Source organism: Nocardioides bigeumensis, from assembly GCF_039531755.1.
Taxonomy (GTDB): Bacteria; Actinomycetota; Actinomycetes; order Propionibacteriales; family Nocardioidaceae; genus Nocardioides; species Nocardioides bigeumensis.
The window spans coordinates 56,906-113,420 of record NZ_BAAAQQ010000008.1 but is presented as its reverse complement, the minus strand read 5'-3'; the positions used below and the strand labels follow the sequence as shown (position 1 = coordinate 113,420).

The window sequence follows — 56,515 nt, the reverse complement described above, 5'->3', positions numbered from 1 at the left end:
CCGCGCAGTCGCTCGACGTAGGGCGCCCCGAGCAGGATGAAGAGAAAGCTCGGTACGAAGGTGACCCAGGTGGTGAGCAGCGACGCCACGATCCCGGCCACCCACGGGTCCAGCACGCCGGGATCGCGGTAGGCGCCGAGGAAGGCCACGAACTGCACCACCATGATCAGTGGTCCCGGGGTTGTCTCGGCCAGAGCCATCCCCCGGATCATCTCGCCGGGCGCGAGCCAGCCGTAGACGTTCACTGCTTGCTGGGCCACGAACGCCAGCGCGGCGTAGGCGCCGCCGAAAGTGATCAGGGCGGTGCCGCCGAAGAAGAGCCCTTGGTCGACGTACACGCTGTTCGCCCCGAGCAGCACGGCAGCCAACGCCACGGGCAGCGACCACGCGAGCAGCCCGAGCACCAGGATCAGCGCGGTACGACGCGGTGACGGGGGCTCGTGGTGGAGGGCGTCGTCAGCCACGAGCGGGGGAGGCCCGTCGTCCGGGGCGACGGCGCGGGCCAGGGGGACACCGCGGCGGCCGACCAACCAGCCGGCGACCGCTGCTGCGCCGATCACGAGAGGGAAGGGCACGCCCAGCAAGGTCAGGGCCACGAACGACGCGAGGGCGATCACCCACATCGCCGGGCCGGTGAGGCCGCGCCTGGCCACCCGCCACAGTGCCTGGACGACGATCGCGATCACCGCGGGAGCCAGACCGAGGAAGACGGCGGTGACCACGCCGGTCTCGCCGTAGGCGACGTAGATCCCCGACAGCGCCAGGATCGCCACGACGCCCGGCAGCACGAACAGCGTCCCGGCGACGAGGGCGCCACGTACGCCGTTGAGCAGCCAGCCGACGTACGTCGCCAGCTGCTGCGCCTCGGGGCCGGGCAGCAGCGTGCAGTAGGACAGCGCGAAGAGGAACCGCTGCTGCCCGATCCAGCGCCGCTCGTCGACCAGCGTGCGCTGCATCACCGCGATCTGGCCGGCCGGTCCGCCGAAGGTCTGCAGCGAGATGAGGAACCACGCCTTCGTCGCCTCGCGGAGCGACACGACATCGCGGCTGCGGTCCACGCCGCCATCCTGCCGGTCTGGTCCGGTGCCCCGAGCAGGCGGTCCACACGGATAATGAGCGACGTGAGCGCACGGACCGGTCTCGCCGCCCTCGAGGTGTGGCTGCTGACGGTCGTCGCGCACTCGCTGGCAGGCGGCGGGATCCCGTCGTCCGCCTGGTTGCTCGTGGTCGGCGTCCTCGTGCTGGTCGGCACGGCGTGCGTGATGCGGCTCCGGGTCCCGATCTGGGTCGCCGCAGGGGCTGTCGCCGGCGCGCAGCTGGGACTGCACGTGGCGCTGACCGCTTCCGCCCCCGCCTCCGCGGCGCCCATGGCCGGGCACGTCCACCCCGGGCACCCGATGCCGATGACGGCGGGCGGAGCGTCACTGCTCGACGGGCTGTCGACGCAGATGGTGCTGGCGCACGTGCTGAGCGCGCTGGTCACCGGCTTCGTGTGGTGGCTGCGCCGCCGCACCGTCGAGCACGTGCTGCGCCTGGTCGCGCCGGTCGGCGCCCTGGTGTGCCGGCACGCCCCCCGACTCCCGAGCCGGCCGCGCTCGCGGCCGCACACGCGTCCCTGGTTGCTGGGCGACCCCGGCCGGGCTCCGCCGCGGGCGCTCGTCGCCGCCTGACCCCGCCCCGGGTGCTGGGTCCGGCCGGTGACGCCTGCCGTCGTCCCCACCCAGCAACCAAGGAGCACCATGTCCCTGCGACACCCACGCGCGCTCGCGCGGCCCGCAGCCGTCGCCTCGGCCGCCTGCCTCGTCGTGCTCGCCCTCGCCGCCCCGGCGTCGGCGCACGTCACGATCACGCCCGACACCACCGCTGCCGGCGCCTTCGCGGTGCTGACCGTCAGCGTGCCGCACGGCTGCGACGGCTCGCCGACCACGAGCGTCGCCATCCAGATGCCCGAGGAGGTCAACGCGGTGACCCCGACGCGCAATGCGCTCTACGAGGTCGAGAAGGAGATGCAGCAGCTCGACCCGCCCGTCACGGACGCGCACGGCAACGAGATCACCGAGCGGGTCGCGACGGTCACCTACACCACCGACGAGCCCCTGCCGGAGGGCTACCGCGACTCGTTCGAGCTGTCCCTGCAGATCCCGGACGCGGAGGGCACCACCCTGGTCTTCCCGGTCGTGCAGACCTGCGAGGACGGCGAGTCGGCGTGGATCGAGGTGCCGGCCGACGGGCAGAGCGAGGACGACCTCGAGCTGCCGGCGCCGGGCTTCACGATCACCCCGTCCGAGGGAGACGGCCACGGCGACGAGGCGGAGGGGTCCGCCGACGAGCCCGCGGCCACCGACACCGAGGACGGCGACGCCGGCAACCTGCTCGCCGGGGCCGGCCTCGGCGCCGGCATCGTGGGCATCCTGCTCGGCGGCGCAGCGCTTGCCCGGGGGCGTCGACAGAGTTGATCGGTCAGGCGTGACGTCGACGACGGCTCGGTCGCGGTGGTGGGGAGTCTTCCTCGCCGCCGCGGCTGCGGCCGTCCTGACCCTCGGGACCGCCGCGCCGGCGAGCGCCCATGCGCAGCTGGTCAGCACCACGCCCCAAGAGGGCGACGTGCTCGATGCCGCGCCCGAGGAGATCCTGCTGACCTTCAACGAGCCGGTGCTGTCGGTGCCGGAGGGCGTCACCGTGTTCGACGCCGCCGGAGACGTGGTCGCTTCCTCGGCTGCCACGCGCGACACCGACCTGGTCGTCACCCTCGACACGGAGGTGGCCGACGGGACCCTGGTCGTCGCCTGGCGCGTCGTGTCGGCCGACGGCCACCCGATCGCGGGCTCGTTGACCTTCTCGGTCGGCGCGCCCAGCGAGTCGGTGGCGGCCCCCGGCGCAGACCAGACCGCAGACGGCGTCCCGATCGCGTTGAGCATCACCCGCGCGGCGGCGTACCTCGGACTGCTGTTGTCGGTCGGCCTGCTGTGGTTCGGGCTGCTGGTGGCCCGGGGCTCCCACGACGGCGGCGGACGGCGGACCCGGCTCGCCGCCGCCGGAGCCGCGGTCGCCGCCGTCGGCTGGATGGTCGGGCTGCCTCTCACCGGCGCCTATCAGCGCGGCGTCGGACTGGACGAGGCCTTCGCGTCCGCGACCTGGCAGACCCTGCCGGGGGAGGAATACCTCGTCTCGCTCCTGGTCTCGGCCGGAGTGCTCGGCGCGCTGATGATCGGGGGCCGCACCGGGGCGCTCGCCGGGCTCGTCGCCGTCAGCGCGCCGGCCCTGACCGGCCACACCCGGGCGGCCGAACCCGTCGCCCTGTCGGTGCTCGCCGATGCTCTGCACCTGGTGGCCGGCGCGATCTGGCTCGGCGGCCTAGTGGGTCTGGCGCTGACGCTCCCCGGCCTCGCCGCCGAGCCCGGAGCGCGGCTGATCGGCCGGTTCTCGACGCTGGCAGCCGGTGCGCTCGCGACGCTGGTGGCGGCCGGCTCCTTCATGGCGTGGCGGATCGTGGAGTCGTGGGCCGGCCTCGTCGACACCGGGTACGGCCAGCTGCTGCTGGTCAAGGTCGCGATCGCTGCGGTCGCGGTCGCGATCGCGGCCGGCAACAGGTTCGTGCTGCTGCCGCGGGCCCGGGCAGGTGGCGGCGTGCGCGCGCTGCACCGCGCGGTCGCGGCCGAGGCGGTCGTGCTGGTCGCCGTCTTGTCGGTCACCGGGTTCCTCGTGAACAAGAGCCCGGAGGGCCCGCCGTCAGCGGCAGATCCTGCGGCCAGCACGGTCCAGCAGGCCCCACTCGGTGACCTCAGCGTCCTCGCCACGCTGACGCCGGGGGAGAGTGGGCAGAACCAGCTGTCCATCCAGCTCCAAGACGCCGAAGGCGAGCCGGCCGAGGGCAGCCAGGCCCCGGTCGTGTCCGTGTCGTCCCACGACGTCGACCTCGGTGATGTCGCTCTCCGCTCGACCGGGGCGGGGACCTACTCAGGCGAGGTGCTGCTCCCGACGTCAGGGGAGTGGCAGGTCCAGGTGTCGCTGCGGCTCGACGAGTTCACCAATCCCGTCGGGGTGCTGTCCTTCGACGTCGGGTGATCAGTTGGGGACCTCGACGCGCACCGGCACGGTGTGCAGGAAGTCGTCGACGCGCACCTGCACGAAGAACAAGTAGGGACCCGGCTGGGCCAGCTCGGTGACGAAGGTCAGCTGCGTACCGCCGTCGCCGCGAGCGCCCCGACCCGTCGGGTGCAGGTGGACCACGGAACCGTCGGACTCGGAAATGCCGACGACATGCGCCTGGGCGCCGAGGTAGCTCCCCAACACGACGGGATGGCCGCGGGCGTCGGTGACGACGAGGTCGAGGCGCCCGTCGGGTCCCGCGCGCAGCCCCGGCCCGGCCTGCACCTCGATGACGCCGTCATCGTTGGTGCTCCCCACGTCAGGGGGCGCATGCGTCCAGTCGCCGCCGACCACCGCCGAGCGCCCGAGCATCACGTGGTCCCCGCTGCCCGCCTCGTCCCGCGCCACGAACTCCGTGACCACGCGATAGACGCCCGGCTCGGGCAAGGTCACGGTGCCCGACCAGGTGCCGTCGCCGGCCTGCGTCGGGTGCAGGTGCCGGAAGACGGCGAGGTCGTCACGGACGACGTAGAGGTGGAGGTCCTTGGTGTGGTCGGGCAGGTAGTCGGTCACCGGCGCGCCGTCGTACCGCTCGATCTCGAAGGAGACCTCGCCCGGCTGACCCGGGGTCTCGGGCAGCTGGATGTGGCGCAGGGTGTAGCCGACCTCGTTGCCCCTGGTGCCGTCGCCCACCAGCATCGACACGCCGTCGTGGGAGTGGTCGTGCCCGGCAGTGGGGGACCGCGAGGCCTGGGACTGTGGGCGAGCCGCCGGCACGGCTGGGCTGCACGCGCTGAGGACGACTGCGGCCAGGCAGACCGCGGGCGCGACCTGGTGCACCCGCACGGTCAGCTGTAGCCGGAGGGCAGCCGGGGCGTGTACGACGCCTCGAGCGCCTCGGCCTCGTCGTCGGTGAGCTCCACGTCGAGAGCGGCGACGGCGTCGGTCAGGTGGTGCTCCTTGGTGGGACCCACGATGGGTGCGGACACGACCGGGTTGCGCAGCACCCAGGCGAGGGCCACCTGGGCCATCGGCACGCCGCGCGACTCGGCGACCTGCTGCACGGCCGACACGATCGGGGCGTTGGACTCGTCGTCGTACCTGCGCTGCAGGTCGTCGGTCCCGGCGCGCTGGGTCGTCTGGGCGTCCCAGGGACGGGCGAGCCGGCCCTTCGCCAGCGGGCTCCACGGGATGCTGCCGACTCCCTGCGACTCGAGCAGCCCGAACATCTCCCGCTCCTCCTCGCGCTGGAGCAGGCTGTACTGGTTCTGCATCGACACGAAGCGCGTCCAGCCGCCGAGGTCGGCCGCGTGCTGCATCGCCGCGAACTGCCACGCCCACATCGAGGAGGCGCCGAGGTAGCGCGCCTTGCCGGCCTTCACGACGTCGTGCAGCGCCTCCATCGTCTCCTCGACCGGGGTGTGGGGGTCGAAGCGGTGGATCTGGTAGAGGTCGACGTGGTCGGTGCCGAGCCGCCGCAGCGACGCGTCGACCTGCTCCATGATCGCCTTGCGCGACAAGCCCGAGCCGCCGGGACCGCCGTGCATCTCGAAGAAGACCTTCGTGGCGAGGACGACGTCCTCCCGGCGGGTGTACTCCTTGATGGCTCGCCCGGTGATCTCCTCCGAGCTGCCGCGCGAGTAGATGTTCGCGGTGTCCCAGAAGGTGATGCCGAGCTCGACGGCCTGCCGGAAGACGGGCGCCGCCTCCGCGTCGTCGAGCGCCCAGCCGTGCGCGTGCTCGCCGATGCCGAAGCTCATGCAGCCGAGCGCGATGCGGCTGACCTTCAGGCCGGAGGATCCGAGTCTGGTGTAGTCCACGGCTGCCATCCTGCCGCGTCGTGGCAAGGTCGAGCGCGCTGGTGGCTGCCCGGACGACCACCTGCGCACTCGACTCGCCCCGGTCGCCGGTCCCTGCCTGACGGGGACCGACAGGCTCGTCGTTAGGCTTCCATCGTGTCTGTGATCAAGGTCCACGTCCGCACTGCCGAAACGACTGCGGAGCAGGTGGTCGGGACGGGCACGAAGGCGTGGGAGCTGTTCCGTGACGACGCCGCCGTGATCGCGGCGCGGGTCGGGGGAGTGCTGCGCGACCTGAGCCACGAGCTGTCCGACGGCGACGAGGTCGAGGGCGTCGCGATCGACAGCGCCGACGGCCACGACATCCTTCGGCACTCGACGGCCCACGTGATGGCGCAAGCGGTGCAGGACCTCTTCCCCGACGCCAAGCTCGGCATCGGGCCACCGGTCGAGAACGGCTTCTACTACGACTTCGACGTGGAGACGCCGTTCAAGCCCGAGGACCTCGACGCCATCGAGAGCCGGATGCGCAAGATCATCAAGGAGGGCCAGCGGTTCTCCCGCCGGTCGGTCTCCGATGCCGAGGCACTCGACGAGCTGAAGGACGAGCCCTACAAGGTCGAGCTGATCGGTCTCAAGGGCGCGGGCGCCACGACGGGCTCGACCGCCGAGGCCGTGGAGGGTGCGAGCGTCGAGGTCGGCGCGGGCGAGCTGACGATCTACGACAACGTGCGCCGTGACGGAGAGGTCGCCTGGGGCGACCTGTGTCGCGGCCCGCACCTGCCGACCACCAAGCGGATCCCGGCCTTCAAGCTGATGCGGTCCGCCGCGGCGTACTGGCGCGGCGACGAGAAGAACAAGCAGCTCCAGCGCCTCTACGGCACCGCCTGGGAGTCCAAGGAGGCGCTCGACGCCTACCTGCACCGGCTCGAGGAGGCCGAGCGGCGCGACCACCGCAAGATCGGCCGCGACCTCGACCTCTTCTCCTTCCCCGACGAGATCGGGTCCGGCCTGGCGGTGTTCCACCCCAAGGGCGGCGTCATCAAACGGGTCATGGAGGACTACGTCCGCCAGCGCCACATCGAGGAGGGCTTCCAGTACGTCGGGACGCCGCACATCTCGAAGGAGGGGCTGTTCCACACCTCGGGCCACCTGCCCTACTACGCCGACACGATGTTCCCGCCGATGGAGTTCGAGGGCGCGAACTACTACCTCAAGGCCATGAACTGCCCGATGCACAACCTGATCTTCAGGTCGCGCGGGCGGTCCTACCGCGAGCTGCCGCTGCGCCTCTTCGAGTTCGGGTCGGTCTACCGCTACGAGAAGTCCGGCGTCGTGCACGGCCTCACCCGGGTCCGCGGACTGACCCAGGACGACTCGCACTCCTACGTCACGCCGGAGCAGGCCCCGGGCGAGATCAAGCACCTGCTGTCCTTCGTGCTCGGACTGCTGCGCGACTTCGGCCTCGACGACTACTACCTCGAGCTGTCGACGCGCGACGACTCCAAGCCGGACAAGTTCGTCGGCTCGGAGGAGGACTGGGCGACGGCCACAGCGGTGCTCGAGGCGGCGGCCCGTGAGACCGGGCTCGAGCTGGTGCCCGACCCCGGTGGTGCCGCGTTCTACGGACCCAAGATCTCGGTGCAGGCGCGCGACGCGATCGGGCGGACCTGGCAGATGTCGACGATCCAGTACGACTTCAACCAGCCCGCCGGCTTCGAGCTGGAGTTCCAGGCCGCCGACGGCACCCGCCAGCAGCCGGTGATGATCCACTCGGCCAAGTTCGGCTCGCTCGAGCGGTTCTTCGGCGTGCTGGTCGAGCACTACGCCGGCGCGTTCCCTCCGTGGCTCGCGCCGGTGCAGGTCCAGGGCATCCCGATCGCCGAGCGGCACAACGACTACCTCTACGACGTCGCGCGGCGCATGCAGGCGGCCGGGGTCCGCGTCGAGGTCGACGAGTCCGACGACCGGATGCAGAAGAAGATCCGCAACGCCCAGCTGCAGAAGGTGCCGTTCATGGTCATCGCCGGTGACCAGGACGTCGAGGCCGGCGCGGTCTCGTTCCGCTACCGCGACGGACACCAGGAGAACGGCGTACCGATCGACGACGCGATCGCGCGGGTCCTGGCGGCGGTGGAGGCGCGGGAGCAGGTCTGAGCCTCAGACCGCCTTCGTGTACCTCCGGCACGGCGAGATGAAGCTCTCGCCGAGCGCGACCACCGGGTAGTCGAGGTCGCCCTCGTCGGTCCAGCCCTGCCGCTCGTAGAACCGCCGCGCACGCGCGTTGCCACGCGCGACCGCGAGCCAGGCGACCTCGTGGCCTCCCGCTGCGACCTGCCGCTCGCCCTCGGCCAGCAGCAGGTCGGCGACGCCGGTGCCGAAGGCGGTCGGGGCGACGTACACCTGCTCGACCTCGTCACCGGTCACCATCACGAAGCCGACCACCGAGCCGTCCCGCTCGGCGACGACGGTGTCGTCGACGCGGCCGGGAGCGCGGTCGTGGAAGGCGGCCAGCGTGCGGCGCTCGGTGAGTCCGTCGGGGACGTGGCCGGGGTGGGTGACGTGCCAGCCCGCGTGCCAGATGTCGGCCACCGTGGCCATGTCGTCGGGGGTAGCGGGCCGCAGGTGCATGGCTCACTACTATCGCAAGCGATGAGTGACGACGAGCGCCGGCCCCGACGAGACGGTCCTGGCGAGCCCGATGGCCTCGAACGGCTCTGGACCCCGCACCGGATGGCCTACATCCAGGGCGAGAACAAGCCGGCGGACGCGTCGTCGGGGGAGTGCCCCTTCTGCCGCATCCCGCGCGAGGACGACGGCCTCGTCGTACGCCGGGGCGCGCTGGCCTACGCCGTGCTGAACCTCTACCCCTACTCGCCGGGCCACGTGCTGATCTGCCCCTACCGGCACGTCGCCGACTACACCGACGTCAGCCACGCCGAGAGCGACGAGATCGCCGACCTCACCCGGCAGGCGATGCGGACCATCCGGGCCGTGTCCGGCGCCCACGGGTTCAACCTCGGGATGAACCAGGGGGCGGTCGCGGGCGCCGGCATCGCCGCGCACCTGCACCAGCACGTCGTCCCGCGCTGGGCCGGCGACCAGAACTTCATGCCGATCATCGGGCGGACCAAGACCCTGCCGGAGCTCCTCGACGAGACCCGGGCACTGCTCGAGGCGGCTTGGGTGGCCGACTAGGTCTACCGGGGCAGGGCGGGCTCAGCTCAGCCGAGGCGGCGCTGCACGACCCCGAGGGCCTGGAGTGCCCGGCGGTCGAGCGTCGAGCTCTCCTTGAGGTTCGGGGAGGCGGCGACGACCGAGACGAAGACCCCGTCGTTGCAGCCTTCCGCGACGACGCGGGGGCTCTTGCGCCGGTTGCCCTCGTCGAAGGTGACGCCGCTCTGGGCGCCTTGCTCGGCCCCGTTGAGCTCGAAGACCCGGGACGCCAGGCCGCACGCCTCCCGGTCAGTGGCCGAGGTGCCGAGCTCGAGAGCCTTGCGGAAGACCGCGCGCCGGGCGGCATCGGACGGGCCCCCCTGCTCGGCGATGCTGCCGGCGTAGTCGGCAGCCCACTGCTGGGCCGACGTCACCGTCACCTCGACGAAGGTGGCCTCGTCGCCGGCTTCGAGGGACCAGCGGCAGACCTGGCTGTCCTCGAACTCGTCGAGGTCCTGCTCATAGGGCGTCTTCTCGCCCAGGAGGCTCTTGCGCTGCGCCGCGGTCAACGAGTCGCACACCGCTGTCGTCGCAGCGGGGGCGTCGCCGATGAACCCCAGGGTCCGGCCACCCACCAGGGCGGCCGAGGCCAGGGTCATCAGGACGGCGAGGGTGAAGGCACCCTTGAAAAGCATGGGTAAAAGCCTAGTGACCAAAGTCGGTCCCGTCCGTGGAACCGAGGCCCCAGGGATGGTCACTTCAGGTCAGATCCCATGGCCGATCGGCCATGGGAGCCGGCGGTCGACAAGGCCACTGGTGGGGCGATCGTCAGCCTGGATACCCCTGTGATACAGCCGGGCTGTCGGCTCGGCGCATGGTCCAGACAAACGTCGACTTCTGCGCGTGGCACTCCGAGCAGACGTCCTGACGCACATCCACCCCGTTCCCCCGCCGGTCGCACCGGCGGGGGTACCGTGCGGCCACCATGTTGTTGGACCGCTTCAAGACCTTCTGGCAGACCGTCGCGCTCGCGCCGTTCATCAAGCTCTTCCTCCGGCTCGGGATCAGCCCGGACGCCGTGACGCTGGTCGGCACGCTCGGCGTCAGCGTCGGCGCGCTCGTGTTCTTCCCGCAGGGGATGCTCTGGCAGGGCGTCCTGTTCATCACGGCGTTCGTCTTCAGCGACCTGATCGACGGCCAGATGGCCAGGACGATGGGACGCCAGGACCGCTTCGGGGCCTTCCTCGACTCGACCCTCGACCGCGTCGCCGACGCGGCGATCTTCGGCGGCCTCGCGCTGTACTTCGCGTGGCAGGCGGAGAGCCGCCTCTACCTCGTCCTGTGCCTGGTCGTCCTCGCGATGGGGGCCATCACGTCGTACGCACGGGCCAAGGCCGAGAGCATCGGCTTCGAGGCCAAGGTGGGCATCGCCGAGCGCCCCGACCGGCTCGTGGGGATCCTGGTCCCGACGTTCTTCGCCGATCTCCTCGACCTGCCGGTCCTGATGTACGTCGCCTTGTGGGCGCTCGCGATCGCGGCCACCGTCACCGTCGGGCAGCGGGTGTGGGTGGTGCGGCGCCAGGCGTTCGCCGAGGTCGGCCGCTAGCCCGGCTGTCCTGCCAGCCGCGCCTGGCCCTCCCGGAAGAACGCCAGCACCTCGTCGACGCCGCCGAGGTCGGCCATCGCGCGGGCGGCCCCGAACGGCTGGTTCCAGAAGTCGTCCTGCTCGGGCCGGGTCCAGGGCCCGACGTACGCGTAGGGCTCGGGCACGCCTCCGTCTCCCGGGGACACGCCGTAGTTGACCTCGTCGAGGCTCACGCCGACGTCGAAGTGCTCCGGCCACAGCACCGGCGGCTCGGCGGCCCCGAGGCCGCTCAGCGCGGAGGCACCGGTCGCAAGAGCGGCGATCAGCTCCCATGCCTGCGCCGGATCGACGTCGAGAGGGTCGTCGAGGCCCAGGTCGGGCTGGTCGGGGTACACGTCGGCGAGGCTCCTCGGTGACAGCCGCAGCGACTCCGCAAGGGTGCGTGACGTGTGCCCGGCCAAGCCGGTCTCCGCCCCGCCGGCGGCGACGACAGCGGCCCCGGTGAGCAGCAGCGCGGGATCGGCCACGGTCGAGACACCGGCGTCGTCCACGCGCAACCTGATGGTCCCGGAGGCGGCGTACTGCGGGCCGGCCAGCACGTACGTCGCCACCGCGTGCAGGCCCAGTCGGGTGCCTGGTCGGGTGCCCGGTCGGGTGCCTGGGCGGGTGGAGGTCATGGTGACACCTTCTCGCGTCCGGTCCCAGTTGGGGACTGCAGCCGTCTCAGCCCTACGATTGCGTCATGTCCGAGGCTGCACCCGTCACCCAGAACCCCACCGACCAGCCCACCGGCGAGACCGGCACCGCCCGCGTGAAGCGCGGCATGGCCGAGATGCTCAAGGGCGGCGTGATCATGGACGTGGTCACCCCCGAGCAGGCCAAGATCGCCGAGGACGCCGGCGCGGTGGCTGTCATGGCGCTCGAGCGCGTCCCCGCCGACATCCGCGCCCAGGGTGGTGTCAGCCGGATGAGCGACCCGGACATGATCGACGGGATCGTCGCGGCGGTGTCGATCCCGGTGATGGCGAAGGCCCGCATCGGCCACTTCGCCGAGGCGCAGGTGCTGCAGAGCCTGGGTGTCGACTACATCGACGAGTCCGAGGTGCTCACCCCGGCCGACTACGCCCACCACATCGACAAGTGGAGCTTCCGGGTGCCGTTCGTGTGCGGGGCCACCAACCTGGGCGAGGCGCTGCGCCGGCTCACCGAGGGTGCGGCCATGATCCGCAGCAAGGGCGAGGCCGGGACCGGCGACGTCTCCAACGCGGTCACGCACATGCGCACCATCCGCGGTGAGATCCGTCGGCTGCAGAGCCTGTCCGAGGACGAGCTGTACGTCGCGGCCAAGGACCTGCAGGCGCCCTACGAGCTGGTCGTCGAGGTGGCCCGCTTGGGCAAGCTCCCCGTGGTGCTCTTCACCGCCGGTGGCATCGCCACCCCGGCCGACGCCGCGATGATGATGCAGCTGGGCGCCGAGGGCGTCTTCGTCGGTTCGGGCATCTTCAAGTCCGGCAACCCGGCTGAGCGTGCCGCGGCCATCGTCAAGGCCACGACCTTCTTCGACGACCCCGACGTGGTCGCCAAGGTCAGCCGCGGCCTGGGCGAGGCGATGGTGGGCATCAACGTGGAGGCGATCCCCGCGCCCCACCGCCTCGCCGAGCGCGGTTGGTGACCCTGCCGAAGGGTCCGGCAAAACGGGCTCTGACCAGGGCTGATGGCCCATATGAACTATTTCCCGAAAAGTTTCAACTTTTCCGCGTCATCTCGCCCTAGGCTCGGCGTCTCCTCAACGACACTCGCTCCTCCCCCCGGATCGAAGGAGATTTCGATGAGCATCGTCGTCCTGCAAGCCCTCCTCGCGGCGTACGCCGTGATCACCTTCGGCGTCGCCCTGCGGATGCGCTCACGCGCTCGCACGGTCACGCTGGTGTTCCCCAGCGAGATCACCGAGACGGGTCGCCACGCCGCCCGTCGCCCGGTCCTCGTCTGAGAACTCACCCCACTTCCGCTCTCCACTGCGCCACGCTCTCCAGCTGCACGACGCCTGACACGTCGGCCCGATCGTCGGCGGCCATCCCGGGGCCGCCCCCGACCGGGCCACTGTCGCGTCTCTAGGCTGAACCGGTGTCTTCCCCGACCATCGGCGTGCTCGCCCTCCAGGGCGACGTGCGCGAGCACGTACGGACGCTCGGCCGCCTCGGCGCCGACGCCATCACCGTGCGTCGTCCGAGCGAGCTCGTGCGCTGCGACGGCCTGGTCCTCCCCGGCGGGGAGTCGACCACGATGGCCAAGCTCGCGCGCACCTTCGAGCTCCTCGAGCCGCTGCGTGAGCGGGTCGCCGCGGGGCTCCCGGTCTTCGGCACCTGCGCCGGGATGATCCTGCTGGCCGACCGGATCGTGGACGGCACGTCGGACCAGGAGACGATCGGCGGCCTCGACGTCACCGTCCGGCGCAACGCCTTCGGCCGCCAGGTCGACTCCTTCGAGACAGAGCTGGACTTCGCCGGGCTCGACGAGCCCGTGCACGCGGTCTTCATCCGGGCACCCTGGGTGGAGGCGGTCGGCGCGGGCGTCGAGGTGCTCAGCCGCGTGCCCGAGGGTCCGCATCTCGCCGCCGGTAGGATCGTCGGGGTCCGCCAGGGGCCGCTGATGGCGACCTCGTTCCACCCCGAGCTCGGGGGAGGAGACCGGATCCACGCCTTGTTCGTCGCCGCGGTGCGTCGAGCATGAGCGCCGCAGACTGAACGCGAAGGCAGAAGAGGAGCGCATGTCCGGCCACTCCAAGTGGGCGACCACGAAGCACAAGAAGGCCGTCATCGACGCCCGTCGCGGCAAGATGTTCGCCAAGCTCATCAAGAACATCGAGGTCGCGGCGCGCATGGGCGGTGGCGACCCGGGCGGCAACCCGACGCTGTACGACGCCATCCAGAAGGCCAAGAAGTCCTCGGTCCCCAACGACAACATCGACCGCGCGGTCAAGCGCGGGTCGGGTGCGGAGGCGGGCGGCGCCGACTACACCACGATCATGTACGAGGGCTACGGGCCCTCCGGCGTCGCGATGCTCATCGAGTGCCTGACCGACAACAAGAACCGCGCCGCGATGGAGGTCCGCACCGCCATGACGCGCAACGGCGGCTCGCTGGCCGACCCGGGCTCGGTGTCCTTCCTCTTCAACCGCAAGGGCGTCGTGCTCGTGCCGGTGGAGCAGGAGGGCCGGCGGGTCGACGAGGACGTCGTCCTGGAGGCCACCCTCGACGCGGGCGCCGAGGAGGTCAACGACCTCGGCGAGTCCTTCGAGGTCATCTCCGAGGCCACCGACCTGGTGGCCGTCCGCACCGCCCTGCAGGCGGCCGGGGTCGACTACGACTCCGCTGAGGCGCAGTTCGTGCCCGACATGCAGGTCGCGCTGGACCGCGACGGCGCGGGCAAGGTCTTCCGGCTGGTCGAGGCGCTCGAGGACCTCGACGACGTGCAGAACGTCTTCGCCAACTTCGACGTCCCCGACGACGTGATGGCCGAGCTCGAGGACGCGGACGCCTAGGTCGAGAGCCGGTGATCGAGCAGCGAGCGCAGCGAGCGGTCAGTCGAGACCCGCGTGTCGCCCCCGCACGGCGGCGTACGCCGGGATAGTTTCTCCCGAACAGGTGTTCGGACCGTCGACGGCGAAGGGTGAGACGCAGATGCGCGTGCTCGGGATCGACCCGGGGCTGACCCGCTGCGGCCTCGGCGTCGTCGAGGGCTCGGTGGGGCGGCCGCTGACGCTCGTGGACGTCAACGTCCTGCGCACCAGCGCCGACCGGCCGGTCGCGGAGCGGCTGGTGACCATCGAGCGCGGCATCGACGCCTGGCTCGACGAGTTTAGCCCCGACGCGGTCGCGGTGGAGCGGGTCTTCGCGCGGTCGGACTCCAGCACGATCATGGGCACCGCGCAGGCCAGCGGCATCGCCATGGTGTGCGCCGCCCGACGCGGGCTGCCGATCGCCCTCCACACGCCGTCGGAGGTCAAGGCGGCGGTGTCGGGCAGCGGCCGGGCCGACAAGGCGCAGGTGGGCGCGATGGTCACCCGGATCCTGCGGCTCGACGCCCTTCCCAAGCCGGCCGACGCCGCCGACGCGCTGGCCCTGGCCATCACCCACATCTGGCGAGGCGGGGCGCAGGCGCGCATCGACGCCGCGCTGGCCCGACACGGGAGCACCCGATGATCGCCTTCGTCCGTGGCGAGGTCGCCGACCTGACCCTCACCAGCGCCGTGCTGGCCGTGGGAGGCGTCGGCCTCGAGCTGCAGTGCACCCCCGCCACCCTGGCCACGCTGCGCGTCGGTCAGCAGGCGACGCTGCCGACCAGCATGGTCGTCCGCGAGGACTCGCTCACCCTCTTCGGCTTCCTCGACGACGACGAGAAGGCGGTCTTCGAGCTCGTGCAGACCGCCAGCGGGGTGGGTCCCAAGCTGGCGCAGTCGGTGCTCGCCGTGCTCCCGCCCGACGCCCTGCGCACAGCGGTGGCCCACGAGGACGTCAAGACACTGACCAAGGTGCCCGGCATCGGCCAGAAGGGCGCCCAGCGCATCATCCTGGACCTCAAGGACCGGCTCGGTGCCCCGCGTGGCGGCGCCAGGGCAGCCTTCGCGCCCGCAGCAGCGGACGCCTGGCGCGCTCAGGTCCACGAGGCCCTCGTCGGGCTCGGCTGGTCGGCCAAGGACGCCGACCGGGCCGTCGACGCCGTGGCCGCCGACCTGCCCGCCGACCAGCCCGCCCCCAGCGACGTCGCGGTGCTGCTGCGCGCCGCCCTCCGCACCCTGAGCAAGGCCTGACGTGATGGGTGCCAACCGTCGGTCCGAGAGCCCGTCCGAGGACTACCTCGAGGCGGTCGAGGAGGAGCACCTGCGCAGCCTCACCGCCGCCGAGGCCGAGGGCGACGAGCGCACCATCGAGGCCGCGCTGCGACCGCGGTCCCTCGACGAGGTGGTGGGGCAGGTCCGCGTCCGCGAGCAGCTGGGTCTGGTGCTCGAAGCCGCGCGGCAGCGGGAGCGTCCACCCGACCACGTGCTGCTCTCCGGCCCACCCGGCCTGGGCAAGACCACCCTCGCGATGATCATCGCCCACGAGATGAGCGTGCCGCTGCGGCTGACCAGCGGCCCGGCCATCACCCACGCGGGCGACCTCGCCGCGATCCTGTCCGGCCTCAACGACGGTGACGTCCTCTTCGTCGACGAGATCCACCGCATGTCGCGGCCCGCCGAGGAGATGCTCTACATGGCGATGGAGGACTTCCGGGTCGACGTCGTCATCGGCAAGGGTCCGGGGGCGACCGCGATCCCGCTCGAGATCCCGCCGTTCACGCTGGTCGGCGCCACCACGAGGGCCGGTCTGCTGCCCGGTCCGCTGCGCGACCGCTTCGGGTTCACCGCGCACCTGGAGTTCTACGAGCCCGGCGAGCTCGACCAGATCGTGCACCGCTCGGCCAGGCTCCTCGACGTACCCGTCGAACCCCGCGGGACCACTGAGATCGCCTCCCGGTCGCGGGGCACTCCGCGCATCGCCAACCGGCTGCTGCGACGGGTCCGCGACTTCGCGCAGGTGCGCGCGGACGGTGTCGTGACGCTGACCGTCGCTCGCCAGGCGCTGGAGCTCTACGAAGTCGACGAGTCCGGTCTCGACCGCCTCGACCTCGCGGTCCTGGACGCCCTCTGCACGCGTTTCGGGGGAGGCCCGGTCGGTGTCTCGACCCTCGCCGTCGCCGTCGGCGAGGAGCGGGAGACCGTCGAGGAGGTGGCCGAGCCGTTCCTCGTGCGCATGGGCCTGCTGGCGCGTACCCCGCGCGGCCGGGTCGCGACGCCTGCCGCGTGGCGGCACCTCGGGCTGGCGGTGCCGGCGCGCGAGCCACGCGCCGACGGCCCGGACCCGACCCTGTTCGAGGAGTGATCGACGACCCCTGACGATGGGGTGAGGACACCGAATCGGGTGGCGGGGGCCCCGCGCGTACACTTCACCGTTGGCCGGGCCGCCAGGACATGCGCCCGCGCATCAGAACCTTCTGCGCTCGAGGAGTACTGCCGTGCCGGAGCTCGCCTCCACCCTGCTGCCCTTGGCGGCCATCTTCCTGGTCTTCTGGTTGCTGATCATCCGACCCCAGCAGCGCCGCCAGAGGGCGCTCCAGGACCTGCGCCGCTCGTTGGCGCCCGGAGACCGGGTCATGCTGACCAGCGGCATCTTCGGGACGCTCGTCAGCAGCGAGGGAGACCGGGCCACCGTCGAGATCGCCCCCGGCACGGTGATCGAGATCGCCTCCGGGGCGGTCGCCTCCGTCGAGCACGACGTCACCTCCGAGCCCGCTGAGGCAGCCGACGAGGTCGACGGGGTCGACGAGGACGCGCACGCCGACGACGGCACCGAGCCGCGCGAGGGGCGCTGAGGTGGCCAGGTCCAGCGTCACCCGAGCCGGCCGCACGCTGGTCGCGTTCTTCTCCGTCCTCGCCGTCCTCTACGGCCTCGTGGCCCTGGCCGGCAGCTGGACGCCCGAGCTCGGTCTCGACCTCCAGGGCGGCACCCGCATCACCCTGATCGCCAAGGACGGCGCGAACACCACGCCGGAGAACCTCGAGGAGGCCCGGCGGATCCTCGAGCAGCGCGTCAACGGCTCCGGTGTGACCGAGGCCGAGGTCTCCACGCAGGGCAACCGCTTCATCGTGGTCGAGGTGCCCGGCCAGAGCCGGCGCGACCTGGTCGAGACCATCAAGCGGCAGGCACAGCTGCGCTTCCGCGTGGTCGCCCAGTCCGCCAACGGCACCGCCATCCCGTCCAGCACGGCCGATCCCAGTGACGGGTCGAGCGCCGAGCCCAGCGACATCCCCTCCGAGCCGGTGGTGACGATCGCCCCGTCGGAGTCGGCGTCGCCCGGGGAGCCCAAGGAGACCAAGACCCCGAAGTCGTCCTCCTCGCCCAAGAACCGCGCCCCGTTCACCGCCGACCAGGAGCAGGCCACTGACGGGGCGACGGAGTCGCCGAGCTTCGACGCCACTTCGCTGCCCGGCGAGCAGTCGACCGAGTCCCCCGGTGCCGGCAACGGCTCCGAGGGTGCGACGGACGGCGCCACCGACGAGCCGACCGAGACCCCGACCGAGACGCCAACTGACGGGGCCTCAGGGGCTCCGAGCATCGACGACCCGCTGAACTGGGTGCTCAACCCCGACGAGGAGTCGCTGGCGGCGTTCAACGCGTTCTCCTGTCCGCCGCCCGGTCAGGCGCCCGAGGTCGACGACGACCCCGACAAGCCGCTGGTCACCTGCGACGAGAACGGCACGAAGTACCTCCTCTCGGTCGCGATGGTCGAGGGCACCCAGCTCACGGACGCCGGCCTGCGTCCGCCGACGCAGACGAGCGTCGAGTACGCCGTGCAGCTGCAGTTCAACGACGAGGGGTCCGACGAGTTCGGGCGCATCTCCGACGCTCTCTACGGCACCCAGCGGCAGTTCGCGATCGTCCTCGACGGCGAGGTCATCTCCGCGCCGACGATGAACGCCCCGATCCACAACGGCTCCGCCGAGATCACCGGACAGTTCACCGAGGCCGAGGCGCGCGACCTCGCCAACAGCCTCAAGTTCGGCGCCCTGCCGATCCAGTTCGAGTCCGACCCGCCGGTCGAGACCGTCGGGCCGTCCCTGGCCGGCAACCAGCTCTCCGCCGGCATCCTCGCCGGGCTCATCGGCCTCGGTGCCGTCATGCTCTACTGCCTGGTCTACTACCGCGGGCTCGGCCTGGTGGTCCTGGCGTCCCTGATGGTCGCCGCGGCCATGACCTACGCCCTGGTGCTGCTGCTCAGCGAGACCGCAGGCTTCACGCTCTCGCTGCCGGGCATCGCCGGGCTGATCGTCGCGGTCGGCATCACAGCCGACTCCTTCGTCGTCTACTTCGAACGCATCCGTGACGAGATGCGCGACGGCAAGTCCATGCGCGTCGCGGTCGAGACCGGCTGGGCCCGCGCCCGGAACACCTGCCTGGCCGCGGACGCGGTGTCGCTGCTCGCCGCGGTCGTGCTCTACATCTTCGCGGCGGGTGTCGTGAAGGGCTTCGCGTTCGCCCTGGGCATCTCGACCCTGATCGACCTCGCGGTCTTCTTCTGGTTCACGCACCCGATGTTGACCTTCCTGGCGCGCTTCAAGTTCTTCAACTCGGGGCACCGCCTGTCCGGTCTGTCGGCCGAGACGCTCGGTGTCGACCGGCTACCGAGCAACCGGGACGGCCGGTCCGGCTCCGATCGCGACCTCGTGGGAGGGAGGGCCTGATGGGCAAGTTCTCACGCCTCGGCAACGATCTCTACGAAGGCCGCGTCTCGGTCGACTTCGTCGGCAAGCGCTGGCTCTGGTACGCCATCTCGGCCGTCTTGATCGCGGTGTCGGTCTTCGGCCTGGTCGGCAAGGGCCTCGACATGGGCATCGAGTTCACCGGCGGCGCGGAGTTCCGCGTCACCCTGCCCAGCGACCAGGTCACGCAGGACACGGCCGACCAGCTGCGTGAGGACGTGGCCGCGACCGGGGTGGAGGCGGCCGGCTCTCCTGTCGTCACGACGTCCGGCAACGAGGCCGTGCTCGTCCAGACCGAGGCGCTCGACGACGAGGGCAGCGACCTGGTCGTCGAGGCGATCCTCGCATCGACCGGGGCGAGTCCGGACGACCTCTCCCAGTCCGAGCTCGGCGCGAGCTGGGGCCGCGAGATCGCCGAACGATCACTGATCGGTCTGGTCGTCTTCCTGGTGCTCGTCGTCCTCTTCATCTGGGCGTACTTCCGCGAGTGGAAGATGTCCGTGGCCGCCCTGGTGGCGCTCGCGCACGACATGCTGATCACCGTCGGCGTCTACACCCTCTCCGGCTTCGAGGTGACCCCGGCGACGGTGACCGGTCTGCTCACCATCCTCGGCTTCTCGCTCTACGACACCGTCGTGGTCTTCGACAAGGTCCGCGAGAACACCAATAACCTCCGCAAGACCCGGATGACCTACGCGGAGGCCGCCAACCTCGCCGTCAACCAGACCCTGGTCCGCTCGATCAACACCTCGATCGTGGCGCTGATCCCGGTCGGCGCGATCCTCTACGTCGGTGTCTTCCAGCTCGGCTCCGGCTCCCTCAAGGATCTGGCCCTGGCCCTCTTCGTCGGCATGGCCGTGGGCCTGTACTCGTCGGTCTTCATCGCGACCCCGCTGCTCGTGCACCTCAAGGGCATGGAGAAGAGCGTCCAGGAGAGCGACCGGCGCGCCCAGGTCCGGCGTCGTCACGACGCCGACCGCTACGCCTCGGTGCCGACCTACCGCGACGACGCGCCGGTCCAGGCCGACCCCGATGCGCTCGAAGGCCTCGAGGACGACGACTCGTGGCGGCGCCCCGACCGTGATGCCGTGCCCGCCTCCCCGGGCGGCACCGCGCCCCGACCTGGCCGGCCGGACGCGCGCCCCGACGAGCCCGGCCGGGGCCGCGTCGTACCTCCGGCGCACGGTCCGGTGAAGGAATCGCGCTCGGCCGGACGCGTGCAGCCGACCAGGCAGAGCCGGTCCAAGCGCGGCAAGAAGTGAGCAACCCAGGTGAGCAACCCATGAGCAACCCATGAGCAACCCATGAGCAACATGGAGAGGGCGCAGCAGGCGCTGGCCCGGCTCGTCGTCGACGTGTCCGACTTCCCGCAGAAGGGCATCGTCTTCAAGGACATCACCCCGTTGCTCGCCGACGCCGACGGGCTGGCCGCCGTGGTGTCCGCGCTCGCCGACGCGGGCCGTGACGGCGGCGAGGTCGTCGTCGACAAGGTCGTCGGCATGGAGTCGCGCGGCTTCATCCTCGGCGCACCCGTCGCGGTCGAGCTGGGCACCGGGTTCGTGCCGGTGCGCAAGGCGGGCAAGCTGCCGAGGGCGACGCACACCGTGGCCTACGACCTCGAGTACGGCGACGCCACGCTCGAGATCCACCAGGACGCGGTCGCACCGGGGGAGCGGGTGCTGCTGATCGACGACGTGCTGGCCACCGGCGGCACCCTCGCCGCGACCCGCCAGCTGGTCGAGGCGTGCGGCGGCGACGTGGTCGCGGTCGCGATGCTCATGGAGCTCACCTTCCTGCCGGGTCGCGGCGCCGTCGGGAACCTGCCGTTCACCGTCCTGATGACGGTCTGAGCCTCCGGGCCGTCGCCCCCCAGCCAACTAGACTGGACAGGTGACAGAGGAGCGCACGGAGGAGCGGCCGGCTGAGGCCGTCCGCGAGCCTGCGCCCGAGGTCGCCACCAGTGCCCGGGGCATGCGTGCGCGCCTCGCTCGCATCGGCACCAAGAGCCAGCCGGGCAACCCGGTGCTCGAGCCGCTCTTCAACGCGGTCCGGACCAACCACCCGAAGGCCGACCTGTCGCTGCTGGAGCGCGCCTACCTCACCGCCGAGCAGATGCACGGCACCCAGATGCGCAAGAGCGGCGACCCCTACATCACCCACCCGCTCGCCGTCACCACGATCCTCGCCGACATCGGCATGACCGAGCCGACGCTGGTCGCCGCGCTGCTGCACGACACGGTCGAGGACACGCCGTACACCCTCGAGCAGCTCACCAAGGACTTCGGCGCCGAGGTGGCCGCACTCGTCGACGGCGTGACCAAGCTGGACAAGGTCGAGTACGGCGACGGCGCCGAGGCAGAGACCATCCGCAAGATGATCGTCGCGATGTCGCGCGACATCCGGGTCCTGGTCATCAAGCTCGCCGACCGGCTCCACAACATGCGGACCCTGCGCTACGTGCGCCGCGAGTCCCAGGAGCGCACGGCCCGGCAGACCCTCGACATCTATGCGCCGCTGGCCCACCGCCTCGGCATGAACACGCTCAAGTGGGAGCTCGAGGACCTCGCGTTCGCGACCCTGCACCCCAAGATCTACGACGAGATCGTGCGCCTGGTCGCCGAGCGCGCCCCGTCGCGCGACCGGTTCCTGGCCGAGGTCATCGAGCAGGTCGAGCAGGACCTCCGCGACGCCAAGGTGAAGGCCACCGTCACCGGCCGGCCGAAGCACTACTACTCGATCTACCAGAAGATGATCCTTGGCGGCCGCGGCTTCTCCGACATCTACGACCTGGTCGGCATCCGGGTCCTCGTCGACGACGACCGCGACTGCTACTCCGTGCTCGGCGTCCTCCACTCGCGGTGGAACCCCATCCTGGGCAGGTTCAAGGACTTCATCGCGATGCCGAAGTTCAACATGTACCAGTCGCTGCACACGACGGTCATGGGCCCGCACGGCAAGCCGGTCGAGATGCAGATCCGGACCTACTCCATGCACCGGCGTGCGGAGTACGGCGTCGCGGCGCACTGGAAGTACAAGGAGGACGCCCGCAAGGGCATCGACACCGACCGGTCCGCCGACCACGACGACATGTCGTGGGTCCGCCAGCTGCTCGACTGGCAGAGCGAGGTCGACGACCCGGGGGAGTTCCTGGAGTCCCTGCGCTTCGAGATCAACCGCGCCGAGGTCTACGTCTTCACGCCACGCGGCGAGGTCAAGGCGCTGCCCCTCGGAGCGACGCCGGTGGACTTCGCGTACGCCGTGCACACCGAGGTCGGCCACCGCACCATCGGCGCCCGGATCAACGGGCGGTTGGTGTCGCTGGAGTCACCCCTCGACAACGGCGACGTCGTCGAGGTGTTCACCTCGAAGTCCCCGACCGCCGGCCCGTCGCGCGACTGGCTGACCTTCGTCAAGTCGCAGCGCGCGCGGTCGAAGATCCGCCAGTACTTCACCAAGGAGCGGCGCGAGGAGGCCATCGAGCAGGGCAAGGACCAGATCGTCAAGCTGATGCGCAAGGAGGGCATGGCCCTCAAGCGGGTGATGACCCACGAGTCGCTCACCCTGGTGGCCCAGCACTTCAAGCTCGCCGACGTCTCCGCCCTCTACTCCTCCGTCGGTGAGGGCAACATCAGCGCCCAGGCCGTCGTACGCCGGGTGATCGACCTCCACGGCGGTGACGACGGCGCCGCCGAGGACCTGAGCGAGGGCGTCACCATCACCGGCCGTCGCGGCCGCAGCAAGGTCGCCGCGGGCGGCGACGCGGGCGTCGTGGTCAAGGGTGCCTCCGACGTGTGGGCCAAGCTCGCCAAGTGCTGCGCGCCGGTGCCGCCGGACCCGATCCTGGGCTTCGTCACCAAGGGAGGCGGGGTCTCCGTGCACCGCAAGGACTGCACCAACGCAGCCTCCCTCAACGCACAGCCCGAGCGGGTCCTCGAGGTCGAGTGGGCCCCGACCAGCTCGTCGACGTACCTCGTCAACATCCAGGTCGAGGCCCTCGACCGGGCCCGCCTGCTCTCCGACATCACCATGGCGCTCTCGGACGCCCACGTGAACATCCTCAGCGCCCAGCTGAACACCACCCGCGACCGCGTCGCCAAGAGCCGCTTCTCCTTCGAGATGGCCGATGCGTCGCACCTGGACTCGGTGATCGCAGCCGTGCGCGGGGTCAACGGCGTCTTCGACGTCTACCGCGTGACTCAGTAGCTCACCCTCGGTGGTCGAGCAGCGAGCTTGCGAGCGGATCGTCTCGACTCACCGGTCGCGACATCGTCCCTCAGGCGGCAGTCACCCGGAGAACTCGTCCGATGCTCGACGGGCCATGTCGAGGAAGGCCTGGCGGGAGGCGAGGTTGTCCTCGATCGACTTGATCTTCCGCTCGTCACCTGTGGCGCGGGCCTTGTCGAGGTCGGCCTGGATGTCGGCGATGGCGGCCTCGAGCTTGGAGACCATGTCGTCGGCCCGGCGCGACTTCTCCGGGTCGCTGCGGCGCCACTGCTCCTCCTCGACCGAGCGGATGGCCTGCTCGACCTTCCGGAGGCGGCCCTCGAGGTCCTTCATCTGGTCACGGGGGACCTTGCCGGCGGCGTCCCACTTCTCGGCGATGTCGCGGAAGGCTCGCTTGGCGGTCTCGAGGTCGGTGACGGGGACGAGGGCCTCGGCCTGCGTGAGAAGCTCGCGCTTCACCTCGGCGTTGGCGGCGAACTCCTCGTCGAGCGCGGCGTTGGCGGCGTCCCGGGCGCCGAAGAAGGTGTCCTGCGCCCCGCGGAACCGTTTCCACAGCGCGTCGTCGACCTCGCGCGGGGCGGGGCCCGCAGCCTTCCAGTCGCGCATGAGGTCCCTGTAGGCCGAGGCGGTGGGACCCCAGTCGGTCGAGGTCGCGAGCGCCTCGGCCTGCTTGGCCAGCCGCTCCTTGACCACCTTGGCGCCCTCGCGGCGCTCGGACTGCTCGGAGAAGTGTGCCTTGCGGCGGCGTGTGTAGGTCGTCCGAGCGCTGGAGAACCGCTTCCAGAGGGCGTCGTCGGTAGCGCGGTCGATGCGCGGCAGCGCCTTCCACTGGTCGAGCAGCTCGCGCATCCGGGTCACGCCGTTGCGCCAGTCCTGCGAGCCGGACAGCTTCTCGGCCTCGGCGACGATGGCCTCCTTGGCGATCTTGCTGTCCGCAGCGGCTTTGGCGCGCTCCTCCTTGCGGGCGAGGCGCTGGCCGGCGATCACCGGCCCCAGCGAGTCCAGCCGGCCGAGCAGTGACTGGAGGTCCCCGACAGCGTTGGCCTCGGCCACCTGGCCGCGGACCGCGCGCACCGTCGCGGTGGCCTCGTCGGGGGACAGCCGTCCGGCACGCACGCGCTGCTCGAGCAGCCCGACCTCGGTCTCGAGCGCGGCGTACCGCTCGGTGTAGAAGGTCAGGGCCTCTTCGGCCGTGCCCTCGGGGTACTGGCCGACGGGGCGCTCGCCGTCCGCGGTGCGGACGTAGACCGTCCCGTCGTCATCGACGCGGCCCCACTCGTGGCTCGTCACAAGACAATCCTTTGGTCGCTCGGCCTGGTCGGGCCGGGTGGCATGCAACTACGGCACAGGGAGCCCGTCTTGGGTCGAGACCGGCTCCGAGCCACACATCCTAGGAGGAGGACGCTTGCGCATGAGGCGGGCGGCCCGCTCGTGAGCCCGCTCGCTAGGCTTCCGGGGTGTTCATCGCCGGCTTCCCCGCAGGTCCGTGGGGCACCAACTGCTTCGTCGTGGCGACCGCGCCCGGCGCGGAGTGCGTGGTGGTCGACCCCGGCAAGGACGCCGCCCCCGGCATCGCCGACGTGGTCAGGGAGCACCGGCTGAAGCCGGTGGCCGTGCTGCTCACCCACGGGCACCTCGACCACATGTGGAGCGTCACGCCCGTGTCCGGGACGTACGACGCCACCGCCTGGATCCACCCGGGCGACCGGCACCTGCTCACCGATCCGATGCGGGGCCTGTCCCCCGAGACGGCCCAGATGCTGCTCGGTCAGCGGCTGACGTTCGTCGAGCCCGACCGGGTCGAGGAGCTCGCAGACGGGGTGACGGTGTCGTTGGCCGGCCTCGACTTCGTCGTCGACCACACGCCCGGGCATACCGAGGGATCGGTCGCCTTCCGCACGCCGTACGACGCCGACGACGTCTCGGAGGTCATGTTCTCCGGTGACCTGCTCTTCCAGGGCTCCATCGGCCGGACGGACCTCCCGGGCGGCGACCACCCCACGATGCTGCGCAGCCTCACCGAGAAGGTGCTGCCCCTCGCCGACGACATCGTGGTGCTTCCCGGGCACGGCGACCAGACGACCATCGGTCGCGAGCGCGCGACCAACCCCTACCTGCTCGAGCTCCTCGACACCGGAGCCGCAGGTCGGACGACCCGAGGACTCTGACTCACGCATGGCCACCAAGATCAGCCCGCTCAGCGGGTTCCCCGAGCTGCTGCCCGCCGACCGTGTCGTCGAGCGCGAGGTCATCGACTCGCTCTCGCGCACCTTCGAGCTGCACGGCTTCGCCAACATCGAGACCCGCGTCGTCGAGCCCCTCGATCGGCTCGCCAAGGGCGGGGAGATCGACAAGGAGATCTACGTCCTGCGCCGGCTGCAGGCCGAGGGCGCCGACGACAACACGGGTTGGGGGCTCCACTACGACCTGACCGTGCCGTTCGCCCGCTACGTCCTCGAGCACGCGGGACACCTGGAGTTCCCGTTCCGGCGGTTCCAGATCCAGCCGGCGTGGCGTGGTGAGCGCCCTCAGGAGGGCCGCTACCGGCAGTTCCTGCAGGCCGACGTCGACATCGTCGGTCGCGACGAGCTGCCGTTCCACCACGACGTCGAGGTGATGCGCGTGATGGTCGAGGCGCTGGACGCGTTGCCGTTGCCTCCGATGAGCTTCCAGTTCAACAACCGCAAGCTCATCCAGGGGTTCTACCGCGGTCTCGGCCTGCCTGACGTGACCGCCGCGATCCGCACCATCGACAAGCTCGACAAGCTGCCGGCGGAGACGGTCGCCGAGCTGCTGGAGGATGCCGGGGCCAGTGCGGAGCAGGCTGCCCGCTGCCTCGAGCTCGCCACTATCCGCACCCCCGACGCGTCGTTCGTCGACCGGGTGCGCTCCCTCGGCGTCGAGGACGAGCTGCTCGACCAGGGCCTGCACGAGCTCGCTGCCGTCATCGAGGGCTGCGCGGCCGGTGATCACAGGGGAGGCCACCGCAAGGTCACCGTCGAGGCCAACCTGCGCATCGCGCGCGGCCTCGACTACTACACCGGCACCGTCGTCGAGATCTTCATGGAGGGCTACGAGCGCCTCAAGTCCGCCGGCGGGGGAGGGCGCTACGACGCGCTCGCGAGCGACGGGCGAACGACCTACCCGGGTGTCGGCGTCTCCTTCGGCGTGTCGCGCACGCTGGTGCCCCTGCTCGCCGAAGGGGTGCTCACCGGGAGTCGCTCGGTGCCGAGCGCGGTGCTCGTCGCCGTCACGGACGAGGACTCCCGTGCTGTCAGCAGCGCGGCCGCGGCGGCACTCCGGGCCCACGGCGTACCCACCGAGGTGGCTGCGTCGGCGCAGAAGTTCGGCAAGCAGATCAGGACCGCCGAGCGTCGCGGCATCCCCTATGTGCTCTTCCCGCAGGCCGACGGAACCCACCAGGTCAAGGACATCCGCACCGGTGACCAATGGGACGTGGACCCCGCGACCTGGACCCCACCCGCCGAGGACCTGCACCCGCGGGTCGTCGCAGCTCGAACGACCACCAGCACCGACGATGGAGATGAGTCACCTTGATCCGCACCCACGACGCCGGCGCGCTTCGCGCCGAGCACGCCGGCCAGACCGTCACCCTCGCGGGGTGGGTCGCGCGCCGGCGGGACCACGGTGGGGTCGCGTTCCTCGACCTGCGCGAGGCGAGCGGAGTCGTCCAGGTCGTCGTGCGCGACGAGGCGGTCGCCCACAGCCTGCGCAGCGAGTACTGCCTCAAGATCACCGGGGAGGTCGCGCTGCGCCCGCAGGGCAACGCCAACCCCAACCTGCCCACCGGTGAGATCGAGGTGATCACCGCCGACCTCGAGGTGCTGAGCGCGTCGGCCCCGCTGCCGTTCCCCATCGACGAGCACGTGGAAGTGGGGGAGGAGGCCCGGCTGAAGCACCGCTACCTCGACCTGCGCCGCAGCGGCCCCAACAGCGCGCTTCGCTTGCGCAGCAAGGTCAACAAGGCCGCGCGGGACGTGCTCGACGACCAGGGGTTCGTCGAGATCGAGACGCCGACCCTGACCCGCAGCACCCCCGAGGGCGCTCGAGACTTCCTGGTCCCGGCACGCCTGCAGCCGGGCAGCTGGTACGCCCTGCCGCAGAGCCCGCAGCTCTTCAAGCAGCTGTTGATGGTGGCCGGCATGGAGCGCTACTTCCAGATCGCCCGCTGCTACCGCGACGAGGACTTCCGGGCCGACCGCCAGCCCGAGTTCACCCAGCTCGACATCGAGATGAGCTTCGTCGAGCAGGACGACGTCATCGCCGTCGCCGAAGAGGTGCTCGTCGCCCTGTGGGCGCTGATCGGCCACGACGTCCCGACGCCGCTGCCGCGGATGACGTACGCCGAGGCGATGGCGCGCTACGGCTCCGACAAGCCCGACCTGCGCATGGGTCTCGAGCTCGTCGAGTGCACCGACTACTTCAAGGACACACCGTTCCGGGTCTTCCAGGCGCCGTACGTCGGCGCGGTGGTCATGCCGGGCGGGGCCTCGCAACCCCGCAAGCAGCTCGACGCGTGGCAGGAGTGGGCCAAGCAGCGCGGCGCCCGCGGGCTTGCCTACGTGCTCGTCCAGGAGGACGGCGAGCTCGGGGGACCGGTGGCCAAGAACCTCAGCGAGGAGGAGCGTGCCGGCCTCGCCGCCCACGTCGGCGCGCAGCCCGGTGACTGCGTCTTCTTCGCTGCCGGCCCGGTCAAGAGCAGCCGTGCGCTGCTAGGTGCCGCACGTCTGGAGATCGGCCGTCGAGGCGGGCTCATCGACGAGTCCGCGTGGAGCTTCCTCTGGGTCGTCGACGCGCCGCTCTTCGAGCCCGCCGACGAGGCCACGGCGGCAGGCGACGTCGCCGTCGGGTCCGGGGCCTGGACGGCTGTCCACCATGCCTTCACCTCGCCGCAGGACCTCGACTCCTTCGACTCCGATCCGGGCAACGCCCTGGCCTGGGCCTACGACATCGTCTGCAACGGCAACGAGATCGGCGGCGGCTCGATCCGTATCCACCGCGACGACGTGCAGCGTCGCGTCTTCAAGGTGATGGGGATCGGCGAGGACGAGGCCCAGGAGAAGTTCGGCTTCCTCCTCGACGCGTTCAAGTACGGCGCGCCGCCCCACGGTGGCATCGCCTTCGGCTGGGACCGCATCGTCGCCCTGCTCGCCGGCACCGAGTCGATCCGCGACGTCATCGCCTTCCCCAAGTCCGGGGGCGGGTTCGACCCCTTGACCTCTGCGCCCGCCCCGATCACGCCAGAGCAGCGCAAGGAGGCCGGCGTCGACGCCAAGCCTTCCTCGCCTGTGGAGTCCCCAGCCTCGCGGTGACGTGCGCCGGGCCGTGCCCGCGTGGATGCCCCCTCCGTAGGGGTGGGCACGTACCTGCGAGTAGCCCGGGAGCCGTCCGCCCGTTGAGACCAGATCGTTACCGCCTGGTGACCGTTCAGTCGGTGTGGGTCACATAGAGTCCCCAACGGCGCTCGCCCCCGGGCGCTGGTGATCCAAGCGGGCGATCCTCGCGAGGTGAGTCCGCCCCCGACGCAGATGGGATGACGAATGTCGCTGCCGACGACTGGTCCGGAAACCCTGGGTGGAACCTCCGAAGAGACCGCGCTCGTCGATCCCAACAGCAGCACCGCCAAGGAGATCTCCGGCAAGTCGCCGATGCGGATCGCCCTGGGGCGTCTCCTCCGCGACAAGATCGCCGTCGTCTGCGCGATCGTCGCCTTCATCTTCGTCCTGATCGCCCTCTTCGCGGGCGTCATCTCCAAGGTCCTCGGCGTCTCCCTCGAGACGCCGTTCGCGTCCTCGGTGCTCGACATGCTCAACGGTGGTCTCCCCAAGGAGGGCCCGCCGCTGCACGGTTTCGACCCGGACCACCCGTTCGGCATCGCCCCCCGCACGGGTGAGGACAACCTGGCCTACTGGCTCTACGGCTGCCGCACCTCGATGATCATCGCGGGCAGCGCGACCTTGGTCGCGGCGACGGTCGGCATCGTCATCGGCCTGGTGGCCGGCTTCACCGGTGGCCTCGTCGACAAGATCCTCTCGTTCGTCACCGACCTGTTCCTGACGATCCCGTTCCTGCTGGCCGCGCTCACGCTGGCCCCGATCATCAGCGAGCGGTTCTCGACCAGCCCCCACTACTTCACCATCCAACGCTGGACGCTCATCGGCGTGCTCGCCGGCTTCGGCTGGATGGGCGTGGCGCGCCTGATCCGTGGTGAGGTGCTCTCGCTGCGCGAGCGCGAGTTCGTCCAGGCGGCCCGGGTGCTCGGGATGCCGACCCGGCGGATCCTGGTCAAGGAGCTGCTGCCCAACCTCGCCGCGCCGATCGTGGTGTCGGTCTCGCTGATGCTGCCGGCGTTCGTGGCCCTCGAGGCGGGACTGGCGTTCCTCGGCATCGGCGTCACCGACGGCGCCTCGTGGGGACGGACGATCGACCTCGCCGTGCCCTACTTCGACACCTATCCCCTCTATCTCTACGAGCCGATGATCGGCATCACGTTGCTGGTGCTGTCGCTCAACCTCCTCGGCGACGCGATCCGCGACGCCCTGGACCCCAAGACCCGGCGCTAGTCGCCGAACCTCACGTCGCCTGCCGTCGCCCGACTACAGGCGCGACCACAAATGAAAGAAAGGCTGGACAGATGAGACGGAGCAAGCCGCTTGCGGCTGTAGCCACCGTTGCTGCCATGTTCGCCCTGGCTGCCTGCGGTGGCGGCGGGGATGACGGCGATGGCAACGGAGGCAGCGGCGCGGACCGCGACTTCACCGAGACCGGCGCTGGCGACAAGGACCCCGAAGCCCAGGGCCCCGCACCCGAGGTCGAGGGCGCGCAGGAGGGTGGCACCATCACGGTCTACCTGACTTCGGACCCCGGTCCCGACTCGCTGGACCCGACCGAGGGCTGGTCCGTGACCGGCAACTCGATCCAGCAGGCGCTGACCCACCGGTCGCTGACCCAGTTCATGCGCAACGAGGACGGCGACGCCATCCTCGTCCCCGACCTGGCCACCGACCTCGGCACGCCGAACGAGGACTACACCGAGTGGACGTTCACCATCAAGGACGACGTCACCTGGGAGACCGGCGACCCGATCACGGCCGAGGAGGTCGCGTTCGGTATCACCCGCTCGCTCGACTCCGAGACCTTCCCGTCGGGCCCCGGCACCGAGTACTCCGTCCACTACTTCCTGGACGGTGACAAGTACAAGGGCCCCTACACCGACAAGGGCAAGTCCTACGACGGCGTCACCTTCGACGAGGCGGCCCGCACCGTCACGATCAAGATGTCGACCCCGTTCCCGGACATGGACTACTGGGGCTCCTTCATGGCGATGGGCCCGGCCCCGCTGGGTGACACCTCCAACCCGCCGGACTACGGCAAGGACCCGCTGACCACCGGCCCCTACAAGATCGACTCCTTCCGCCCGCAGGAAGAGCTGGTCCTGAGCCGCAACGACCAGTGGAACCCCGACTCCGACCCGGCTCGTCACCAGTACGCCGACGGCTTCGTCTTCAAGTTCAACGCCGACCAGGCGCAGACCGACGAGATCATGCTGTCCGGCAACGCTGAGTCGCAGACCGCGGTGTCCACCGGTATCGGTTCTGACAACTACCAGCAGTTCGACTCCGAGCTGGGTGACCGTCTGGTCCAGCAGGGCGCGCAGTGCATCAGCACCCTGACGCCGGACTACACCAAGATCACCGACATCAACGTCCGCAAGGCGCTCGCGTGGGCTTACCCCTACGAGGACATCTGGCTGGCCGGCGGTGAGGTTCCGGGCGTGACCCGGATCCCGGCGAACTCGTACATGCCTCCGGGCATGGCGGGCAAGAAGGAGTACTTCGCCGACGGGGAGCAGTTCGTGTTCAACCCCGAGCGGTCGAAGGAGCTCCTGGCCGAGGCCGGCTACGAGCCTGGTGAGTACGAGATCACCATGGTCTACAGCGAGGAGACCCTCGCGTCGGCGGTCCAGAAGCAGCTCGTGAAGGGCTGGGAGGAGGGCGGATTCAAGGTGACCGGCATTCCGATCGCCGCCACCGAGTCGGCTTACAACATCTGGCTCGACCCCGACAACAAGATCAACAAGAAGCTCAACATGCGTGGCGTCAACTGGTGCTCCGACTGGCCGTCGGGTTCCACCATGATCCCGCCGCTGCTGAAGACCGGCGCCGTCTACAACACCGCCCTGTTCTCCGAGGCGGATGTCGACGCTGAGATGGACCGCATCGCGACCATCCCGCTCGAGGAGCAGGCTGACGCGTGGGGTGCCCTGGACGAGAAGATCGGGACCGAGTACTTCCCGAGCATCGTCACGGCCTTCCGGAACGACCTCTACGCCTTCGGCGAGCGGGTCGGTTCCCCGGCGGGTCTGGCTTCGATCGGTGCGCCGTACTACCAGAACCTCTACGTCGCAGCTGAGTGAGGCTCAGGCAGTAGCTAGACCCGGAGGATTCGGTACCCACCGAGTCGTTCCTCCGGAACACGCATAGTGCAACACTGACCGTGGGGGTCCTCGGCTTCCGAGGGCCCCCACGGCTCAGCCAGCGGGAAGGGACCCACGCATGCTCGCCTACATCATCAAGAGGCTCATCTCGGGATTCGTCGTCATCCTGCTCGTCTCCCTGAGCGTCTTCCTGCTGTTCTTCTACGGACCGTCGTCTCCGGCTCAGCCGATCTGCGACCGCGACACCGGCAACCGGTGCACGCCGGAGCGGCTCGCGACGTTCGAGCGCAACCTCGGCTTCGACAACCCGTGGTACGAGGAGTACGGCAAGTTCATGAAGGGGATCGTGGCCGGACGCGAAGTCCAGTTCGGCAACGCCACGGTCTACGAGTGCCCGGCCCCGTGCCTCGGCTACTCCTACCGCACCAAGGTCCCCGTCTTCGAGGAGATGAAGGAGCGGATGCCCGCCACCTTCTCGGTGGCCATCGGCGGCGCCACGCTCTACCTCCTCCTCGGCATCCCCATCGGCGTCGCAGCTGCCCGAAGACGCGGCACGGTCGCCGACAAGGCACTGGTGTCGAGCTTCCTGGTGATCAGCTCGGTGCCCTACTACCTCTTCGCCCTGCTGACGTGGCTGTACCTCACGATCCAGTGGGAGATACCTCTCTTCGCCGACACGGGCTACTTCAAGATCACCGAGAACCCCGCGAAGTGGTTCTCCGGGATGTTCCTGGCCTGGGTCGCGCTCGGCATCTTCGGCTGCACGACCTACACCCGCTACTCCCGCGGTGCCATGGTGGAGACGCTCGGCGAGGACTACATCCGCACCGCGAGAGCCAAGGGCCTGCCGACCAGGACGGTCGTCTACAAGCACGCCCTGCGCTCGGCGCTGGTGCCCGTCGTGACCATCTTCGGCATCGAGTTCGGCGTGCTGCTGGCCGGCACGATCTTCACCGAGCGTATCTTCGACATCGACGGCATCGGCTTCTGGAGCCTCCAGGCAGTGGGCGCACGGGACCTCCCTGTGGTCGCGGCCACGGCGATCTTCAGCGCCACCGTCCTGATCATTTCCAATATCGTCGTCGACGTGATCTACAGCGTTCTCGACCCGAGGGTGAGGCTTTCGTGACCGACACCATGACCTCCAGCGAGGCCATGTCCGAGTCTGCTTCTTCGTCCGAACCGTTCCTCATCGTCGAGGACCTGACCGTCAAGTTCCCGACCGAGGACGGGGTCGTCACCGCGGTGACCGACCTCAGCTACTCCGTCGAGATGGGCAAGACGCTCGGGATCGTCGGTGAGTCCGGCTCGGGCAAGTCCGTCTCGTCGATGGCTGTGCTCGGCCTGCACGACGCCAAATCGAGCCAGATCACCGGCTCGATCCGCGTCGGCGGCACCGAGGTGATCGGCCTGGGCGAGTCCCGGATGCGCAAGCTGCGCGGCAACGCGATGGCGATGATCTTCCAGGACGCCCTCGCGGCGTTGCACCCCTTCTACAAGGTGGGAGACCAGCTGTCCGAGGCCTACCTCGTCCACCACAGCGGCGCCTCGAAGCGCGACGCTCGCCGCAAGGCGATCGACATGCTCGATCGCGTCGGCATCCCGCAGCCCGACCGCCGGGTCGACGACTTCCCGCACCAGTTCTCCGGCGGCATGCGGCAGCGCGCGATGATCGCGATGGGGTTGATCAACGACCCGTCGCTGCTCATCGCGGACGAGCCCACGACCGCGCTCGACGTCACGGTGCAGGCGCAGATCCTCGACCTGCTCCAGGACCTCCAGCGCGAGTTCAACTCCGCCGTCATCATCATCACCCACGACCTCGGTGTCATCGCCGAGATGGCGGACGACGTCCTGGTGATGTACGCCGGCCGCGCAGTCGAGTACGGCTCCTGCAAGGAGCTGCTCACGCACCCGGAGATGCCCTACACGTGGGGTCTGCTCTCGAGCGTGCCGGACGTCGCCGCCGACACGAGCGCGCGGCTGATCCCGATCCCGGGCAACCCGCCGAGCCTGCTGCGTCCCCCCAGCGGGTGCGCCTTCCACCCCCGCTGCGTGCACCGCGACAAGGTGCCGGGCGACCTGTGCGTGACCGAGCTGCCCGAGCTGACGCCGGGCAAGCGCGGTGACGCCCACCTGAAGCGTTGCCACCTGCCCAACCCCGACGCCATCTACCAGACCGAGGTGCTCCCGGAGATCGCACCCGAGCTGGTTCAGGAGGAGTCTCGATGACCGACGTGAACATCTCCTCCACCGACGACGCGGACAGCGCGACCGGCAGCCGTTCGCCGGCCGCTGACCCAGCTGCTGGATCCGTTGCCGACCCGGCTGCCGCCGACGTCACCGCCGCCCACGAGTCCGGGGCCAGCATCGCCTCGTTCGGCCAGCTGGCCGAGCTGGGCCACGTCGCGTCCGCGCTCGACCCCGACGCCAAGCCGGTGCTCAGGGTCGAGAACCTGAAGATGTACTTCCCCGTGAAGGCGCCGGGCCTGGTCCGCAGGACCGTGGGTCACGTGCAGGCCGTCGACGGGATCTCCTTCGAGGTGCCCGAGGCGGGTTCGATCGGACTCGTCGGCGAGTCCGGCTGCGGCAAGTCCACGACCGGACGGTTGATCACCCGGCTCTACAAGCCGACCGGCGGCTCGATGATGTTCGAGGGCCACGACATCGCCAAGCTCAGCCAGCGCGAGATGAAGCCACTGCGCCGCAACGTGCAGATGATCTTCCAGGATCCTTACACCTCGCTGAACCCCCGTCACACCGTGGGCGCGATCGTCGGAGCGCCGCTCTCGGTGCACAACATCGTGCCCAAGAACCAGATCCTGCCGCGCGTTCAGGAGCTGCTCGAGGTGGTGGGCCTCAACCCCGAGCACTACAACCGCTACCCCAACGAGTTCTCCGGCGGCCAGCGCCAGCGCATCGGCATCGCCCGGGCGCTGACCCTGAACCCCAAGCTGCTCGTCGCCGACGAGCCGGTCTCCGCGCTCGACGTGTCGATCCAGGCGCAGGTGATCAACCTGCTCCAGGACCTGCAGCACGAGTTCGGCATCGCGTTCCTCTTCATCGCCCACGACCTTGCGGTGGTGCGGCACTTCTGCCCCGAGATCGCCGTCATGTACCTCGGCAAGATCGTCGAGATCGGCGACCGCGAGACCATCTACTCCCACCCCAACCACCCCTACACCCAGGCGCTGCTCTCGGCCGTCCCCGACGTCAAGCAGGCTGCCATCGGTGGTCGGCGCGAGCGGATCCGGCTCGAGGGCGACGTGCCGTCGCCGATCAACCCGCCGTCCGGCTGCCGGTTCCGCACTCGCTGCTCGATCGCCAAGGAGATCTGCGCGAAGGTCGAGCCGCCGCTGCTGCAGATCGGCAAGCGGCACAAGGTGGCCTGCCACTTCGCCGGCGAGCTCCACGAGCACCCCACGCGGCCGATCACGACCGGGATCCTGGGTGTCGACGACCAGGGCAGCCCCACCTCGGGCGGCTCCACGATCGACGTCCCGCCGCCGAGCCCGAGCTACGACAAGACCTGGTTCGACGTGAAGAAGCAGGCGGTCACCGGGGTCTGAGCGTCTTGGCCCGGAAGTCGCCCGTCGGCCGAGTCGGTTGACGTCGGCGGGACCGCTTAGGGTCGACCTGTGGACGGGCTGTTCGAGATGGGCGCGGCTCGTGTTGTGGACCCCGGTGCGGGGTCGCTGGCGGGGTCGGCGCACGCGGCGGCGCCGCTGGCGGTGCGGATGCGTCCGCGCACGCTCGACGAGCTGGTCGGGCAGGAGCAGCTGCGCGCCCCCGGGTCGCCGTTGCGCCAGCTGATCGAGGGCGGCCAGTCGCTGTCGTTGCTCCTGTGGGGACCACCCGGCACCGGCAAGACCACGATCGCGGGGATCCTCAGCCAGCAGACCGACCGGCGCTTCGTCGAGGTCTCGGCCGTCGCCGCGGGCGTCAAGGAGGTACGCGCGGCGATCGACGGCGCCCGACAGGAGCTGGTCCGCGGGGGCAGCGAGACGGTGCTCTTCGTCGACGAGGTGCACAGGTTCTCGAAGGCTCAGCAGGACGCGCTCCTCCCCGGGGTGGAGAACCGGTGGGTGACGCTGGTCGCGGCGACGACCGAGAACCCCTTCTTCTCGGTGATCTCGCCGCTGCTCTCGCGCAGCCTGCTGCTCCGGCTGGAGCCCTTGACCGACGACCACGTCCGAGAGGTGATGACGAGCGCGCTCGCCGACGAGCGCGGGCTCGCGGGTGGGTTCACGATCACCGACGAGGCGATGGACCACCTGGTCCGCCTGTCCGGCGGCGACGCGCGGCGCTCGCTCACCTATCTCGAGGCCGCCGCGGGTGCGGCGACGTCCAAGGTCTCGTCGGCGATCGACCTGGAGACCGCGGAGACGGCCGTCGACCAGGCAGCAGTGCGCTACGACCGGCAGGGCGACCAGCACTACGACGTGACGAGCGCGTTCATCAAGTCGATCCGCGGCTCCGACGCCGACGCCGCGCTGCACTACCTGGCCAGGATGATGGAGGCGGGGGAGGACCCGCGCTTCATCGCCCGCCGGCTGGTGATCCTGGCCAGCGAGGACATCGGCCTCGCCGACCCGACCGCCTTGACGACGGCGATGGCCGCGGCCCAGGCCGTCCAGCTGATCGGGATGCCGGAGGCCCGGCTCAACCTGGCCCAGGCCACCATCGCCCTCGCCGTCGCGCCCAAGTCCAACGCGGTCATCATGGCGATCGACGCCGCGACCGCCGACGTACGGGCCGGCAAGATCGGCCCGGTGCCGGCGCACCTGCGCGATGCCCACTACGGCGGGTCCAAGAAGCTCGGCCACGGTCAGGGCTACAAGTACAGCCACGACGAGCCGTTCGGCGTCGCCGAGCAGCAGTACGCCCCCGACGTGGTGCAGGACGCCCGCTACTACCAGCCGACCTCGCTCGGGGCGGAGGGCGCTGTCAAGGAGCGGTGGGAACGCATCAGGAAGATGGTCCGCGGCGTGACCCGTTAGGGTTCCGGTGTGAGTGAGTGGGTCGTCTGGGTGCCTGTCACCCTGCTGGCGCTGGGCTTCCTGGCGCTCGCGGCGGCCCTGCACCGCGACCGTTCGCGTCGGCGCGAAGAGCTGGCGGCGGCGTACGCCGTCATCGCCGACCTGCAGGAACGCGTCGACGAGCTCGAGGCGAGGCCTGGACCTCTCGCGACCGGCGCCGGCGCGTCTTCCTCGACAGCCGGGGCTGTCGTCATCACGCGGATCGACGAGCCCGCGCCGGCGAGCGACCACCGGATCGACGGATCGCTGTTCGCCGACCTGGTGCTGCGTGAGTCGCTGGTGAAGGGCGTCTCGCTCGCCTACGGGGTGGGCCGGGCGCTGTCGCCCGAGACGCGGCACCGGATCCGGTTCCTGATGCGCCAGGAGGTCAAGCGCGCCCGCAAGCAGCGGCGCGCGGACGTCCGCGCCGCCAGGCGCCACCTGGCCGACCTGCAGCGGGCCGGCGTGCACCGCGGGGAGGACGCAGCCTGATGCCGCGCACCCTCTGGTTCGCAGCCGGGGCGGGGGTCGGTGTCTACGCCGTGGTCCGCGCCCGTCGCCTCGCGGAGGCTTTCACACCGGACGGTCTCCGTGATCGGGCCGGCGCCGCGCTCGTCGGCCTGCGCGCCTTCCGCGACGAGGTCGCCCAGGGTCAGGCCGACAAGGAAACCGAGTTGCGGGAGCGACTCCACCTCGTGCCTAGTGGTCCGAAGGAGATCGAGACGCCCCGGCACCGCCGGGACGGCTCGACGAGCTCGACCAGCGAAGAAGGGACAGCCTGATGGACACCGCCGAGATCAGACGCCGGTTCGTGGCGCACTTCGCCGAGGACACCTCGGTGGGCGCCCACGCAGCCGTGCCCTCGGCGTCCCTGCTGCTGGACGATCCGACGCTGCTGTTCGTCAATGCGGGGATGGTGCCCTTCAAGCCCTTCTTCCTCGGCCAGGAGACCCCTCCCTACGACCGCGCCGTCAGCGTGCAGAAGTGCGTCCGCACGCCCGACATCGAGGACGTCGGCAAGACCACGCGGCACGGCACGTTCTTCGAGATGTGCGGCAACTTCTCCTTCGGCGACTACTTCAAGGAAGGGGCGATCCGGCTCGCCTGGGAGCTGGTCACCAAGCCGCTGGCGGACGGCGGCTGGGAGCTCGAGGAGAGCCGCCTCTATCCCTCGATCCTCGACGGCGACGACGAGGCCCTCCAGCTGTGGAAGCGCATCACGGGCGTCCCCGACGACCGGGTGATCCGCCTGGGCCCCAAGGAGAACTACTGGTCGATGGGCGTCCCCGGTCCGGGAGGCCCGTGCTCGGAGATCCTCTACGACCGAGGGCCCGCTTACGGGCCGGACGGCGACTTCGGCCCGAAGGGGGAGGACCGCTACCTCGAGATCTGGAACCTCGTCTTCATGCAGGACGAGCTCGGCGCCGTGCGCAGCAAGGAGGACTTCGACATCATCGGGTCCCTCCCCAACAAGAACATCGACACCGGAATGGGTCTCGAGCGGGTCGCCTTCCTGCTGCAGGGCGTCGAGAACATGTACGAGATCGACGTGATGATGCCGGTCATCCGGCGAGCGGAGGAGATCAGCGGCAAGCGCTACGGCGCCGACCACGACGACGACGTACGCCTGCGCGTCGTCGCCGACCACGTCCGCAGCGGCATGATGCTCATCGGCGACGGGGTCACCCCCGGCAACGAGGGGCGCGGCTACGTCCTGCGCCGGCTGCTGCGTCGCGCGGTGCGCTCCATGCGGCTGCTGGGCGTCGAGGACCGCGTGCTGCCCGAGCTGATGCCGCTGAGCCGCGACAAGATGGGCGAGACCTACGAGTCGCTGATCACCGACTGGGAGCGCATCTCGACGGTGGCCTACGCCGAGGAGGACGCCTTCCGGCAGACGCTGCGGGCCGGCACGCAGATCTTCGACCTCGCGACGCGCGAGGTGAAGCAGGGCGGGGGACACACGCTCAGCGGCGAGCGGGCCTTCGCGCTGCACGACACTTATGGGTTCCCGATCGACCTGACCCTCGAGATGGCCTCCGAGCAGGGGCTGGTCGTCGACGAGGTGGAGTTCCGCCGGCTGATGGGCGAGCAGCGCCGACGCGCCCAGGACGACGCCAGGTCGAAGAAGGGGCGCCACCGCGACGCCTCGGCGTACCGCGCCGTCGCCGACAGGCTCGGCCGGCCGGTGGAGTTCACCGGCTACGCCGAGACCGTGAGCGAGGGCACCGTCGCGGGTCTGGTCGCCGCGGACGGCGTGGTCAGCACGGCGAGTGCCGGCGCGGAGGTGGAGCTGGTCCTCGACCGCACCCCGTTCTACGCCGAGGGCGGTGGGCAGCTCGCCGACACCGGCCACATCGAGCTCGACAACGGCGCGCGCGTCGAGGTGCTCGACGTCCAGTCGCCGATCACCGGGCTGGTGGTGCACCACGCCCGCGTGCTCGAGGGCGAGGTGACGCCCGGGCTGCGCGCCCACGCGGCGGTCGACCTCGAGCGTCGTCGTTCGATCTCGCGCGCGCACACCGCGACGCACATGGTGCACAAGGCGTTCCGCGAGGCGCTCGGCGAGACGGCCACGCAGGCCGGCTCGGAGAACGCGCCCGGCCGGTTCCGCTTCGACTTCTCCGCCGCGGGAGCCGTGCCCGCCTCGGTGATGGCCGACGTCGAGGCGCGCGTCAACGACGTGATCCTCGACGACCTCTCCGTGCACGCCGAGGTGATGACGCAGCGCGAGGCGGTCGCCTCGGGCGCGATGGCGCTGTTCGGCGAGAAGTACGGCGACCAGGTGCGGGTGGTCTCGGTGGGCGACTGGGCGCGTGAGCTCTGCGGCGGCACCCACGCCGGTCGCTCGGGACAGCTGGGCGTCATCAAGCTGCTGGGCGAGTCGTCGATCGGCTCCGGCATACGCCGCGTCGAGGCCCTCGTGGGCGGCGACGCCTACCGCTTCCTGGCCCGCGAGCACGTGCTGGTGGCCCAGCTTTCGGACACGCTGAAGGTGCGGCCAGAGGAGCTGCCTGAGCGGGTCCACGACATCGTGGAGCGCCTTCGTGCCGCCGAGAAGGAGATCGAGAAGGTCCGGGTGCAGCAGCTGCTCGACGCTGGGTCCGACCTGGCCTCCGGCGCCCGCCTGGTCGGGCCGGTCCGACTCGTGGCTCACCGCGCCGACGGGGTGGGCGGCGGCGACGTGCGCCAGCTCGCGCTCGACGTGCGCGGCCGCCTGCCAGCGGGCGAGCCGGGTGTGGCGGTGGTGATCGGTGTCGCCGACGGCAAGGTGTCGGTGGTGGCGGCGGTCAACGACCTCGCGCGCGAGCGAGGGGTGTCCGCCAACGCGCTGGTGCGGGTCGTGGGTCCGTTGGTCGGCGGCAGGGGTGGCGGCAAGGACGACGTCGCCCAGGGCGGCGGCGCCGACGCCTCGCGCGTCGACGAGGCGCTGGCGCTGGTCGAGACCGAGGTAGCCCGCGCCACCGGCGCCTAGGCACCCTCGATGCGTCACGGCACCCGGCTGGGGCTCGACCCCGGCGAGGCACGGATCGGCGTCGCGCGCAGCGACCCGTCAGGCTTCCTGGCGACCCCGGTGGAGACGGTCCGGCGCGGTCCCGGCGACCTCGACCGGCTGGTGGAGCTGCTCGCGGAGGCCGAGGCCATCGAGGTCGTGGTCGGTCTCCCGCTCTCCCTCTCGGGCGGCGAAGGCCCCTCGGCGGCCCGCGTGCGCGAGTTCGCCGGCCTGCTCGCCCGGCGCGTCGCACCCGTGCCTGTGCGGCTGTGTGACGAGCGGTTGACTACTGTGGCAGCGGAATCCGTGCTCCGGGAGCGGGGCCGCAAGGGCCAGAAGCGTCGCGCTGTCGTCGACCAGGCCGCCGCGGTGTTGATCCTGCAGCACGCACTGGACACCGAGCGCAGCACGGGGGATGCGCCAGGAGAGATCGCTGAGGCGGGAGATGACTGAGGTCGGACAGGGTCGTGGCCACGACGACGACGCCTACGACTACGACGACTCCGCCGAGCAGGATGCCGTCGACGACGGTGTCCTGGACGACTACCGCCCCGAGGGTGGCCGGCGCAGACGCAAGAAGCCGCTGCGGAGCGTGCCCGGCTGCCTCGCGGCGCTCGTGGCGCTGGCCATCCTCTTCGGCGGCCTCTACTTCGTGGCCACGCGCGGCGTGGAGCTGCTCAAGGACCAGCTCGCCTCGCCCGGCGACTACGCCGGCCCGGGTCGCGGCAAGGTCACCTTCCAGGTCGAGGCCGGTGACACCGTCGCCCAGATGGGTCGCAACCTGAAGGCGCAGGGCGTCGTGAAGTCGGTGGACGCCTTCACCGCCGCGGCACTCAACGAGCCGAAGGCGAACGGCATCCAGGTCGGCTACTACCAGCTCCAGAAGGAGATGCCGGCCGCCGACGCCCTCGCGATCCTCGTGGACCCGGCCAACATCCTGAAGAACACCGTGACCATCCCCGAGGGCTTCACCGTCAACCAGATCCTCGACCGCCTCGCCGGCAACACCGACTTCAGCCGGGAGCAGTACCTCAAGGTGCTGCAGAACCCCGCTTCCATCGGGCTCCCCGACTACGCCGTGCTCACCGACGAAGGCCTTCCTGAGGGTTATCTCTTCCCCTCGACCTACGACTTCGGACCCAACGACGGACCGAAGGCGATCCTCAGCAAGATGGTCGACCGCTGGCAGCAGGCAGCCGACGAGGCCGGCCTCGAGGAGGCGGCTGCCGAGCTCGGCTACACACCCCACGAGCTGATGGTCGTCGCCAGCCTGGTCGAGGCGGAGGCCTTCCCCGACGACATGCCCAACGTCGCGCGCGTGATCTACAACCGGCTCGACGTGCCCAACGACTCCGACACCAACGGGCTGCTCCAGATCGACGCCGCGGTCAACTACGGGCTCGACCAGAAGCTCGGTGTCGTCATCACCGATGAGCAGAAGGCGATCGACACGCCCTACAACACCTATCTCAACCCCGGTCTGCCGCCCACGCCCATCGAGGCGCCCGGCGACGCGGCCATCGAGGCTGCCGCGCATCCGGCGGACGGTGACTGGTACTTCTACGTCACGGTCAACCTGCGCACCGGCGAGACCAAGTTCGCCGAGACCTACGACGAGTTCCTCGGCTACCGCGCGGAGTACGAGGAGTACTGCCAGACCTCCGACGCCTGCTGAGGTGTGGATCAGCCACGTGGCCGGGCTCAGCCCTGCCATCCTGCTGCCATGAGGTGTGCGGTCCTGGGTGACCCGATCGAGCACTCGCTGTCACCCGCGCTGCATCGCGCTGGGTACGCCGCGGCGGGACTCGACTGGCAGTACGACGCGTGCCGGGTGGCCAGCGGCGGCCTGGCGGCGTTCCTCGGGGACCTCGACGACTCCTGGCGCGGACTGTCCTTGACGATGCCGCTGAAGCGGGAGGCGGTCGGGCTCGTCGTGTCACTGACGCCCACCGCGGCCGCGACGGGTGCCGCCAACACGCTCCTGCTGGGACCCGACGGTCCGGCGGGTGACAACACCGACGTCCCGGGGGCCGTCGCCGCGCTGGCCGAGCGCGGGGTGGGCAGCGTCGCAGCGGCGACCATCCTCGGTGGTGGCGCGACGGCCACCTCGGTCGGGCTGGCCCTCGCAGGGCTGGGCTGCGGCTCCATCACCCTGTTGGTGCGCGACGCCGTGCGGGCCGCCGAGACGGTCGACCGGTTGTCGCGGCACCCGGCGGCGCCTGCCGTGGCCGTAGGCGACCTCGGCTCGGCTGCCGTGAGCGGGGACATCGTGGTGAGCACGATCCCAGCGTCCGCACAGGACGACGCGCTCGTCGACCGGAGCAGCCAGGTGCCGGTCGTCTTCGAGGTGCTCTACGACCCCTGGCCGACCCCGCTGGCGGCGGCCGCGACGGCCGCGGGCCGGACCCTGGTGTCCGGGCTGGACCTCCTGGTTCACCAGGCGGCGCTCCAGTTCGAGCTCTTCACCGGCGCCCCTGCGCCGGTCGGTGAGATGCGGCGTGCGGGTGAGGACGCCCTGCGAACGCGGGTGACCCCGTGAACGAGTGGGTGAACGAGTGGGTGAACGAGTGGCTCCCTGCCCTGGTCTGCGGTCTGCTCGCGCTGGCCGGCGGGCTGACCGCGCCGTGGGTCATCCGGCTCGTCCCGGAGCCCGACGAGCCCGTCGAGGACAAGGAGACCTACGTCGCGATCGCGGACCGGCGGGGACTGGCCGTCCAGATCGGGCTGGTGGCGCTGGTCGCGGCTGCCCTGGTCGGCCTGGAGCTCGGCTGGGCGTGGGAGCTGGTCTACCTCGTTCCGCTGGTCCCACTGACGGTGATGCTGGCGTGGATCGACTGGCGGACTCTGCTGCTCCCGAAGCGGCTGGTCTGGCCGGCGTACGCCGTCGTGCTGGTCGGCCTCGTGGTCTGCCTGGTCGCCACCCGTGACCTCGGTGACCTGCTGCGGGCAGGGATCGGGCTGGTCGTGTGGTTCGGCTACTTCGGCATCACGTGGTTCATCTCGCCGCGGGTGATGGGCTTCGGCGACGTGCGCTTCAGCGGTGTCCTCGGGCTCGCGCTCGGCCAGCTCGGCCTGGCGGAGGTCCTGGTCGGGCTGTTCTTCAGCTTCCTGCTGCTCGGGGTGGTCGGCGGTCTTCTCATCGTGCTGCGGCTGATCGCTCGTCGCGGCAACCCGTTCGGGCCGTTCATGGCCGCGGGCGCTCTGGTGGGCATCCTGTGGGGCGATCCGCTGCTCTCCGCGCTGCTCTCACGCTGACCACCAGCCGACGCGCGCGCGTCGTGGTCGGCCCTCGATGAGATGATCGGGACCGTGTTGCGCTGGCTGACTGCAGGGGAGTCCCATGGACCCTCGCTCGTCGCGATCCTCGAAGGCATGCCCGCGCACGTGCGGATCACCACCGACGACGTCGCCGAGGCCCTGGCCCGCCGCCGGCTGGGCTACGGCCGGGGCGCGCGGATGAAGTTCGAGGCCGACGAGGTCACCATCGTCGGCGGAGTCCGTCACGGTGAGACCCAGGGCGGCCCCGTGGCGATCCAGATCGGCAACACCGAGTGGCCGAAGTGGGAGCAGGTGATGTCGGCCGACCCGGTCGACCCGGTGATCCTCGACGGCCTGGCACGCAACGCGGCGCTGACCCGCCCCCGTCCGGGCCACGCGGACCTCGTGGGCATGCAGAAGTACGACTTCGACGAGGCCCGGCCGATCCTCGAGCGCGCCTCCGCCCGCGAGACGGCCGCGCGAGTGGCGCTCGGCCGGGTCGCGTCCGCCTTCCTCGAGCAGGCTGCCGGCATCCGCCTGGCCAGCCACGTGGTCGAGCTCGGCGGCGTCGCGTCGCCGCCCGGCGTCGTACCCCACCCTGACGAGCCGGGCATCGTCGCTCGCCTCGACGAGGACCCGGTCCGCTGCCTCGACCCGGATACGTCGAGGGCGATGGTCGAGCGCATCGACCAGGCACACAAGGACGGCGACACGCTCGGTGGCGTCGTCGAGGTCGTCGCGCAAGGACTGCCGCCGGGGCTGGGGTCGCACGTGCACTGGGACCGCCGCCTCGACGCCCGGCTGGCCGGCGCGCTGATGGGCATCCAGGCGATCAAGGGCGTCGAGGTGGGCGACGGCTTCGCCCTGGCGGCCACGCCGGGTTCGCTGGCGCACGACGAGATCGTGCCCACCGACGAGGGCCTGCGGCGTACGTCGGGCCGCTCGGGCGGCACCGAGGGTGGCATGTCGACCGGCGAGCTCCTGCGCGTTCGCGCCGCGATGAAGCCGATCGCGACGGTGCCGCGCGCGCTGCGCACCGTGGACGTCGCGACGGGCGAGCAGACCGTGGCCCACCACCAGCGCTCGGACGTGTGCGCGGTGCCGGCCGCGGGGATCGTCGCCGAGGCGATGGTCGCCCTGGTGCTCGCCGAGGCGCTGGTCGAGAAGTTCGGCGGCGACGCGGTGAGCGAGACGCGGCGCAACGTCGAGAGCTATCTGGACACGCTGAGGTTCCGGTGACCCGGCCGGGCCGGCCGCGGGCGGTGCTGGTCGGGCCCATGGGCGCCGGCAAGACGACCGTCGCGGGGCTGCTGGGGCGGGCGTGGGGTGTCGACGTGCGCGACACCGACGAGGACATCGAGGCTGCGGAGGGCCGCCCGATCGCGGAGATCTTCGTGGACTCCGGCGAGGCCTACTTCCGCGAGCGGGAGGTCGAGGCGGTCGCGGACGCGCTGGACTCCCATGACGGGGTGCTGGCCCTCGGCGGTGGGGCAGTCCTCGACCCGGCCACCCGAGAGGCCCTCGTCGGCCACCGCGTGGTCTTCCTGCGGGTCGGGCTGAGCGACGCGGTCAAGCGGGTCGGGCTCGGCAGCGCCCGGCCACTGCTGCTCGGCAACGTCCGATCCAGGATCAAGGCGCTCCTCGACGAGCGGACACCGATCTACGAGTCGGTCGCCGTCGTCACGGTCGACACCGACGGCCGTTCGGCCGAGGAGGTCGCGGACGAGGTGCGGGTGACCCTCGACGGGCTGGAGGCCGCAGATGGCTGAGGCGACGGTCCTGCCGGTGCGCGGCGTCGCGCCCTACGACGTGGTGGTCGGCCACGGGCTGGCCGGGCGACTGCCCGGGATCCTCGGGCCCGGCGTCGAACGCGTCGCGCTGCTCTTCCCGGGCGGGCTCGAGGAGACCGTGCAGCCGGTCCTCGACGCCCTGGTGGCGGAGTACGACGTGCTCGCCCTCGGGTTGCCCGACGGCGAGAAGGCGAAGTCGGCGGTCGTGGCAGCCGACTGCTGGGAGGCGCTCGGCGAGCGTGGCTTCACCAGGTCCGATGCCGTCGTCACCGTCGGTGGTGGCGCCACGACCGACCTGGGCGGCTTCGTCGCGGCCACCTGGCTGCGCGGGGTCCGCGTGGTGCACGTGCCGACCACGTTGCTCGCCATGGTCGACGCCGCGGTCGGTGGCAAGACCGGCATCAACACCGGCGCCGGCAAGAACCTCGTCGGCTCCTTCCACGAGCCGGCGGGCGTGCTCTGCGACCTCTCGCACCTGGCCACGCTGCCGCGCGAGGACCTGGTGGCCGGCCTCGGCGAGGTCGTCAAGTGCGGCTTCATCGCGGACCCGGAGATCCTCCGGCTCGTGGAGACCACGCCCCCCGGTGAGCTGGTCGCCGGCTCGGACGTGCTGCGCGAGCTCGTGGAACGGGCCATCAAGGTGAAGATCGACGTCGTGGTCGCCGACCTGCGCGAGACCGGCGGGTCCGATGGTCATCCGGGTCGCGAGGTCCTCAACTACGGCCACACCATGGGGCACGCGATCGAGCGGACGTCGGGGTACGCCGTCCGGCACGGTGAGGCGGTGGCGCTGGGGTGCGTCTTCGTGGCCGAGCTGGCCGCCCGCGCCGGGTCGCTCGGGGCCGACGTCGTCGCCCGCCACCACGAGACCTTCGCCCGGGTCGGGCTGCCGACCCAGTGGTCCGGCGCCTCGTTCGACGACCTGATGGCGGCGATGAGGGTGGACAAGAAGGCTCGGGGGTCGGTGTCGCGCTTCGTCGTGCTCGACGACATCGGCCGGCCGCGCGTGCTGGCCGACCCGTCCGTCGACGACCTGCGGGCGGCGTACGACGTCCTGGTCTCGGGCCGCTGACCGCTAGCGTGGCGACATGAAGGTCCTCGTGCTCAACGGCCCCAACCTCGGGCGGCTCGGGAAGCGACAGCCGGAGATCTACGGCACCACCACGCACGGCGAGCTCGCGCGCCTCTGCGCGACCTGGGGACACGAGCTCGGGATGGACGTCGAGGTGGTGCAGACCAACCACGAGGGCGTGCTGCTCGACCTGCTCAACACCGCCGCCGACGAGCACACACCGGTGGTGCTCAACGCGGGCGCGTGGACGCACTACTCACTGGCGCTGTACGACGCGTGCGCGCAGCTGACCGCTCCGCTCGTCGAGGTGCACATCTCCGAGCCCAAGCAGCGTCCCGAGGAGTTCCGGCACACGTCCGTCGTCGAGCCGCACGCCCTCGCCACGGTCTCCGGCCAGGGCATCGACGGCTATCGCCAGGCGCTGGGGTTGCTGGCGGCCGAGCAGTTCTGAGACGCGCAGCGTCGAGCGAGGCGGGCTGCCGCGGTGACCATCGCCGGTTAGGACTGGCCCGTCGCCCGCCGGTAACATGCATCGCTGGCGCTGGTGACATGTCCCTGCGCCGTCCCGATCCTCGACACGAAGGCTGGTCCGCGCGTTCATGGCCACCACCAACGATCTCAAGAACGGCATGGTCCTCAACCTCGACGGCCAGCTCTGGCAGGTCATCTGGTTCCAGCACCACAAGCCCGGCAAGGGCGGCGCGGTCGTGCGCAGCAAGCTGAAGAACATCGAGTCCGGCAAGACCGTCGACAAGACCTTCAACGCTGACGTGAAGGTCGACGTCGCCAGCGTCGACAAGCGCACGATGCAGTACCTCTACAACGACGGCACGTCCTACGTCTTCATGGACACCGGCACCTACGACCAGCTCGAGATCGCCCCCGACATCGTCGGCGACGCCAAGAACTTCCTCCTCGAGAACAACGAGGCGATCGTCGCCACCAACGACGGTCGGGTGCTCTACATCGAGCTCCCCGCTTCGGTCGAGATGGAGATCACCTTCACCGAGCCCGGGCTGGCGGGCGACTCCGCGACGGGACGCACCAAGCCCGCGACGCTGGAGACCGGTCACGAGATCCAGGTCCCGCTGTTCATCACCCAGGGCGAGCGGGTCAAGGTCGACACCCGCGACTCGTCGTACCTCGGGCGCGTCAAGTCTTGAGCCTGCCGTGGTGAAGGGCGCCCGCACCAAGGCGCGCAAGCGAGCACTCGACCTGCTGTACGCCGCCGAGCTGCGGGGCGACGACCCCATCACGACGCTCGATGCGGCGATCGAAGAGGGTGCGGGGCCGACCAACGACTACACCGTTGACATCATCCGCGGTGTGGTCGCCGAGCAGGCGCGCATCGACGAGCTGCTGTCGACGTACTCCCGCAGCTGGTCGCTGGTCCGCATGCCGGCCATCGACCGCAACGTCCTGCGCATCGGCGCGTGGGAGATCCTCTACGCCGACGACGTGCCCGACGTCGTCGCCGTGAGCGAGGCCATGACGCTCGTCGAGGAGCTGTCGACCGACGAGTCGCCGGCCTTCGTCAACGGGGTGCTCGACACGCTGATCCGGCAGAAGCCGACGCTGACCGCCTCCTGAGCGGACAGATCATGGCGCGCCGCCCCTAGGGGTGTTATCCACCCGCCTTCACCGCTGCTTGACTGCCCCTATGGGTGAAGTAACCAACCGCGCCGGACGGGCCGGCCAGCAGGTCGACAACTCCGAGTGGTTCGACAAGGCCGTCAAGATCGGGCTGGTCGCCTACGGCATCGTGCACCTCCTCGTCGGCTGGCTCGCGCTCCAGCTCGCCTTCGGCGAGAGGGAGGGGAAGGCATCGAGCCAGGGCGCGATGCAGCAGCTCGCCGAGACCTCCGTCGGGACGCCGCTGCTGTGGATCGTCGGCCTCGGTCTCTTCGCCCTGGTGCTGTGGAAGCTCCTCGACGCCGCCTTCGGCCACCAGGAGGAGGACGGCGGCAAGCTCTGGGCCAAGCGCGCGATGGACGTGTTCAAGGCGATCCTCTACGGCGCGATCGGCATCAGCGCGATCCGCACCGCCACGGGCTCCGGCGGTGGCGGCGGCGGCACCGACTCGACCACCAAGAAGATCATGGACCTGCCGGGTGGCCAGATCCTGGTGGTGATCGTCGGGCTGGCGGTCATCGTCTACGGCGCCAACTACATCCGCCAGGCCTTCAACGAGAAGTTCCGCGAGAAGATCGCCGCGACGGGCAAGGGCGACGCCTACGTCTACTTCGGCAAGGCCGGCTACGTCGCCAAGGGCATCGCCGTCGGGATCATCGGCATCCTCTTCGCCTACGCCGGAGTCACCCACGAGGCGAAGAAGTCGGGCGGCCTCGACCAGGCACTCCAGGAGGTCCTCGACGCCCCTGGAGGACCGGTCGTCCTGGTCCTGATCGCGCTCGGGATCATCTGCTACGGCCTCTTCCAGTTCGCCCGGGCGGCCCACCACACCGGCAAGTAGCGCCTCAGTCGGCGAAGGCCTCGGCCGGGAGCAGTTGCGCGTCCTCCGTGAACTCCGAGCCCGCTCCGTCGCCGACGTCGTCGCGATGGTTCCGCGGTCAGACCAACGATCCCGGCGGACACCTCCGGAGCGATGGGCGTCCCTTGAGACGGGTCGCCTGCTCGACGGTGCGGGCGACGACTCGGTCGCGGCCGATCCGCGTGTGGTCGTGGACGGTTTGCTGGGCGATGAGGTGGACGTGACGTCCGCGGCCGGCGTCTCCGGGTCGTCAGAGGACGTGCAGCCGCTCACGAGAACAGCGCCGCCGGCAAGCCCGGCGCCCAGGAAGGCGCGTCGCGTCCCGGTCTGGACTCAGGTCATGCGCCGGTGTCGGTCATGACCGTCGTGGATGGGCCCGCATGGGACTTGTGCGTCATGGGAACGTGGCCACCATGAGCGAGACGGTGGACGTCGATGTCGTGGTCGTGGGACTCGGCCCGGGTGGCGAGCACGTCGCCATCAAGCTGGGCCGGGCCGGGCTCGACGTCGTGGGTGTGGAGAGCCGCCTCGTGGGGGGTGAGTGCCCCTACTACGGCTGCGTCCCGTCGAAGATGATGATCGCCGCCGCACGCGTGGTGCACGACGTCGGCCGCGTGCCGGACTTCGCCGGGGCTGCGCAGGTGCAGCCCGACTGGGCGCAGGTGGCCCGCCGGATCCGCGAGGAGGCCACCGACGACTGGGACGACCAGGTCGCCGTCGACCGACTCGTCGACAACGGCGCGAGGTTCGTGCGCGGTCACGCCCGGCTCGACGGGCCCGGCCGGGTCGTGGTGGGTGACACGACGTACGCCGCCCGCAAGGGCGTGGTGCTCAACACCGGCACCGCGCCGGCAGCACCGCCGATCGACGGCCTGGCGGACACGCCGTACTGGACCAACCGCGACGCGGTCGCCCTCACCGAGCTGCCCGACTCGATCGTGGTGCTGGGAGGCGGGCCGATCGGCTGCGAGTTCGCGCAGGTGTTCTCCCGGTTCGGCGTGCGCGTCACGATCGTCGAGATGGCCGACCGGCTGCTCCTCAACGACGAGCCGGAGGCCGGCGAGCTGCTGGAGAAGGCGTTCGCTCGGGAGAACGGCATCCAGGTGCTCACCGGCGTCACCGCCGAACGGGTGTCGTACGCCGACGGCGCCTTCACCCTCGACCTCGGCGACCAGCAGGTGACGGCCGACAAGCTCCTGGTCGCCGCCGGCCGGCGCCCGAACCTCCAGGACATCGGGCTTGAGTCCGTCGGTCTCGACCCGGACGCGAAGGTCGTCGAGACCGACGAGCGTCTGCACGCGGGGGAGAGGCTCTGGGCGATCGGTGACATCACGGGCAAGGGTCAGTACACCCACGTGTCGATGTACCAGGCCGCCGTCGTCGTGCGCGACGTGCTCGGCGAGGACGGTCCGTGGGCGGACTACCGGGCGGTCAGCAGGGTCACCTTCACCGAGCCCGAGGTCGCCTCGGTCGGGATGAGCGAGAAGCAGGCCCGCGAGGCCGGGATCGACGTGCGCGTCGCGACCGGCGACCTGGGCGCACGCGGCTGGCTCGAGAAGGACGAGGGCCTGGTCAAGCTCGTCGCCGACGCCGACCGGGGGATCCTGGTCGGCGGCACGGTCGTCGGCACCAGTGGTGGCGAGGTGATGTCGATGATCGCCACCGCCGTCCACGCCGAGATCCCGATCACCACCCTCGCCGCGATGCACTTCGCCTACCCGACCTTCCACCGGGCCGTCGAGCACGTGCTCAAGGAGCTGCTGACCGACTGACTTCCGCCTCCCTGGGTAGAGGAGGGAGTTCCTTTACCCTGGGGTGAACCCCCCCACGCTCTCGGAAGGCGGAGGCCCTGCGATGACCCCCGACCCCACCCATCTCCGATCACTCCCTCTCGACCGCGGTGCCGACGCCCCTGACCCGGCCGAGGCCGGGGCCGGCGAGGAGACCGAGCCCCGACGGCACGCCGAAGTACGCCGGCACGCGACTGCGAGCGACTTCCTCGACCGCCGCACCGCGCCGGTCGAGGAGGGGCCCGCCACGTGGGGCTGGCGTGGTGCCCTCACCCGGTGGTCCGGGGGCGCCGTCCAGCCGCGCCGCAGCAGCGCGGAGCGCGCCCACGAGCGGGCCCGTGCCGCGGTGCGCCAGGAGTTCGACGGGCCGCGGACCATCGCGTTCATCAACCCCAAGGGCGGCGCCGCGAAGACGACCAGCGTGCTGGCGGCTGGCTACACGTTCGGCACCGTCCGAGGCGGCGGCGTGGTCGCCTGGGACAACAACGAGACCCGCGGCACGCTCGGCATCCGAGCGGTCAGGAGCAGCCACACCAACACCACACGTGAGCTCATCGCCGACCTCGACCGGTTCTCGGCGGCCGACGCACGGATCGGCGACCTCGACACCTTCGTCCGGCACCAGGGCGACGCCCACTTCGACGTGCTGGCCTCTGACGAGCGCCCCGACGTCACCGGCACCATCCGGGCGCAGGACTACACCGACGTGCACCGGCTCCTGGAGCGCTTCTACCGCTTGGTGCTGGTCGACACCGGCAACAACATGCGCGCCGAGAACTGGCTGGCCGCCGCCGAGGCCGCAGACCTCCTCGTCGTCACCAGCACCGTGCGCGAGGACACCGGCTACAGCGGCCTCTGGATGCTCGACGCGCTGGCGGACGCGGGCTACCCCAACCTCAAGTACAAGTCGATCACCGTGCTGTCGGACCCCTCGCACCGCGTCGACGAGGGTCTCGCGCGCGACCTGGTCGAGGTCTACGGCCAACGCACCCGCAGCGTGCACCGGGTGCCTTTCGACCCGGCCCTGGTGACCGGGTCGGTGGTGCCCTACCCGCGGCTCTCGGTCGAGACCCGCCGGTCCTGGCTGAACGCCTGCGCCGCGATGGCCGGCGCGCTGTAGGAGATCCTCCTGCGTGGACATCACCGACCGGGTACGCCTCGGTGAGCACCGGGCTCGCGTCGCGGCGTCGCTCGATGCACTGCACGGCTTCACCGGCTACTCGACCGCGCACCTGAAGGCGTGGCCCGGAGGCGCGGAGCTGTTGGCGCTCGACCCTGACCTCCTGGTGTCAGTCGCGTTGGTGACCACCGCGGGGCTGCGTGCGTGGCCGGACGCTCCCGGGGAGTACCCGGCAGAGCTGGCTGTCGACGAGCTGCTCGGCAGGACGGTGCTCGGAGCACTGCGTGGGCGCCGGCTGCCTTGGACGCCGGGAGACGTGGCGCTGCTGCTGCGGGCGTCGGTGGCGGGGTTCGACCAGGCCGCGGTGAAGTACGCGCTCGGAGTCGCGAAGCGCTTCTTGCAGGACCGTCCGGGAGAGCCGTTCGTGTACGACGCCCTCGTCGACGTCGAGCGGGTGCTGGTCGAGACCCCCGTGCACGTCTACCAGGTGCCAGAGCTCCGACAGCGCGCCCGCACCCTCCTGGCCGCACAGGCGCCAGGTCAGCTGATCGACCTCTCGACGATCGCCGTCGCGGACGGGTGGGGAGCCGGGGCGCGGGTGACGTTCGAGGCCGCCGTGGCGGAGGATCCTGCCCTCGTCGCGTTGCTGCCGCGGTTGGGCGAGGTGCGCACGGTCCGGCCGACGGCGACGTGGACGCGTGCGGTGGCGAGCCTCGTCTCCGGGTCCGCCGTCGCAGCCATGCTGTTGCACGACCTCCTCGCGTCGCTGCCGACCCTTGACCTGACGCCCGCCCGGACCGCCGGTCCGCACGACGACCTCGACTGGTCGGCGAGCACGTGGCTCGTGACGCCAGGCAACGCGGTCCTGCTCCGTGGCGCCGCTCTCGCGACGGCGTACGTCGACGACCCCGAGCTCGTCGACAGCCTCATCCCACTCCTTGGCCTTCTCGTGCTGAGGGGTGCCGCCCAGCACCCCGAGCGGTTCGTCACCCTGGCTCAGTGCGCTCCCCTTGCTAGTGGCGCCTTGGAGGCCCTGATCTCGCGCCACGCCACCGGAGACCCGAGAGCGACCGAACAGCTGCGGCTCCTTTCAGAGGAGCTCACGCGGCGGGATCTCCTCAAGCGCGTGCACGCGGCGCTGGGCACGGACCCTGTCGCCGCTGGCGAGCAGGACGTCCGCGTGGCCGAGGAGAAGCGACGCGTGCAGGCGCGCCAGGCGAACCCGCTGCCGAGGCGGCAGCGCGCCGACCTGGTGAGACTCGTCCGCGCCGAGGTCGCCCCGGCGCTGCGCGAGGCGGGGTTCGAGAATGTGCGGGGGATGACGTTCGTGCGCACCCTCGACCGTCATCAGGACGCCGTCGTGATCGGCGTCGACGACGGCCTGGCGGACGTGCGGGTCGGGCTGCGCCGAGGCCCGTTCCCGCAGGAGGACGCGCCACGGGTGCACGAGCTCGAGGAGACGGCGATCCTCACCGGAGGCGCCGGGCACGGCGCGCTCTGGGACCTCGGACTCGGCTTGGCGCCCGATGCCGCAGCTGCTGTCCGCCTCCGAGAGGCGCTCGTGTCGCGCGCGCTCCCGTGGCTGGCCGTGCGCGCGACGCAGCCCGCGCCGGCCACCCGGTCCTACGAGTGGGACGAGCTGTGACCGTTCAGCCCTCGGAGCGGTGCGCGCCCCAGCCCTGCCAACGCTCGATCTCGATCCAGGCGCTGACGCGCGGGCTGTCGCGGCGCGGGTAGGGCCGCCCGCGATAGTGCCGGCTGAGCCGGTCGATGCCCTCCAGGCCCCCGTCCTCGGCCATCTCGACGACGACGCCGGTGATCGAGACGTGGGTGTACCAGTCCTCCGCGAGCGCCGTGAGGGTCACGCGCGGATCACGCCGCAGGTGCTTCACCCGGATCCTCGAGTGGTCCATGTTGACCAGCACGCGGTCGTCGTCCTCGAGGAGGTACCAGGTCGCCACGCTCACCGGCATCCCGTCGGAGCGGAGAGTCGCCATCACAGCAGGCAGGGGCCTGCGCAGGAACTCGCGTACGTCGTCGGGCAGCGGTGGCTTCGGCACGGGACCGACCCTGCCACGGACGAGCACGGACACGCGCCACGGGCTCACGTCGGGACGGCGGCGGCTGCTACTCTCGCGGCGCACCAAACCCACCCAGACATCCTTTAACGAGCCGTCCCGTGAGGCGGAGAAGGAGGTCACGCGGCAGTGCCTGCGCTACCTGACACCACCACCTCCGATCCATCGACCGCCTCCGCTGGAGACAGACCAGGCGACGTCGGCCGCGTGGTGATGGACGCCCCGGACATCACGCGGGCGCTGACCCGCATCGCGCACGAGATCCTCGAGCGCAACAAGGGTCCGCGCGACCTGGTGCTGCTCGGGATCCCGAGCCGAGGCGTGCCCCTCGCCCGCCGGATCGCCGAGAAGATCTCCGCGGTCGAGGGCGTCGAGGTCCCCGTCGGCTCCCTCGACGTGACGATGTACCGCGACGACCTGCGCAGCGGCCCGGTCCGCGCCCTGCTGCACACCGAGATCCCGGGCGGCGGCATCGAGGGGAAGACCGTGGTGCTCGTCGACGACGTGCTCTTCTCCGGGCGCACGATCCGCGCGGCCCTCGACGCCCTCACCGAGGTAGGTCGCCCGGCGGCGGTCCAGCTGGCCGTGCTCGTCGACCGCGGCCACCGCGAGCTGCCGATCCGTGCCGACTTCGTCGGCAAGAACCTCCCGACCTCGCTGGTCGAGCGAGTGCGGGTCTCCCTCACCGGTGTCGACGACGTCGACGCCGTCACGATCACGGGGTTGGTCTCATGAAGCGTCACCTTCTCTCCGCCGCCGACCTCACCCGGGCCGATGCCGAGCTCGTCCTCAGCACCGCCGAGGAGATGCGCTCCCTCGCAGACCGGCCGATCAAGAAGCTGCCGGCCCTGCGCGGGCGCACCGTGGTCAACCTCTTCTTCGAGGACTCCACCCGCACGCGCATCTCCTTCGAGGCCGCGGCCAAGCGGTTGTCGGCCGACGTCATCAACTTCGCGGCCAAGGGCTCCTCGTTGTCCAAGGGCGAGTCACTCAAGGACACCGCGCTGACCCTCGAGGCGATGGGCGCCGACGCCGTCGTGATCCGGCACCACGCGTCAGGGGCACCGCACCGGCTGGCCAACTCAGGGTGGGTGCGCTCGTCGGTCGTCAACGCGGGCGACGGCACCCACGAGCACCCGACGCAAGCGCTGCTCGACGCCTTCACGATGTGGCGGCACCTCGGACCCGCCAACGGCGGGACGCTCGACGGACAGCGCATCGCGATCATCGGCGACGTGCTCCACTCCCGGGTGGCGCGCTCCAACGCCCTGTTGCTCAAGACGCTGGGTGCCGAGGTCACGCTCGTCGCGCCCCCGACCCTGCTGCCCGTCGGCGTCGAGACCTGGGGCGTCGAGACGTCGTACGACCTCGACGGCGTGCTGCCCAAGGCCGACGCCGTGATGATGCTGCGAGTCCAGCGCGAGCGCATGAACGCCGCGTTCTTCCCGACCGCGCGGGAGTACTCCCGTCGCTACGGACTGGACGGCCGCCGGATGGCGACCCTCCAGGACCACACGATCGTGATGCACCCCGGGCCGATGGTCCGGGGCATGGAGATCACCGCCGACGTCGCCGACTCGGCGCGCTCGGTGATCGTCGAGCAGGTGACCAACGGGGTCGCCGTCAGGATGGCGGTCCTCTACCTCCTCCTCGGCGGCAGCGAAGGGGGCGACGAGTGAGCACCTACGTCATCAAGGGCGTGTCGATCCTCGGCGGCGCGCCGACCGACCTGCGGATCGAGGACGGCGTCATCGCTGCCATCGGCGCGGGTCTCGATGCCGGTGGGGCGGAAGTGGTCGAGGCCGACGGGCTCGTCGCCCTGCCGGGCCTGGTCGACCTGCACACCCACCTGCGAGAGCCCGGTCGCGAGGACGCCGAGACGGTGCTCACCGGCACCCAGGCAGCGGCGCTGGGCGGCTTCACCGCCGTGCACGCGATGGCCAACACCGACCCCGTCGCCGACACGGCCGGCGTCGTGGAGCAGGTCTGGCGGCTGGGTCGCGAGGCCGGCTACTGCGACGTCTACCCGGTGGGCGCCGTCACCGTCGGTCTCGCCGGCGAGCGGCTGGCCGAGCTCGGCGCGATGGCCGACTCGGCCGCCCGGGTCCGGGTCTTCAGCGACGACGGCAAGTGCGTGAGCGACGCGGTGATGATGCGGCGGGCGCTGGAATACGTGAAGGCCTTCGACGGCGTCATCGCCCAGCACGCCCAGGAGCCGCGGCTCACCGAGAACGCCCAGATGAACGAGGGCGAGCTCTCGGGCCGGCTCGGGCTCCAGGGCTGGCCGGCCGTCGCCGAGGAGGCGATCGTCGCACGTGACTGCCTCCTGGCGGCCCATGTCGGCTCCCGGCTGCACGTCTGCCACGTGTCGACGGCCGGGTCGGTGCAGATCGTGCGCGACGCGAAGTCCAAGGGTTGGAACGTCACGGCCGAGGCCTGCCCGCACCACCTGCTGCTGACCGACGAGCTCGCGGCGACGTACGACCCGATCTTCAAGGTCAACCCGCCGCTGCGCACCACGGCCGACACCGAGGCGCTGCGGGCGGGGCTCGCCGACGGCACCATCGACGCCGTGGCGACGGACCACGCGCCGCACCCGCACGAGGACAAGGACTGCGAGTGGGCGGCCGCCGCCTTCGGCATGCTCGGTCTCGAGACGGCGCTCTCGATCGTGCAGGAGACGATGGTCGACACGGGGCTGCTCGACTGGGCCGGCGTCGCCGAGCGGATGTCCTACGCGCCGGCGCGGATCGGCCGCGTGGCCGAGCACGGCCAGCCGCTCGAGGTGGGCGCGCCGG

The 56,515-nt window shown here is 70.8% G+C and carries 55 protein-coding genes (2 of these 55 cut by a window edge); 47 read left to right on the top strand and 8 right to left on the bottom strand.

Annotation, left to right across the window (positions count from 1 at the left end):
* Positions 1–1,058, bottom strand: the 5' portion of a protein-coding gene (chrA, locus tag ABD295_RS08865; RefSeq protein ID WP_344303327.1) for a chromate efflux transporter. Its footprint begins 283 nt before the window's first position; only the first 1,058 of its 1,341 coding nucleotides appear in the window; the start codon lies at positions 1,056–1,058; its stop codon lies off the left edge, out of view.
* Positions 1,059–1,121: 63 nt separating this feature from the next.
* On the opposite strand from chrA, the gene ABD295_RS08860 reads away from it, so the two are divergent.
* From ABD295_RS08860 to ABD295_RS08850, 3 genes are all read left to right on the top strand, one after another.
* Positions 1,122–1,670, top strand: coding sequence for a hypothetical protein (locus tag ABD295_RS08860; RefSeq protein ID WP_344303326.1), 549 nt, complete (start codon positions 1,122–1,124; stop codon positions 1,668–1,670).
* Between the two features lie 69 nt (positions 1,671–1,739).
* Entirely contained in the window at positions 1,740–2,456 is a 717-nt protein-coding gene (locus tag ABD295_RS08855) for a YcnI family copper-binding membrane protein (protein ID WP_344303325.1), read from the top strand.
* Between the two features lie 10 nt (positions 2,457–2,466).
* Positions 2,467–4,065, top strand: a complete 1,599-nt coding sequence (locus ABD295_RS08850) for a copper resistance CopC/CopD family protein (protein ID WP_344303324.1) — start codon at positions 2,467–2,469, stop codon at positions 4,063–4,065.
* Here the strand turns inward: ABD295_RS08850 and ABD295_RS08845 are convergent, their stop codons facing one another.
* Both ABD295_RS08845 and ABD295_RS08840 read right to left on the bottom strand, forming a co-directional pair.
* A complete protein-coding gene (locus ABD295_RS08845) occupies positions 4,066–4,935 on the bottom strand; it encodes a hypothetical protein (RefSeq protein WP_344303323.1) in 870 nt (289 codons plus the stop codon). It lies immediately after the preceding gene.
* A gap of 2 nt (positions 4,936–4,937) precedes the next feature.
* Positions 4,938–5,918, bottom strand: coding sequence for an aldo/keto reductase (locus ABD295_RS08840; protein WP_425574017.1), 981 nt, complete (start codon positions 5,916–5,918; stop codon positions 4,938–4,940).
* A 126-nt stretch (positions 5,919–6,044) separates the two neighbouring features.
* Here ABD295_RS08840 and thrS point away from each other — a divergent pair, with 126 nt between their 5' ends.
* Positions 6,045–8,045: a threonine--tRNA ligase gene (gene thrS, locus ABD295_RS08835; RefSeq protein WP_425574016.1), complete on the top strand. Its 2,001-nt coding sequence runs from the start codon at positions 6,045–6,047 to the stop codon at positions 8,043–8,045.
* A 3-nt stretch (positions 8,046–8,048) separates the two neighbouring features.
* Here thrS and ABD295_RS08830 read toward each other — a convergent pair whose 3' ends face one another.
* Positions 8,049–8,519: a GNAT family N-acetyltransferase gene (locus ABD295_RS08830; RefSeq protein ID WP_344303321.1), complete on the bottom strand. Its 471-nt coding sequence runs from the start codon at positions 8,517–8,519 to the stop codon at positions 8,049–8,051.
* Between the two features lie 21 nt (positions 8,520–8,540).
* On the opposite strand from ABD295_RS08830, the gene ABD295_RS08825 reads away from it, so the two are divergent.
* A complete protein-coding gene (locus ABD295_RS08825) occupies positions 8,541–9,086 on the top strand; it encodes an HIT family protein (RefSeq protein WP_344303320.1) in 546 nt (181 codons plus the stop codon).
* Between the two features lie 26 nt (positions 9,087–9,112).
* On the opposite strand, the gene ABD295_RS08820 is transcribed toward ABD295_RS08825, so the two are convergent.
* On the bottom strand, positions 9,113–9,739 hold the full coding sequence (locus ABD295_RS08820) for a hypothetical protein (RefSeq protein WP_344303319.1): 627 nt from the start codon (positions 9,737–9,739) through the stop codon (positions 9,113–9,115).
* 290 nt (positions 9,740–10,029) lie between these two features.
* Between ABD295_RS08820 and pgsA the strand changes: the two genes are divergently transcribed.
* Entirely contained in the window at positions 10,030–10,650 is a 621-nt protein-coding gene (gene pgsA, locus ABD295_RS08815) for a phosphatidylinositol phosphate synthase (protein WP_344303318.1), read from the top strand.
* On the opposite strand, the gene ABD295_RS08810 is transcribed toward pgsA, so the two are convergent.
* Entirely contained in the window at positions 10,647–11,306 is a 660-nt protein-coding gene (locus tag ABD295_RS08810; RefSeq protein ID WP_344303317.1) for a hypothetical protein, read from the bottom strand. The genes pgsA and ABD295_RS08810 overlap by 4 nt on opposite strands.
* A gap of 65 nt (positions 11,307–11,371) precedes the next feature.
* On the opposite strand from ABD295_RS08810, the gene pdxS reads away from it, so the two are divergent.
* From pdxS to ABD295_RS08750, 12 genes are all read left to right on the top strand, one after another.
* A complete protein-coding gene (pdxS, locus tag ABD295_RS08805) occupies positions 11,372–12,301 on the top strand; it encodes a pyridoxal 5'-phosphate synthase lyase subunit PdxS (RefSeq protein WP_344303316.1) in 930 nt (309 codons plus the stop codon).
* A 156-nt stretch (positions 12,302–12,457) separates the two neighbouring features.
* A complete protein-coding gene (locus ABD295_RS08800) occupies positions 12,458–12,619 on the top strand; it encodes a hypothetical protein (RefSeq protein WP_344303315.1) in 162 nt (53 codons plus the stop codon).
* Between the two features lie 134 nt (positions 12,620–12,753).
* Positions 12,754–13,359, top strand: a complete 606-nt coding sequence (gene pdxT, locus ABD295_RS08795) for a pyridoxal 5'-phosphate synthase glutaminase subunit PdxT (RefSeq protein WP_344303314.1) — start codon at positions 12,754–12,756, stop codon at positions 13,357–13,359.
* 37 nt (positions 13,360–13,396) lie between these two features.
* The gene (locus tag ABD295_RS08790) at positions 13,397–14,170 is read left to right on the top strand and encodes a YebC/PmpR family DNA-binding transcriptional regulator (protein ID WP_344303313.1); all 774 of its coding nucleotides are present in this window, start codon (positions 13,397–13,399) and stop codon (positions 14,168–14,170) included.
* A 139-nt stretch (positions 14,171–14,309) separates the two neighbouring features.
* Entirely contained in the window at positions 14,310–14,831 is a 522-nt protein-coding gene (gene ruvC / locus ABD295_RS08785) for a crossover junction endodeoxyribonuclease RuvC (protein ID WP_344303312.1), read from the top strand.
* Positions 14,828–15,439 carry a Holliday junction branch migration protein RuvA gene (gene ruvA / locus ABD295_RS08780; protein WP_344303311.1) on the top strand — a complete coding sequence of 204 codons (612 nt, stop codon included), beginning with the start codon at positions 14,828–14,830 and terminating at the stop codon, positions 15,437–15,439. Before ruvC ends, ruvA begins: the two co-directional genes overlap by 4 nt.
* 4 nt (positions 15,440–15,443) lie before the next feature.
* Complete coding sequence (gene ruvB, locus ABD295_RS08775) at positions 15,444–16,550, top strand: Holliday junction branch migration DNA helicase RuvB (protein ID WP_344303310.1); 1,107 nt, start codon at positions 15,444–15,446, stop codon at positions 16,548–16,550.
* Positions 16,551–16,683: 133 nt separating this feature from the next.
* Positions 16,684–17,040 (top strand): preprotein translocase subunit YajC, encoded by a 357-nt coding sequence (gene yajC / locus ABD295_RS08770; RefSeq protein ID WP_344303309.1) that lies wholly within the window; start codon positions 16,684–16,686, stop codon positions 17,038–17,040.
* A gap of 1 nt (position 17,041) precedes the next feature.
* Positions 17,042–18,910, top strand: a complete 1,869-nt coding sequence (gene secD, locus ABD295_RS08765) for a protein translocase subunit SecD (protein ID WP_344303308.1) — start codon at positions 17,042–17,044, stop codon at positions 18,908–18,910.
* The gene (gene secF, locus ABD295_RS08760) at positions 18,910–20,190 is read left to right on the top strand and encodes a protein translocase subunit SecF (protein ID WP_344303307.1); all 1,281 of its coding nucleotides are present in this window, start codon (positions 18,910–18,912) and stop codon (positions 20,188–20,190) included. Before secD ends, secF begins: the two co-directional genes overlap by 1 nt.
* 51 nt (positions 20,191–20,241) lie before the next feature.
* Positions 20,242–20,778, top strand: coding sequence for an adenine phosphoribosyltransferase (locus tag ABD295_RS08755; RefSeq protein WP_344303341.1), 537 nt, complete (start codon positions 20,242–20,244; stop codon positions 20,776–20,778).
* 121 nt (positions 20,779–20,899) lie between these two features.
* Positions 20,900–23,131 (top strand): RelA/SpoT family protein, encoded by a 2,232-nt coding sequence (locus ABD295_RS08750; RefSeq protein ID WP_344303340.1) that lies wholly within the window; start codon positions 20,900–20,902, stop codon positions 23,129–23,131.
* 81 nt (positions 23,132–23,212) lie between these two features.
* On the opposite strand, the gene ABD295_RS08745 is transcribed toward ABD295_RS08750, so the two are convergent.
* Positions 23,213–24,442, bottom strand: a complete 1,230-nt coding sequence (locus ABD295_RS08745; protein WP_344303306.1) for a DUF349 domain-containing protein — start codon at positions 24,440–24,442, stop codon at positions 23,213–23,215.
* A gap of 167 nt (positions 24,443–24,609) precedes the next feature.
* Between ABD295_RS08745 and ABD295_RS08740 the strand changes: the two genes are divergently transcribed.
* The 26 genes from ABD295_RS08740 (at position 24,610) to ABD295_RS08615 (ending at position 53,284) form a co-directional block, all read left to right on the top strand.
* Positions 24,610–25,320 carry an MBL fold metallo-hydrolase gene (locus ABD295_RS08740; RefSeq protein ID WP_344303305.1) on the top strand — a complete coding sequence of 237 codons (711 nt, stop codon included), beginning with the start codon at positions 24,610–24,612 and terminating at the stop codon, positions 25,318–25,320.
* A 7-nt stretch (positions 25,321–25,327) separates the two neighbouring features.
* A complete protein-coding gene (gene hisS / locus ABD295_RS08735) occupies positions 25,328–26,710 on the top strand; it encodes a histidine--tRNA ligase (RefSeq protein ID WP_344303304.1) in 1,383 nt (460 codons plus the stop codon).
* On the top strand, positions 26,707–28,485 hold the full coding sequence (aspS, locus tag ABD295_RS08730; protein WP_344303303.1) for an aspartate--tRNA ligase: 1,779 nt from the start codon (positions 26,707–26,709) through the stop codon (positions 28,483–28,485). The genes hisS and aspS overlap by 4 nt, the downstream gene beginning before the upstream one ends.
* 228 nt (positions 28,486–28,713) lie before the next feature.
* Complete coding sequence (locus ABD295_RS08725; protein ID WP_344303302.1) at positions 28,714–29,736, top strand: ABC transporter permease; 1,023 nt, start codon at positions 28,714–28,716, stop codon at positions 29,734–29,736.
* A gap of 116 nt (positions 29,737–29,852) precedes the next feature.
* Positions 29,853–31,589 carry an ABC transporter substrate-binding protein gene (locus ABD295_RS08720; RefSeq protein WP_344303301.1) on the top strand — a complete coding sequence of 579 codons (1,737 nt, stop codon included), beginning with the start codon at positions 29,853–29,855 and terminating at the stop codon, positions 31,587–31,589.
* Positions 31,590–31,728: 139 nt separating this feature from the next.
* Complete coding sequence (locus tag ABD295_RS08715) at positions 31,729–32,739, top strand: ABC transporter permease (protein WP_344303300.1); 1,011 nt, start codon at positions 31,729–31,731, stop codon at positions 32,737–32,739.
* Positions 32,740–32,765: 26 nt separating this feature from the next.
* Entirely contained in the window at positions 32,766–33,842 is a 1,077-nt protein-coding gene (locus tag ABD295_RS08710) for an ABC transporter ATP-binding protein (protein WP_344303339.1), read from the top strand.
* 230 nt (positions 33,843–34,072) lie between these two features.
* Positions 34,073–35,179 (top strand): ABC transporter ATP-binding protein, encoded by a 1,107-nt coding sequence (locus ABD295_RS08705; RefSeq protein WP_425574021.1) that lies wholly within the window; start codon positions 34,073–34,075, stop codon positions 35,177–35,179.
* Between the two features lie 87 nt (positions 35,180–35,266).
* Positions 35,267–36,610, top strand: coding sequence for a replication-associated recombination protein A (locus ABD295_RS08700; RefSeq protein WP_344303337.1), 1,344 nt, complete (start codon positions 35,267–35,269; stop codon positions 36,608–36,610).
* A gap of 9 nt (positions 36,611–36,619) precedes the next feature.
* Positions 36,620–37,120 (top strand): hypothetical protein, encoded by a 501-nt coding sequence (locus tag ABD295_RS08695; protein WP_344303298.1) that lies wholly within the window; start codon positions 36,620–36,622, stop codon positions 37,118–37,120.
* Positions 37,120–37,410, top strand: coding sequence for a DUF6167 family protein (locus ABD295_RS08690; RefSeq protein WP_344303297.1), 291 nt, complete (start codon positions 37,120–37,122; stop codon positions 37,408–37,410). The genes ABD295_RS08695 and ABD295_RS08690 overlap by 1 nt, the downstream gene beginning before the upstream one ends.
* Positions 37,410–40,100, top strand: coding sequence for an alanine--tRNA ligase (gene alaS, locus ABD295_RS08685; protein ID WP_344303296.1), 2,691 nt, complete (start codon positions 37,410–37,412; stop codon positions 40,098–40,100). The genes ABD295_RS08690 and alaS overlap by 1 nt, the downstream gene beginning before the upstream one ends.
* Positions 40,101–40,109: 9 nt before the next feature.
* Entirely contained in the window at positions 40,110–40,571 is a 462-nt protein-coding gene (ruvX, locus tag ABD295_RS08680; protein WP_344303295.1) for a Holliday junction resolvase RuvX, read from the top strand.
* Positions 40,564–41,793 (top strand): endolytic transglycosylase MltG, encoded by a 1,230-nt coding sequence (gene mltG, locus ABD295_RS08675; protein WP_344303294.1) that lies wholly within the window; start codon positions 40,564–40,566, stop codon positions 41,791–41,793. Before ruvX ends, mltG begins: the two co-directional genes overlap by 8 nt.
* Positions 41,794–41,841: 48 nt before the next feature.
* Positions 41,842–42,657 carry a shikimate dehydrogenase gene (locus ABD295_RS08670; protein WP_344303293.1) on the top strand — a complete coding sequence of 272 codons (816 nt, stop codon included), beginning with the start codon at positions 41,842–41,844 and terminating at the stop codon, positions 42,655–42,657.
* Positions 42,654–43,373, top strand: coding sequence for a prepilin peptidase (locus tag ABD295_RS08665; RefSeq protein WP_344303292.1), 720 nt, complete (start codon positions 42,654–42,656; stop codon positions 43,371–43,373). The genes ABD295_RS08670 and ABD295_RS08665 overlap by 4 nt, the downstream gene beginning before the upstream one ends.
* Before the next feature lie 54 nt (positions 43,374–43,427).
* Positions 43,428–44,615, top strand: coding sequence for a chorismate synthase (gene aroC / locus ABD295_RS08660; RefSeq protein ID WP_344303291.1), 1,188 nt, complete (start codon positions 43,428–43,430; stop codon positions 44,613–44,615).
* On the top strand, positions 44,612–45,145 hold the full coding sequence (locus ABD295_RS08655) for a shikimate kinase (RefSeq protein ID WP_344303290.1): 534 nt from the start codon (positions 44,612–44,614) through the stop codon (positions 45,143–45,145). Before aroC ends, ABD295_RS08655 begins: the two co-directional genes overlap by 4 nt.
* On the top strand, positions 45,138–46,238 hold the full coding sequence (gene aroB, locus ABD295_RS08650; RefSeq protein ID WP_344303289.1) for a 3-dehydroquinate synthase: 1,101 nt from the start codon (positions 45,138–45,140) through the stop codon (positions 46,236–46,238). Before ABD295_RS08655 ends, aroB begins: the two co-directional genes overlap by 8 nt.
* 16 nt (positions 46,239–46,254) lie before the next feature.
* Positions 46,255–46,689 carry a type II 3-dehydroquinate dehydratase gene (locus ABD295_RS08645; RefSeq protein ID WP_344303288.1) on the top strand — a complete coding sequence of 145 codons (435 nt, stop codon included), beginning with the start codon at positions 46,255–46,257 and terminating at the stop codon, positions 46,687–46,689.
* A 148-nt stretch (positions 46,690–46,837) separates the two neighbouring features.
* A complete protein-coding gene (efp, locus tag ABD295_RS08640; RefSeq protein ID WP_344303287.1) occupies positions 46,838–47,401 on the top strand; it encodes an elongation factor P in 564 nt (187 codons plus the stop codon).
* Between the two features lie 10 nt (positions 47,402–47,411).
* Complete coding sequence (gene nusB / locus ABD295_RS08635; RefSeq protein ID WP_344303286.1) at positions 47,412–47,828, top strand: transcription antitermination factor NusB; 417 nt, start codon at positions 47,412–47,414, stop codon at positions 47,826–47,828.
* Between the two features lie 70 nt (positions 47,829–47,898).
* The gene (locus ABD295_RS08630; RefSeq protein ID WP_344303285.1) at positions 47,899–48,711 is read left to right on the top strand and encodes a DUF1206 domain-containing protein; all 813 of its coding nucleotides are present in this window, start codon (positions 47,899–47,901) and stop codon (positions 48,709–48,711) included.
* A gap of 431 nt (positions 48,712–49,142) precedes the next feature.
* A complete protein-coding gene (locus tag ABD295_RS08625; protein WP_344303284.1) occupies positions 49,143–50,501 on the top strand; it encodes a dihydrolipoyl dehydrogenase family protein in 1,359 nt (452 codons plus the stop codon).
* Between the two features lie 82 nt (positions 50,502–50,583).
* Positions 50,584–51,639: a hypothetical protein gene (locus ABD295_RS08620; protein WP_344303283.1), complete on the top strand. Its 1,056-nt coding sequence runs from the start codon at positions 50,584–50,586 to the stop codon at positions 51,637–51,639.
* Between the two features lie 13 nt (positions 51,640–51,652).
* A complete protein-coding gene (locus tag ABD295_RS08615) occupies positions 51,653–53,284 on the top strand; it encodes a hypothetical protein (RefSeq protein ID WP_344303282.1) in 1,632 nt (543 codons plus the stop codon).
* Positions 53,285–53,288: 4 nt separating this feature from the next.
* Here the strand turns inward: ABD295_RS08615 and ABD295_RS08610 are convergent, their stop codons facing one another.
* On the bottom strand, positions 53,289–53,699 hold the full coding sequence (locus ABD295_RS08610; protein ID WP_344303281.1) for a PPOX class F420-dependent oxidoreductase: 411 nt from the start codon (positions 53,697–53,699) through the stop codon (positions 53,289–53,291).
* 225 nt (positions 53,700–53,924) lie between these two features.
* Between ABD295_RS08610 and pyrR the strand changes: the two genes are divergently transcribed.
* The 3 genes in view from pyrR to ABD295_RS08595 are tightly spaced (each overlapping or abutting the next) and all read left to right on the top strand, a layout consistent with a single transcriptional unit that may run on beyond the window.
* Positions 53,925–54,452, top strand: coding sequence for a bifunctional pyr operon transcriptional regulator/uracil phosphoribosyltransferase PyrR (gene pyrR, locus ABD295_RS08605; RefSeq protein ID WP_344303280.1), 528 nt, complete (start codon positions 53,925–53,927; stop codon positions 54,450–54,452).
* Complete coding sequence (locus tag ABD295_RS08600; protein WP_344303279.1) at positions 54,449–55,396, top strand: aspartate carbamoyltransferase catalytic subunit; 948 nt, start codon at positions 54,449–54,451, stop codon at positions 55,394–55,396. The genes pyrR and ABD295_RS08600 overlap by 4 nt, the downstream gene beginning before the upstream one ends.
* Positions 55,393–56,515 carry the 5' portion of a dihydroorotase gene (locus ABD295_RS08595; protein WP_344303278.1) on the top strand. The gene runs 164 nt beyond the window's last position, so the window shows 1,123 of its 1,287 coding nt (coding positions 1–1,123); the start codon lies at positions 55,393–55,395; the stop codon falls past the right edge of the window. Before ABD295_RS08600 ends, ABD295_RS08595 begins: the two co-directional genes overlap by 4 nt.

What these genes read in the sequence shown, in the direction of transcription:
- ABD295_RS08855 (WP_344303325.1), top strand. Translation starts at nt 1,740, where the DNA reads ATGTCCCTGCGACACCCACGCGCGCTCGCGCGGCCCGCAGCCGTCGCC.
- ABD295_RS08840 (WP_425574017.1), bottom strand. Translation starts at nt 5,918, where the DNA reads ATGGCAGCCGTGGACTACACCAGACTCGGATCCTCCGGCCTGAAGGTC.
- ABD295_RS08830 (WP_344303321.1), bottom strand. Translation starts at nt 8,519, where the DNA reads ATGCACCTGCGGCCCGCTACCCCCGACGACATGGCCACGGTGGCCGAC.
- ABD295_RS08825 (WP_344303320.1), top strand. Translation starts at nt 8,541, where the DNA reads ATGAGTGACGACGAGCGCCGGCCCCGACGAGACGGTCCTGGCGAGCCC.
- ABD295_RS08820 (WP_344303319.1), bottom strand. Translation starts at nt 9,739, where the DNA reads ATGCTTTTCAAGGGTGCCTTCACCCTCGCCGTCCTGATGACCCTGGCC.
- pgsA (WP_344303318.1), top strand. Translation starts at nt 10,030, where the DNA reads ATGTTGTTGGACCGCTTCAAGACCTTCTGGCAGACCGTCGCGCTCGCG.
- ABD295_RS08810 (WP_344303317.1), bottom strand. Translation starts at nt 11,306, where the DNA reads ATGACCTCCACCCGCCCAGGCACCCGACCGGGCACCCGACCAGGCACC.
- pdxS (WP_344303316.1), top strand. Translation starts at nt 11,372, where the DNA reads ATGTCCGAGGCTGCACCCGTCACCCAGAACCCCACCGACCAGCCCACC.
- ABD295_RS08800 (WP_344303315.1), top strand. Translation starts at nt 12,458, where the DNA reads ATGAGCATCGTCGTCCTGCAAGCCCTCCTCGCGGCGTACGCCGTGATC.
- ABD295_RS08790 (WP_344303313.1), top strand. Translation starts at nt 13,397, where the DNA reads ATGTCCGGCCACTCCAAGTGGGCGACCACGAAGCACAAGAAGGCCGTC.
- ruvC (WP_344303312.1), top strand. Translation starts at nt 14,310, where the DNA reads ATGCGCGTGCTCGGGATCGACCCGGGGCTGACCCGCTGCGGCCTCGGC.
- ruvA (WP_344303311.1), top strand. Translation starts at nt 14,828, where the DNA reads ATGATCGCCTTCGTCCGTGGCGAGGTCGCCGACCTGACCCTCACCAGC.
- ruvB (WP_344303310.1), top strand. Translation starts at nt 15,444, where the DNA reads ATGGGTGCCAACCGTCGGTCCGAGAGCCCGTCCGAGGACTACCTCGAG.
- secF (WP_344303307.1), top strand. Translation starts at nt 18,910, where the DNA reads ATGGGCAAGTTCTCACGCCTCGGCAACGATCTCTACGAAGGCCGCGTC.
- ABD295_RS08755 (WP_344303341.1), top strand. Translation starts at nt 20,242, where the DNA reads ATGGAGAGGGCGCAGCAGGCGCTGGCCCGGCTCGTCGTCGACGTGTCC.
- ABD295_RS08750 (WP_344303340.1), top strand. Translation starts at nt 20,900, where the DNA reads ATGCGTGCGCGCCTCGCTCGCATCGGCACCAAGAGCCAGCCGGGCAAC.
- hisS (WP_344303304.1), top strand. Translation starts at nt 25,328, where the DNA reads ATGGCCACCAAGATCAGCCCGCTCAGCGGGTTCCCCGAGCTGCTGCCC.
- ABD295_RS08725 (WP_344303302.1), top strand. Translation starts at nt 28,714, where the DNA reads ATGTCGCTGCCGACGACTGGTCCGGAAACCCTGGGTGGAACCTCCGAA.
- ABD295_RS08720 (WP_344303301.1), top strand. Translation starts at nt 29,853, where the DNA reads ATGTTCGCCCTGGCTGCCTGCGGTGGCGGCGGGGATGACGGCGATGGC.
- ABD295_RS08715 (WP_344303300.1), top strand. Translation starts at nt 31,729, where the DNA reads ATGCTCGCCTACATCATCAAGAGGCTCATCTCGGGATTCGTCGTCATC.
- ABD295_RS08710 (WP_344303339.1), top strand. Translation starts at nt 32,766, where the DNA reads ATGTCCGAGTCTGCTTCTTCGTCCGAACCGTTCCTCATCGTCGAGGAC.
- ABD295_RS08705 (WP_425574021.1), top strand. Translation starts at nt 34,073, where the DNA reads ATGTACTTCCCCGTGAAGGCGCCGGGCCTGGTCCGCAGGACCGTGGGT.
- ABD295_RS08700 (WP_344303337.1), top strand. Translation starts at nt 35,267, where the DNA reads ATGGGCGCGGCTCGTGTTGTGGACCCCGGTGCGGGGTCGCTGGCGGGG.
- ABD295_RS08690 (WP_344303297.1), top strand. Translation starts at nt 37,120, where the DNA reads ATGCCGCGCACCCTCTGGTTCGCAGCCGGGGCGGGGGTCGGTGTCTAC.
- alaS (WP_344303296.1), top strand. Translation starts at nt 37,410, where the DNA reads ATGGACACCGCCGAGATCAGACGCCGGTTCGTGGCGCACTTCGCCGAG.
- ruvX (WP_344303295.1), top strand. Translation starts at nt 40,110, where the DNA reads ATGCGTCACGGCACCCGGCTGGGGCTCGACCCCGGCGAGGCACGGATC.
- mltG (WP_344303294.1), top strand. Translation starts at nt 40,564, where the DNA reads ATGACTGAGGTCGGACAGGGTCGTGGCCACGACGACGACGCCTACGAC.
- ABD295_RS08670 (WP_344303293.1), top strand. Translation starts at nt 41,842, where the DNA reads ATGAGGTGTGCGGTCCTGGGTGACCCGATCGAGCACTCGCTGTCACCC.
- aroB (WP_344303289.1), top strand. Translation starts at nt 45,138, where the DNA reads ATGGCTGAGGCGACGGTCCTGCCGGTGCGCGGCGTCGCGCCCTACGAC.
- ABD295_RS08645 (WP_344303288.1), top strand. Translation starts at nt 46,255, where the DNA reads ATGAAGGTCCTCGTGCTCAACGGCCCCAACCTCGGGCGGCTCGGGAAG.
- efp (WP_344303287.1), top strand. Translation starts at nt 46,838, where the DNA reads ATGGCCACCACCAACGATCTCAAGAACGGCATGGTCCTCAACCTCGAC.
- ABD295_RS08630 (WP_344303285.1), top strand. Translation starts at nt 47,899, where the DNA reads ATGGGTGAAGTAACCAACCGCGCCGGACGGGCCGGCCAGCAGGTCGAC.
- ABD295_RS08625 (WP_344303284.1), top strand. Translation starts at nt 49,143, where the DNA reads ATGAGCGAGACGGTGGACGTCGATGTCGTGGTCGTGGGACTCGGCCCG.
- ABD295_RS08620 (WP_344303283.1), top strand. Translation starts at nt 50,584, where the DNA reads ATGACCCCCGACCCCACCCATCTCCGATCACTCCCTCTCGACCGCGGT.
- ABD295_RS08600 (WP_344303279.1), top strand. Translation starts at nt 54,449, where the DNA reads ATGAAGCGTCACCTTCTCTCCGCCGCCGACCTCACCCGGGCCGATGCC.